Origin of the sequence: Streptomyces sp. NPDC021080 (assembly GCF_044333225.1) — a bacterium.
GTDB lineage: Bacteria > Actinomycetota > Actinomycetes > Streptomycetales > Streptomycetaceae > Streptomyces.
On the sequence record NZ_JBIRQM010000005.1, the window covers coordinates 379683 to 436077 of the forward strand.

The window sequence follows — 56395 nt, forward strand, 5'->3', positions numbered from 1 at the left end:
CGGTCGCCCGCCGTGTCCGCGTCGCCGCGCATGTCGAACTGGACGAGCGCGCTGCGGCCGTCCTTCGAGATCGTCTTCGTGTCGTACGGCGAGGTCACGTCGGTGACCCTTCCGGTGGCGCCGACCGCCTCGACGACCGCGGAGACCGCGCTCCTGAACTCGGTGTCGGTGGCCTTGGTGCCCGCGTCCCTCGCCTGGATCAGAACGGTCTCGCCGGCCGGTTCCTTGATGCCGGCGTCCTCGATGATCTTGGCCGCGGTGTGCGTCTCGCCCTTGAGCTGGTCGCTCTCCTTGACGTCGACACGGCCCGCCGCGGAGCCGAGGCCCATCGCCAGGACGACGAACAGCACCCAGATTCCGACGGCCGCCCATCGGTGGCGGGCGCTCCAGCCGCCTGCTCGCGCGGCGATGCCGCGCACCCGTGTGTCTGCGTTCCCCATGACGGGCCTGCCCCCTTGAGCACGGTGACAGCCCCCTGCCGCCACCTTCCGTATCGAAGGTATGGGCCCGATAAGCCCCTCTCCTCGTACTGTCCGGTGAACCGCCGTGCCTCCCGCTCCTCCCCGCGGACCCCGTGCTCTCCGCACTGGGGAGGACAGAAGCCCCTTACACGTATCGGCACTTCTCGGGGACGCTGCTCAGGGACGGCCCGGCCCGCGGGACCGGCGGACGGCTCCCCGCGATACGGCCGCCGCGCCCACTCCGTGGGGGCGCGGCGCCCGGCCTATGGTGGGCGGATGACGACGACGTACGCGGCGCTGTTGCGCGGCATCAACGTGGGCGGTGCGAAGAAGGTGCCGATGGCCGAGCTGCGCACCCTGATGGAGGGACTCGGGTACGGCGACGTCCGCACCTATCTGCAGAGCGGCAACGCGGTGTTCAGCAGCGACGGCGACGAGGAGTCCCTCGCCGAGGAGCTGTCCGGGGCGATCGAGAAGCACTTCGGCTTCGGTGTCGGCGTGCTCGTCCGCGATCACGCCTATCTGCGGGCCGTACGGGAGGCCTGCCCGTTCCCGGCCGCGGAGCTGGAGGCCAGGCAGCTGCACGTCACCTACTTCTCGCACCCCGTCGACGCCGAGCGCTTCGCCTCCGTCGAGCCCGCGTCCTTCCTCCCCGAGGAGTTCCGCCTCGGCGACCGCGTCCTGTACCTCTACGCGCCCGACGGCCTCGGCCGTTCCAAGCTGGCGGAGGCCCTGGCGAAGCCCAGGCTGCTCAAGGGTGTCCTCGCCACCTCACGGAACTGGAACACCGTCGTCAAACTGGAGGAGCTGACCGGTGCTTGAGCGCAATGCCGCCGTCGAGGCCGCCGTCGAGAGCGAACTGCGCCTGCTCGATCCGACGGTCCGCCGCTCGCCGGACCTCGTCGCCGCGCTGCTGCACCCCGACTTCCGCGAGTTCGGAGCGTCCGGCCACGTCTGGGACCGGGCCTCGACCGTCGCGTCACTGGCCGACGGGATGGAGGACGGCGGCCGGATCACGACCTCTCGCATGAAGGGGGTGCAGCTCGCTCCCGACCTGGTCCATCTGACCTTCGACACCGACAGCAACGGCCGCCGGGCACATCGGAGTTCACTGTGGCGGCGACTGGGGGACGACTGGCTCCTCTACTTCCACCAGGGCACGCTGTACGGCCCCGTCTAGGCTGTCGCGTTTGTTCAAGAGAGGCGGGCCCCGCGTCCGTAGCGTGGAGGCCATGAACGATGCGTACAAGAACGTGTATCCGCACATGGTCGAATGCGCCGCCGAGGCCGCCCGGGTGGCCCGCGGTGTCACGACGGCCCAGCTGTCCGGTCCCTCGTACTGCACGGACTGGGACGTCCGCACCCTGGTCAACCACTGGGTCCTCTACACCTCGCACGGCCTGGAGCACCGGGCCCTGCGCAAGCAGCTCCCCGAGGAGCTGACCGCGCGCGACTTCACGGCCGGACCCGGCTGGGCCGAGGCCTACGCCGAGCAGCTCGACCGCGCGGTCGAGGCCTGGGACGACCCCGCCGTGTGGGACGGCGAGGTCGAGCTCGGAACGGCGAAGATGCCCGCGGCGGACATCGCCTCGATGATCGTCAAGGAGATGGCGGTGCACGGCTGGGACGTCGCCGTGGCCACGGGAGGCACGTTCCGCGTCTCGGACGGTGCCGCCCGGTTCGTCCTGGACGTGGTGGACACCCACGCCGAGCTCTACCGCCGCTACGACGGCTTCGCCGACCCGGTGGACGTCCCCGAGGACGCTCCCGCCTTCGACCGCGCCCTCGCCCACAGCGGCCGGGATCCGCGCCGGGCCACGGTGTAGCCGCTCACGGGCCGCGCGACCGGGGCGGGACCTAGGCCGGGCCCGAGGGCGAGGCACGGGCTGCCGGACCGGGGGCGGGCCGTGCGGCCGGCCGGGCGGTGCGGGGGCCGGGGCCGAGGCGCGGGCTGTGAGGCCGGGGGCCGGGGGCGCAGGTGGTGAGGCCGGGGCCCAGCCGGGGAAGTGGCCCATGATTTCCGCGCCCGATTGGGCCGGGATTCCAGGCCACCCTGTCATTAGCCTCGACGGTATGACGACCACATCGCCCACCCGCGTCGACTTCTGGTTCGACCCCGCCTGCCCCTTCGCCTGGATCACCTCGCGCTGGATCCTGGAGGTCGAACGGAGCCGCCCGCTCGACCTCCGGTTCCACGCGATGAGCCTGTATCTGCACAACACCGGCAACGAACTGCCCGACTGGTACCGGGACCTGGTGGACCGGTCCATCGGCCCGGTACGGGTCGCGGTGGCCGCGGCCGAGGCGCACGGCGAGAAGGTGCTGCGCGATCTCTACACCGCCCTCGGCACCCGCATCCACCAGCGCGGGATGAAGGACTTCGACGCGGTGACCGCCGAGGCGCTCGCCGAGCTCGGACTCCCGGCCGCCCTCGCCGACGCGGCCCACGACCCCTCGTACGACGAGGCGGTGCGCCGCAGCCACGACGCCGGGACCGAGGCGGACTCCGGCGCCTATGTGGGCACGCCCACCCTCCATGTCGACGGGACGGTGTGGTTCGGCCCCGTGCTCCGGGCCGTTCCACGCGGCGAGAAGGCCGCCGAACTCTTCGACAGCTTCCGTGTCCTCGCCGCCCACCCCGACTTCTTCGAGCTCAAGCGGACCCGGACCGGAGGGCTCTCCTTCGACTGACCGGACCGGACCGGGAGCGGGTGCCGTGCGAAGGTCAGGCGCCGATCGCGGACAGGGACGGCATCCGCGCCTCGTCGTAGCGGTCCAGCAGGACCCGCGCGACCTCCGGCGCGGGACCGAGGACGTCGGCGAGCACGTCCGCCCCGGCGGCGCCCCGGGCGATACGGTCCGGCAGGAAACCGGGGGCCAGGACGTACGGGGCGACGGCGACGCGTTCGCAGCCGAGGGCGCGCAGTTCGCGGACGGCGTCCTCGGTGCGGGGAAGGGATGCGGAGGCGAACGCAGGCCGCACGGCGCACCAGCCGGTGTGCCGCCACTCCCGCGCGATTTCTGCGATCACTGCGATCGCCTCCGGGTCGGTGGATCCCGCCGAGGCCAGGACGACCCCGGTCCGGGACTTGTCGGCCGGCGTCAGCCCGGCCTCGTACAGACGGCGTTCGAGCGCGGCCGTCAGCAGCGGGGACGGGCCGAGCACCTCGGCCTGCCGGATCCGCAGTCGCGACGGTGCCTCGCGCAGCACCGCCGGGATGTCCGACTTGGCGTGGAAGGCGCGGGTCAGCAGCAGCGGCAGCGCCACCACGTCGCGCACCCCCTCGGCCGCCAGGGACTCCAGCACCCCCTGCACGGAGGGGACGTTGAAGTCGAGGAACCCGGTCTCCACCCGCAGGCCCGGGCGCTGGGCGCGCACCCGTCGCACCAGGGCGTGCACCGTCGCGGCGTGCCGCGGATCGCGGCTGCCGTGGGCGATGACGACGAGGACGGAGCGCTCGGGCCTGCTCATGGCGGGGTCAGCCCTTCACCAGGAGTCCGCGGCTGCGCAGCACCCACCGCTCCACCGGGCTGAAGACGATCAGGTCGATGGCGATGCCGACGAACAGGATGAGGAAGATGGCGAGGAAGACCAGCGGCATGGAGCTGGCGTTGCGGCCGTTCTCCAGCAGCTGGCCGAGGCCCACGCCGAGGTCGGGGGAGGACGCGATGATCTCCGCGGCCATCAGGGAGCGCCAGGAGAAGGCCCAGCCCTGCTTCAGACCGGCGAGATAGCCGGGCAGCGCGGCCGGCATCACGATGTGCCAGGTCCCGCGCAGGCCCGTCGCGCCCATCGTGCGGCCCGCCCGCAGGAACAGCGGCGGCACCTGGTCCACGCCCGACACCAGCCCGTTGGCGATCGAGGGGACCGCGCCGAGCAGGATCACCGCGTACATCATCGAGTTGTTCAGGCCCAGCCAGATCACCGCCGGCGGCACCCACGCCACCGAGGGCAGGGACTGCAGACCCGACAGGATCGGGCCGATCGCCGCGCGCACGAACTTCACCCGGGCCACCAGCAGGCCCAGCGGGGTGCCGATGACCAGGGCGAACAGGAAGCCGAGCAGACCGCGCGAGACGCTGGTCCAGATGTAGTCGAGCAGCGTGCCCTGGAGCCAGGCGTTCTTGACCTCGGCCCAGACGTCGGACGGCGAGGGCAGCTTGGTCGGGTCGTCGACGATCTTGAAGGTGATCAGTGCCTGCCAGGCCGCCAGGACGATCACGAACGCGACCAGCGGCGGCAGCACCTTCTGCCGGAACGTCGTACCGAAGGAGCTGCGGCCGGCCACGGAGGACTCCAGCGCGTCGAGGCCCGCCTCGAGTCCGCCCAGCTCCTCGTGGTCCCCGACGGCCGCGTCGGACTTCGTCTCAGTGCTGGCCATGACGGCGGATCTCCCCACGCAGTTCTTCGGTGATCTCGATGGACAGTTCCGCCACGGGGGCGTCCTCGATACGGCGCGGCTGCGGGATGTCCACCCGCCACTCGCGGGCGACGCGCCCCGGGCGGGAGGACAGCAGGACCACCCGCTGGGCGAGCCGGACGGCCTCGCGGACGTTGTGCGTGACGAAGAGGACGGACAGTCCCGTCTCGCGCCAGATGCGCGTCAGTTCGTCGTGCAGCACGTCCCGGGTGATCGCGTCCAGCGCCGCGAACGGCTCGTCCATCAGCAGGATCTGGCTGTCCTGGGCGAGCGCCCTGGCCATCGCCACGCGCTGGCGCATACCGCCGGACAGCTCGTGCACCCGCTTGCCGTACGCGCCCTTCAGCCGGACGAGCTCGAGCAGCTCCTCGGCCCGCTCGCGCCGCCCGGCCTTCGGAACTCCCCTGAGCCGCAGGGCGAGTTCGATGTTCTTGCCCGCGGTCAGCCACGGGAACAGGGCGTGCTCCTGGAACATCAGAGCGGGGCGCCCGTTGGTCGATATGGTGCCGGCCGAGGGCTTGTCCAGCCCCGCGACCAGGTTCAGCAGTGTGGACTTGCCGCACCCCGAGGCCCCCAGGAGGGTGACGAACTCGCCCGGCGCGACATCGAGGGTGATGTCGTCGAGGACGAGCTGGGGTCCCGCGGGTCCGGTGAAGGACTTCGAGACGTGCTCGATGCGGGCGGCGTACTCGGTCGTGTCGGCGCCGTCGGCGGCCTTGGCGAGCGTCGTTGCCATGGTCGTCACCTCCTGGGAACTCATCGGGATCCGGGCTTACTTGACGCCGAGACCGGCGTCGTCGACCGGGCTCTCGCCCGCGGCCTTCAGGACCTTGTTCAGGAGCGTCAGGTCATAGATGCCGGTCAGCTCGGGGTTCTCCAGGAGACCGGCCTTCACCGCGTGGTCCGCCTCGGTGTGCAGCGTGGAGGCCAGCGGGTCGTCGGTGATCTGGATGGACTTCCAGGCCGGGTCGAGGACGTTCGCCGGCAGAGCCTTGCCCGAGTCGGCCTCCAGCTGCTTGTTCGCGGCGGCCTTGGCGTCGTCCGGGTTGGCGTTGATCCACTTGTTCGTCTCGACGGAGCCCTTCAGGACCGCCTCGACGACCTTCGGGTGCTCCTTGAGGAACTTCTGCGACACGATGATGTTCGTGATCACGAACTTCTTGTCGGGCCACAGGTCCGACTCGTCGAGCAGCACCTTGCCGCCCTCGGCGACCAGCTTGGACGCGGTCGGCTCCGGCACCCAGGCGCCGTCGATGGAGCCGGACTTGTAGGCGTCCGGAGTGATCTTGTTGTCGACGCGGACGACCGACACGTCACCCTTGCCGCTCTGCGCGTCGACCTTCAGGCCCTGCTCCGCCGCCCAGTTGAGGAACGCGACGTCCTGCGTGTTGCCGAGCTGCGGCGTCGCGATCTTCTTGCCCTTGACGTCCTTCAGGGACTTGATCTTCTTGGGGTTCACCACGAGCTTGACGCCGCCCGAGGCCGAACCGCCGATGATCCGCAGGTTCTTGCCCTCGGACTTGGTGAAGCCGTTGATGGAGGGCGAGGGGCCGATCCAGCCGATGTCGATGGAGCCCGAGTTGAGCGCCTCGATCTCGGAGGGCCCGGCGTTGAAGATCTGGTACTTCGCCTGGGTGGCGCCGAGCTCCTTCTGGAAGAAGCCCTTCTGGTTGCCGACCAGCGCGGTGGCGTGCGTCAGGTTGCCGAAGTAGCCGATCTTCACGGAGTCGAGTCCGTCGATCTTCTTCGACCCGGCGGCGACCTTGGCCGCGGCGTTGTCGTCCTTCGCGTCGGAGCCGTAGCTGCAGGCGGCGAGGGCGAGGAGGGGAAGAGCGGTGACGAGGGCGATACCGCGGCCGAGCAGCTTGGTGCGCGTGGAGCGGATGGCAGGCACGGGAGGTTTTCCTCTCGGTGGCCCGGCGGTCACGCCTTTCTCAGGTCGTGGCCGGGAGGTCGGCAGGTCTTCGTCGTAACCGGGACGTCGGGTGGGGGGACGGGGCGCGCAAGCAGTGCGCGTACGTCATCGCGCACATCGCGCCACTCCGCCCTGCCCGCTGCCGAGGGCGCCGCTGCCGACGCGGCCGCCCTCCTTCGCGAACGTGGACCAGATGTCGACGGGGTTCATGTCAGAAGTCCCAACCGTCGTCGTCGGACTCGTCCTTGACCGGCTGCGGCGCGGCGAAGGACTCGCCGACCATGCCCGCGGTCAGGGTGGTGCCGTCGGCGGGATCGATCAGGATGAACGCGCCGGTACGGCGGGAGTCCGCGTAGGAGTCGAGCGGGAGCGGCTCCGCGGTGCGGATCTTGACGCGGCCGATGTCGTTGGCGACCAGCCGGCCCGGGTGCGGGTGCAGCGAGAGGTCGTCGAGGGTGAGCCGGGACGGGATGTCCTTGACGATCGCCTTGACCGTGCGGGTGCCGTGCTTGAGCAGCACCCGGTGGCCGACGGTGAGCGCGGCGTCGGCGACGTGGCAGACGGTCGCCTCGACGTCCTGCGTGGTCGCGGGCGCGTCCTTGCTCGGCACGAGGAGGTCACCGCGGGAGATGTCGATGTCGTCCTTCAGCAGGACGGTGACCGACTGCGGGGTCCACGCGATGTCGACCGGCTCGCCCAGCAGGTCGATCCCGGAGATCGTCGAGGTGCGCCCGGACGGCAGGACGGTGATCTCCTGGCCGACGCGGAGCGACCCGGCGGCGATCTGGCCGGCGTAGCCGCGGTAGTCGGGGTGCTCGGCGGTCTGGGGGCGGATCACGTACTGCACGGGCAGCCGGGCGTGGCAGTGCGCCAGGTCGTGGCTGACCGGAACCGTCTCCAGGTGCTCCAGGACGGTCGGGCCGCCGTACCAGTCCATGTTCGCGGAGGGCTCCACCACGTTGTCACCGGCGAGCGCCGAGATCGGGATCGCGGTGATCTCGGGGACGCCCAGCTCGGAGGCGTACGCCGTGAACTCCTCGGCGATCGCGGCGAACACGGACTCCTCGTACGCGACGAGGTCCATCTTGTTGACGGCGAGCACCACGTGCGGGACGCGCAGCAGCGCGGCGACGGCGGCGTGCCGGCGGGTCTGCTCGATGACGCCGTTGCGGGCGTCGACGAGCACGACGGCGAGGTCCGCGGTGGAGGCCCCGGTGACCATGTTGCGGGTGTACTGCACGTGGCCGGGGGTGTCGGCGAGGATGAACCGGCGGCGCGCGGTGGCGAAGTAGCGGTAGGCGACGTCGATGGTGATGCCCTGCTCGCGCTCGGCCCGCAGGCCGTCGGTGAGCAGCGCGAGGTCGGGGGTCTCCTGGCCGCGGTTGCGGGAGGCGTGCTCGACGGCCTCCAGCTGGTCGGTCAGGATCGACTTCGAGTCGTGCAGCAGTCGTCCGACGAGCGTGGACTTGCCGTCGTCGACGGAGCCCGCGGTCGCGAACCGCAGCAGGGTGGTCGCCGACAGCTGTTCGACCGACAGGGGCTCGGTGGGTTCGGTGGTGCTGGTCATGTCTAGAAGTACCCCTCGCGCTTGCGGTCTTCCATCGCGGCCTCGGACATCTTGTCGTCAGCGCGGGTCGCGCCCCGTTCGGTGAGCCGGGAGGCGGCGATCTCGGCGATCACGGCGTCCAGCGTGGTCGCCTCCGAGTCGACGGCGCCGGTGCAGGACATGTCACCCACCGTGCGGTAGCGGACGAGCCGCTTCTCGACTCTCTCGCCGTCCTTGGGACCGCCCCACTCACCGGCGGTCAGCCACATGTTCGACCGCTGGAAGACCTCACGCTCGTGCGCGAAGTAGATCTCGGGCAGCTCGATGCCCTCGCGGGCGATGTACTGCCACACGTCCAGCTCGGTCCAGTTGGACAGCGGGAACACCCGGACGTGCTCTCCGGGCGCGTGGCGGCCGTTGTACAGGTTCCACAGCTCCGGGCGCTGGCGGCGCGGGTCCCACTGCGAGAACTCGTCGCGCAGCGAGAACACCCGCTCCTTGGCGCGTGCCTTCTCCTCGTCACGGCGTCCGCCGCCGAACACGGCGTCGAAGCGCTCGGACTGGATCTTCTCCGTCAGCGGCAGGGTCTGCAGCGGGTTGCGGGTGCCGTCCGGGCGCTCGCGCAGCACACCGCGGTCGATGTAGTCCTGCACCGAGGCCACGTGCAGCCGCAGACCGTGGCGCTCCACGGTCCGGTCGCGGTAGTCGAGCACCTCGGGGAAGTTGTGCCCGGTGTCCACGTGCAGCAGCGTGAAGGGGACCGCCGCCGGGGCGAACGCCTTCAGCGCCAGGTGCAGCATGACGATGGAGTCCTTGCCGCCGGAGAAGAGGATCACCGGCCGCTCGAACTCGCCCGCCACCTCCCGGAAGATGTGGACGGCCTCGGACTCCAGCGCGTCCAGGTGCGACAGCGCGTACGGGCTGCTCTCCGTCTCTTCGGAGACGTTGGCGACGGTCGTCATGCGAGACCCTTCTCGGTGAGCAGCGCGTGCAGCGCGGCGGCGGACTCCTGCACGGTCTGGGTGTGCGACTCGATGCGCAGGTCGGGCGATTCGGGCGCCTCGTAGGGGTCGTCGACCCCGGTGAGCCCCGTCAGTTCCCCCGCGGCCTGCTTGGCGTACAGACCCTTCACATCGCGTACGGAGCACACCTCGACCGGGGTCGCCACGTGCACCTCCAGGTACGTCGTCCCGTTCTCCTCGTGGCGCCCGCGCACCGCCTCGCGGCTGTCGGCGTAGGGCGCGATGACCGGGACGAGCGTCTTGACGCCGTTGCGGGCGAGCAGTTCGGCGAGGAAGCCGATGCGCTGCACGTTGGTGTGCCGGTCCGCGCGGCTGAAGCCGAGGCCCGCCGAGATGAACTCGCGGATCTCGTCGCCGTCGAGCACCTCGACGCGGTGGCCCTCCGCACGCAGCCGGCCCGCCAGCTCGTAGGCGATGGTGGTCTTGCCGGCGCTCGGCAGACCGGTGAGCCAGACAGTGGCTCCGCTCGTCACTTCCTGCTCCTGGGAGATCGTGGGGTCCGCGGCCGGCGCGGAGTCCGTCGTGGTCGTGGTCATCCGTGCAGCCCGCACTCGGTCTTCGCGCGGCCCGCCCAGCGGCCGGCGCGCGCGTCCTCGCCCTCCAGCACCCGGCGGGTGCAGGGGGCGCAGCCGACGGAGGCGTAGCCGTCCATCAGCAACGGGTTGGTCAGTACGCCGTGTTCGGCGACGTACGCGTCCACGTCGTCCTGCGTCCAGCGGGCGATCGGCGAGACCTTGACCTTGCGGCGCTTCTCGTCCCAGCCGACGACCGGGGTGTTCGCCCGGGTGGGGGACTCGTCGCGGCGCAGCCCGGTCGCCCAGGCCTGATAGTCCGTCAGGCCCTGTTCCAGCGGCTGGACCTTGCGGAGCTTGCAGCACAGGTCCGGGTCGCGGTCGTGGAGCCGCGGCCCGTGCTCGGCGTCCTGCTCGGCGACGCTCTGCCGCGGGGTCAGGGTGATGACACGCACGTCCATCACGGCCTCGACCGCGTCCCGCGTGCCGATCGTCTCCGGGAAGTGGTAGCCCGTGTCGAGGAACACCACGTCCACACCGGGCCGGGCGCGCGACGCGAGATGAGCGACCACCGCGTCCTCCATCGAGGAGGTCACGCAGAACTTCGCGCCGAAGGTGTCCACCGCCCAGCGGAGGATCTCCAGGGCGGACGCGTCCTCGAGGTCGCGGCCCGCCTGCTCGGCCAGGACCTTCAAGTCGTCGTCCGTGCGCTCCTGCTGAATGACCGTCATATCTCCGCCCCTCCACGCTCTTCCTGCTTCACGCCCCGGGACAGCAGTCCCAGGAACTTCAGCTGGAAGGCTCGGTTGCACGCCGCGCATTCCCACGCTCCGTGGCCTTCTTCGCTGGGCCGCAGGTCCTCGTCTCCGCAGTAGGGGCAGTAGAAAGGTGCCGCGCGCTCGCTCACGACAGCGCCTCCTCGGAGGCACGCGTGGCCCAGGTGGCGAAGCGCTCGCCGTCCTCGCGCTCCGCCTGGAAACGCTTGAGGACACGCTCGATGTAGTCGGGCAGCTCGTCCGAAGTGACCTTCAGACCGCGGACCTTGCGGCCGAATCCGGCCTCCAGGCCGAGCGCTCCGCCCAGGTGCACCTGGTAGCCCTCGACCTGCTCGCCCGCGTCGTTCAGGACCAGCTGGCCCTTGAGACCGATGTCCGCGACCTGGATACGGGCGCAGGCGTTGGGGCAGCCGTTGATGTTGATGGTGATGGGCTCGTCGAACTCGGGGATGCGGCGCTCGAGTTCGTCGATCAGCGAAGCACCGCGCGCCTTGGTCTCGACGATCGCGAGCTTGCAGTACTCGATGCCGGTGCAGGCCATCGTGCCGCGCCGGAACGAGGACGGCCGGGCGGTCAGGTCCAGCGCCTCCAGGCCCTCGACGAGCGAGTCGACCTGCCCCTCCTCGACGTCGAGCACGATCATCTTCTGCTCGACGGTGGTGCGCACCCGGCCCGAGCCGTGCGCCTCCGCCAGCTCGGCGATCTTCGTCAGGGTGGCGCCGTCGATGCGGCCGACGCGCGGGGCGAAGCCGACGTAGTAGCGGCCGTCCTGCTGCCGGTGCACGCCGACGTGGTCGCGCCAGCGGGCGACGGGCTGGGCGGGGGCGGGGCCGTCGACCAGCTTGCGCTCGAGGTACTCGTCCTCCAGGACCTGGCGGAACTTCTCCACGCCCCAGTCGGCGAGCAGGAACTTCAGGCGGGCGCGGTTGCGCAGCCGCCGGTAGCCGTAGTCACGGAAGATCGAGATGACACCCTCGTAGACGTCCGCGACCTCGTCGAGCGGGACCCAGGCGCCGAGGCGCTGGCCGATCTTCGGGTTGGTGGACAGGCCGCCGCCGACCCACAGGTCGAAGCCGGGGCCGTGCTCCGGGTGGTTCACACCGACGAAGGCGACGTCGTTGATCTCGTGGGCGACGTCGAGCAGCGGCGAGCCGGAGATCGCGGACTTGAACTTGCGGGGCAGGTTCGAGAAGTCCTTGTTGCCGATGATCCGGCGCTGGATCTCCTCGACGGCCGGGGTGCCGTCGATGATCTCGTCCTCGGCGATGCCGGCGACGGGCGAGCCGAGGATGACGCGGGGCGTGTCGCCGCAGGCCTCGGTCGTGGACAGGCCGACGGCCTCCAGGCGCTCCCAGATCTCCGGGACGTCCTCGATGCGGATCCAGTGGTACTGCACGTTCTGACGGTCGGTGAGGTCGGCGGTGCCGCGCGCGAACTCCTGCGAGATCTCGCCGATGACACGGAGCTGCTCGGTGGTCAGCCGGCCACCGTCGATGCGCACCCGCAGCATGAAGAACTTGTCGTCCAGCTCCTCCGGCTCCAGGATCGCGGTCTTGCCGCCGTCGATCCCGGGCTTGCGCTGGGTGTAGAGACCCCACCAGCGCATCCGGCCGCGCAGGTCGTTGGGGTCGATCGAGTCGAAGCCCCGCTTGGAGTAGATCGTCTCAATGCGTGTCCGCACATTGAGACCGTCGTCGTCCTTCTTGAACTGCTCGTTGCCGTTGAGCGGGGTGAAGTGACCTACGGCCCACTGGCCCTCACCGCGGTGACGGCTCACCTTGCGGCGGGGCGCGACGGCTGGGTCCTGCGGGGTGGCGGCCATGGTTGATACGTCCTTCGAGACTGCGGGGCAGGTCTGATCTGCGGCTCTGACCTGCGCATACGGGTGCATACGGAAGAATGGGCGCAGCACTGCGCAAGGGTCGCAAAAAGGGGAGGGTCGGCGTTGCTGGGCTGATCAGCTCGCCGGACAGATGGCGCTGGACATGCGGCCGAGGTCGACGTGCCGCCGACTCACCAAGGCAATTCCAGTTCCAGACATGACGGAAGCGTGTCACGTGGATCTCGGGGCAGTCCACCGTCATCCAGTATGTGGACACCCTTGTCTCGAATCTCGGGACAAGGGTGTTGTCGATCACATGACCGGCCCTCGCGCGGCGCCGTCAGGAGGGCCGGCAGTCGTGGGCGTCACGGTACAAAGCGGGTCAGACGGTGTACGCGCCCGGCCACGGACCCGGGGTGACGGCCTCCGCCTCCTCCTCGACCTTGGTGTCGAAGAGCCGGAAGCCGCGGCGCAGGTAGTTGTCCATCGCGTGCTCGCCGTCCTTGCTGCAGGTGTGCAGCCAGACCCGCTTCGTCTCGGCCCGCCCCGGCCAGCGTCCGGCCAGGTCCCAGGCGCGCGCGACGCCGTACGACAGGAGGTGTCCCCCGATCCGGCGCCCGCGGAAGGCGGGGAGGAGCCCGAAGTAGACGATCTCCACGACCCCGTCGTCCTGGGCGCCGAGCTCGACGTAGCCCGCGGGCGTCCCCCGGTCGTAGGCCACCCACGTCTCCGTGCCCGGCTGGGCGAGGGCCTCCTGCCACTGCGCGTACGTCCAGCCGAGCCGGTCGGTCCAGAGGATGTCCCCGCCGACCGAGGCGTACAGGAAGCGGCTGAACTCGGGCGAGGGCACCTCGGCGCGGACGATCCGCAGATCCCCCTCGGGGGCGCTCGCGGGGACCAGGTCGGCCGGGGCCGTCTGCTCCAGGGACCAGGTGGTCACACTGATGTCGCTCATGACCGCCAGGGAATCACGGGTGCGGGCGCCGCTCCAAAGGCGTCCACGGTCCGGCCGCCGGGCGGGCCGTCCGGGGCGCCGATCCGTGGGCCGCGCAGGCCGGGCGGGCCGTCCACAGCCCGGGCGGCCGTCCACGGTTCGCCCCTGCGGTCCGCCCCGCTATCCGAGCGAACCGTCGACCGACGACAGCGGGACGGCGTAGAGCACCCTGCGGTCCGCCCCGTCGGTCAGCGTCCACAGCTCACCGGTCCGCTGCCAGTAGGAGAGCGACCCGGTGCCGAGGCCCCAGCAGGCGTGCGACTGGTCCGCGGTGCAGGTGGCGGCCTCGGCGCCGTGTTCGCTCTGGCGCCACAGGGACCCGTGCCCCGCGCGGCCGTCGGACGGCCGTCCGACGTACCACTGGGCCTCACGGGCGCCCGGGGACCGGTGCGAGAGGGCGCCGGAGATCCCGGATCCCTTGGTCGTCCAGGCCTCGGCCGCGTTCACATGCCCCTGGGCGTCGGCGAGCAGTCCGGTGCGGTAGGCGGCGGTGCTGAACGTGTACCGCCAGATGCGGGTGCGCTCCGGACGGTCCCCCGCGGCCTCCGTGGCGACCAGGCTGTCGGGGGTGGTCGTACGGTCCAGGGAGAGCGAGCCGATACAGGGGACCGCGTGGTCACGGCCCCGGGCGCACGAGCCGCCCTCCGGGTCGTACGAGCCGATGGCGGGCAGGACGTAGCGGTAGCCGGCGGCGGAGTAGCCGTGGCCCACCCGGCCCACGGCGCCGCTGTCCACGTCGGCCCGCAGCAGCCGGTGCAGGTCGAAGACGAGCAGGCCGTCGCCGTGGTCCGCGGTGACGATCAGCTTGTCCTGGTACCAGACCATGCCGCCGAGGCCGGTGCGGACCGCCGTGAAGTCCTTGCCGCCGGCGCGCGGGGCGACCAGCAGGACCCAGCGGTAGCGCAGGGCGTCCGGGTCGGTCGCGTCGACGAACGCGATCCTGGCCAGCCCCTCGTTCCGGTCCGGCGCGGCCGCCTGTCCGCCGCGGTGGGTCCAGCCGGCCAGGATCACCTGGTGCGCGCCCCAGGCGCCGTCGTCGTCGGCGTCACCGGAGGTGGTCACGGAACGCGGGTGCCACTGAGAGGTCCGCGCGTCGGCGTCGTTCCAGCAGTACGCGCGGGTGGCCGTCGGTTCGACGGGAAGCGCGCCCCGCTCGTCCGCCGAGCAGTCGGCGGTGTTGCGCATCGAGCGGTCGGCGTCGCGCAGGACTCCGTCGACGCCCACGTTGCCGCCCATGTTCCCGCTGAGCGTGTCCAGTGCCTCCCGGGAGGTGAGGTTCTCGTGGAGGCGCAGTTGCGAGGAGGCACTGGTGCGCAGCGCGGTGAGGTCGCCCGGGCTGTTGGCGCCGGTGGCCTGCGAGGTGCTGATCAGGGTGGCGGCCGCGGTGAGCGCGAGCGCGGTTCCTGCCAGGGTGGCGCGCAGCGCCTGTCCTCTTTTTCGGCGACGGTGCCTGCCACGCTGCGTCATGCGTCCTCCCGAGTAGGCCAACTGCCTCCCCCGCCGAGGGCGTTGACGGAGAGACGGGTGGGGTGGCCTGTGGAGTGGATGCTACGGCAGAGACGTCCCGGCCTGGGCGAAGACCGCGGAAGACGCCCACGAAATACGCTCGCCTCCCCCGTCCCCGCCTTCACGACGGTGCCGCCGTCGCGCGCGCTCCGAGCACCGCGGGCGCGGTCGAGTGCGGCAGCAGGTCCCGGGGGTCGTCCGGCAGCAGCACCTCGACCTCCAGCTCCTCGCGGAAGCGGTACGGCCGGTGGTCGAGGAGCCCGACGAGCCGGCGGCGTACACGGGAGAGTTCGGCGCGGACCGTGACGGTGCGGGTGGGATCGCCGAAGAGGTCGACCGCGAGCTGGGCGGCGCTGCGTCCCTGCCGGTGCACGGCGAGGACGTAGAGCAGCTCCGCGTGGCGCGGGCTCAGGGCCTGGTCCCAACTGCCCGCCGTGCCCCGGACGGTGATGTGCGGGCGCCGGGGTTCGCCGAGGTCGAGGACGACCCGGCCGGGGCTCCCCGGGTCGCCGTCGCCGATGACGCGCAGCAGCCAGCCGCCGGGCATCGGCTCGGCGACACACGTTCCGAGGGAGGGCAGCCAGCTGTGTCCGGCGCCGAAGGAGCCGGGCAGCGGGACCCGGTCCACGGGCGGCATCCCGGTGACGGCGGCGAGCCAGCCGTGGGAGTCCACCACGAGCGCCGGACCGTCCAGCCGGCACAACAGGGGGGCGGCCACCGCGCGCAGCCGCTCGATGGCCCTCAGGTGCGCGGCGCGCAGTTCGCTTTCGGCCAGTCGGGACACCGTGTCGACCAGGGCGAGGGTGGCGGGGTGGAAGGTGCTGTCCGGGCCGCTCACGTCGATGATCCCGAGCAGCCGTCCGTCGCGCGGGTCGTGGACCGGCGCGGCGGCGCACGTCCACTCGTGCAGGGTGCGCACGAAGTGCTCGGCGGAGTGGACCTGGACCGGCATGTCCGCCGACAGGGCGGTTCCGATGGCGTTGGTGCCGGTGGTCTCCTCGCTCCAGGCGGCGCCTTCCTCCAGGCAGATGGCGTCGGCCCGGCGCAGCACGCCCGGATTCCCCGCGCGCCACAGCACCCGGCCCTCGGGGTCGGTGACCACCATGATCTGCAGGGAGGCGTCGGCGACCGTCCCGAGGGCGCCGTGCAGGGTCGGCATCACATCGGCGAGCGCGGTGGACGTCCGCCGGTGTTCGACTTCGTCCGACTGGAGGAGGATGCTGTCCGTTCCCTGTTCGGGATTGATGCCGAAACGTTTCACTCTTTGCCAGGACCGGCCGATCACCGGACGCGGGGCGAACACGCCACGCTCGCCCTTCATCGACGCGGCCCAGGTCTTCCGGAGGTGCCCCGCCGTTTCGGACGCGTCGGACGGTGCGAAACGGGCTGGGTTGAACGATGTGGTCTTCACAGAGCACTCCCGAAACCAGGACCTCGTACGGGCCGCGACACCGCCGTCATCCCACATCGTGCCTGCTCTCGGCCGCCTCCGCCGGGACTTCGCACAAGGTGCACAAAGGAATGCAACGGTCTGCAACTCTCGCCAACGGTCACAAGGTTCCTCGAAACTGACAGCGATACCGCCCGTGCGGTGTCCGAGCTCCTGAACGGGGCGAGCGGCGGGGGTGGTGCCGTGTCGGCGCAGCACCACCCCCGCTTCAGCGCTCCCCTCAGGCCACCGGCCGGGCCCGCTCCACCACCGTGGCCAGATCCAGACTGTGCGGCAGCGTGCCGAAGCCCGTACCCCAGTCACCGCCCAGCCGTGAGGCGCAGAACAGGTCGGCGACCTCCGGGGGCGCGTACCGGACGAGCAGCGATCCCTGCAGCACCAGCGCGATCCGCTCGACCAGCCGGCGGGCACGGGCCTCGATACCGTCCAGGTCGGCGAGTTCGGTCAGCAGGTTCTTGATGGCCCCGTCCAGCCGGTGGTCCGCGCCGCGCGCCCGGCCCACCTCCCGCAGATACGCGTCCAGGGCCCCCGGCTCCCGCTGCAGAGCGCGCAGGACGTCCAGCGCCTGCACATTGCCGGCGCCCTCCCAGATGGAGTTGAGCGGCGACTCCCGCAACAGACGCGGCATGCCCGACTCCTCGACGTAGCCGTTGCCGCCCAGGCACTCCAGCGCCTCCACCGCAACCGGCGTACACCGCTTGGTCACCCAGTACTTGGCCGCGGGCACCGCGAGCCGCAGGAACGCCCGCTCCTGCTCGCTGTCGTCGTCGTACGCCGCCGCGAGCCGCATCGCCAGCGTCGTCGCCGCCTCCGACTCCAGCGCCAGATCGGCCAGGACGTTGCGCATCAAAGGCTTGTCGATCAGACGGCCGCCGAACGCCTCGCGGTAGGTGCAGTGGTGGATCGCCTGCGCGACCGCCTGCCGCATCAGCGCGGCCGAGCCGAGCACACAGTCCAGCCGGGTCGCCGCGACCATCTCGATGATGGTGCGCACCCCGCGCCCCTCGTCGCCCACCCGGCGCGCCCAGGTCCCGTCGAACTCGACCTCGCTCGACGCGTTGGACCTGTTGCCGAGCTTGTCCTTGAGCCGCTGGATCCGGAACACGTTCCGGGTGCCGTCCTGAAGGACCCGCGGCACCAGGAAGCAGGTCAGCCCGCCCGGGGCCTGCGCCAGCACGAGAAAACCGTCCGACATCGGCGCCGAGCAGAACCATTTGTGCCCGGTCAGCGCGTACGTCCCGTCCTCGGCGAGCGGTCTCGCCTCCGTCGTGTTGGCGCGGACGTCGCTGCCGCCCTGCTTCTCCGTCATGCCCATACCGAAGAGCACGCCGGCCTTCAGGGACGCGGGACGCAGTTCCTGGTCGTAGACGGCGGACGTCAGACGCGGCACCCACTCGGCGGCGAGCGCCGGGTCGGTGCGCAGCGCGGGCACCGCCGCGTGGGTCATCGACAGCGGGCAGCCGTTGCCCGCCTCGGCCTGCGTCCAGACCACGAAGCCCGCCGCGCGCCTGAGGTGTCCGCCGGGGCGGGTCCAGGCCGAGGTGAGCCCCGCCGACACGCCCTTGCCGAGCAGGCGGTGCCAGGCCGGGTGGAAGTCGACCTCGTCGATCCGGTTGCCGTAGCGGTCGTGGGTGCGCAGCTTCGGCGGATTCTCGTTGGCCAGCGCACCCCACTCCTGCACCTGGGCGGAACCCGTCGTGCGGCCGAGCGACGACAGCTCCTCGCGCGCCTCCTGGAGGAGCTCCGGATCGAGGTGCCGGTCGACGGCCTCGCCGAGCGCGCGGTCGGCGGCGAATACGTCATATCCGACCAGGGGCGGAGCCTGGTTGGTCACGGTGTGGGTGCTGGCTGGCATACCGCTACCGTAAGGACGTGCACCAGGCAAAAGAAACAAGTGAACGGCCGCGCCCGGGCCGCTTTCACCGCGCTCGCGCGCTCTACCGGAACGTCTCCAAGCGCAGGACCGCCTGGCTGCTGATCAAGGACACCGTCAACTCGTGCATGGAGTACCGGATCCTGGGGCTGGCGGCCGAGGCCGCCTTCTTCACGCTCTTGTCCGTGCCGCCGCTGCTGCTGAGCATGATCGGGCTGCTCGGCTACGTGGACGCCTGGACCGGCGCCGACACCATCGCCAGCCTGGAATCGAACATCCTGAACGCGTCCCGCACGGTGCTCACCGAGAAGGGCGTCCACCAGATCGCCGAGCCGATCCTGCACGACGTGATGAAGGGCGGGCGGCCCGACATCATCTCCCTCGGCTTCCTGTTCGCCCTGTGGTCGGGCTCGCGCGCGGTGAACGTCTTCGTCGACACCATCACCGTGATGTACGGCCTCGACGGCACCCGGGGCATCGTGAAGACCCGGATGATGTCCTTCCTGCTGTTCATCGTCGCCCTGCTGATCGGCTCCGTCGCGCTCCCGCTGATGGTGGCGGGCCCGGACGCCGTGGTGAGCGTCGTGCCGTGGTCGACGACCCTCGTACAGATCCTGTACTGGCCGGTCGTCATCGTCCTGTCGGTCGTCTTCCTGACGACCCTCTACCACGTGTCCGTCCCCGTCCGTTCCCCCTGGGTCGAGGACGTGCCGGGCGCCCTGGTCGCCCTCGCCATGTGGGTGCTCGGCAGCTTCCTGCTCCGCATCTACCTGACGAACACCATCGAGGGGCCCACCATCTACGGCTCGCTCGCCGCGCCCGTGGCCGTCCTGCTGTGGATCGGTGTCGCCGCCTTCGCCGTCCTGGTCGGCGCGGCCGTCAACGCCGCCATCGACCGGGTCTGGCCGGCCGCCGCCACCGCCGCGGCCCGTGCCGCCAACGAACGGCTGCGCGAGGTCCAGGCCGCCGAGTACGTGGCCCGCGTCGCCGCGCACCGCTCGTACGACGCCGATCCCGACGACCCCGACATGCCCTCCGAGTTCCCCGAACGCTGGTCGCGCTTCCTGCCCCCGGAGGACGTCACGTCCCGCCTGCGCACCCACGCCAAGAACACCCACCACACCCACCGCGCCCCGAAGAACGGCGAGGAGCACCCGCCGGGGAAGTGATCCGGGGCGGGTCCGGCCCGTCCGGAGCGGGTCCGGACGGGCCGGCCGGTCCCTCGTCAGGCCTTCCACACCCCGGCCGCCGCGGCCTCCCGCGCGAAGTCCGCGAAGTCCCGCGGCGCACGGCCGAGGATGTTCCGGACGCCGTCCGAGAGGTGGGCGTTACGGCCGTCGAGGAGGCTCTCGAAGAGGTCGACGAGGAATCCGGCCTCCTCGGCCGGCATCCCGAATCCGGCCAGCGCGTCGCCGTACTCCCGCGCCGTCACCGGTGTGTACGCCAGCTCCTCGCCGGTGGCCCGCGAGATCTCCGCGACCGCCTCCCGGAAGGTCAGCAGCCGGGGCCCCGTGATCGCGAGCTCCCGGCCGGTGTACTTCTCGCCCCCGGTCAACGCGGCCACGACGACGTCCGCGATGTCACGGACGTCGATGAACGGCTCCCGCACCTCACCCGCAGGGAAGACCAGCTCCCCGTGGCGCAGCCCCTCGACCAGCGGGCCCTCGCTGAAGTTCTGCGAGAACCACGACGCTCGTACGATCGTCCAGTCCGCGCTGGACGTCCTGAGCGCCTCCTCGGTCGGTCCGGCCTGGTCCTCGCCCCTCGACGACAGGAGCACCAGCCGCCGCGCGCCGAGCTCCACCGCCTCCCGGGCCAGGGCCCCGACCGCCTTCGTGGCGGCCGGTGAGCCGACGTCCGTGGGATGGACCAGATAGGCCGCGTCGGCGCCGCGCAGCGCCCCGGCCCATGTCGTGGGGTCCTCCCAGTCGAAGCCCGTGGCGCGCGAGGCGGCCCGGACCGTCAGGCCCGCCGCCCGCGCGGCCCGCGCGACCCGGCTCCCGGTCCGCCCCGTGGCTCCTGTCACCAGCACTGTCATGTCCCGCGTGTTCTCTGCCATGCGCCCCAGTCAACTGCCGCCCCCGGCGCGGAACCATCGGCGAACGGCTCATTCCCATAAGCGGTCGTCCACGGTCGTCCACGGTCGTCCACGGTTGCCGTCTACGCTGGCCGCATGGACGCTCCGTCACGTTCGGACACGCTCATGCGGGGGGACCCGCTCGCGAGCCTGCTGGAGGGTCCGCGCGCGCGGGGCGCCTTCATGATCCGCGCGTGCTTCGATCCGCCGTGGTGCGTACGCGTCGAGGACCGCGCCCCCCTGTCGATCATGCTGGTGGTCCGCGGCGACGCCTGGGTCGTACCGGACGAGGGCGAGGGACTGCGGCTGCGGGCCGGTGACCTCGCCATCGCGCGCGGCCCCGACCCGTACCGCTGCGCCGACGAACCCGGTACCCCGCCCCAGGCCGTGATCCTGCCGGGCGGCGAGTGTTCCTACCCGGACGGACGCTCGCTGAAGGGACATTGGGACCTCGGCGTCCGGAGCTGGGGCGACCGGCTCGACGGCTCCACGGTGCTGCTGATCGGGACGTACATGATGCGGGGCGAGGTCAATCGCCGGCTGCTCGACGCCCTGCCGCCGCTGCTCGTGCTCCCCTCCGACGTGTGGGAGTGCCCGCTGACCCCGATCCTCGCCGCGGAGATGGTGCGCGACGAGCCCGGCCAGGAGGTCGTCCTCGACCGGCTCCTCGACCTGCTGACGATCACCGCCCTGCGGGCCTGGTTCTCCCGTCCCGAGGCCGCCGCGCCCGCCTGGTACCAGGCCCTCGCGGACCCGGTCGTGGGCCGCGCGCTCCGGCTCCTCCAGGACGACCCGGCCCGGCCCTGGACGGTTGCCGCGCTCGCCGCCGAGACCGGCGTCTCGCGCGCCGCGCTGGCCAGACGCTTCGGTGAACTCGTCGGGGAACCCCCGATGACGTACCTGACCGGCTGGCGTCTCGCCTCCGCCGCCGACCGGCTCCGCGAGAGCGACGACACCCTGGAGACGATCGCCCGCCACGTCGGCTACGGCAGCGCCTTCGCGCTCTCCAGCGCCTTCAAGCGGGTCTACGGCGTCAGCCCGCAGGAGCACCGGGCCCGCCCGGCGTAGCGTGGCCGGCATGTACGGGGAACGGGTGTCCCGGCTGCCGGGCGCGGTGCTCTGGAGCCGTGTCCTGACCGGCCCCGCGACCGGCCCCGTGGCGGGGGCCGCGCATCCGGGGGAGCGGGCGTCCGCGTGGGGCGCGGAGGCGTCGAGGGACGGGTTCGTCCGTGGGCGGAGGCCCGGGCCGGGAGGCCTCCGGCACCGCTCGACACGCTTCCGGGGCTGCCCGGGCCCGTCCCACGACCGCCCGGGACGCTTCCGGGGCTGCCCGGGACGCCGTGCTTCCCGACGGCTGCATGGATCTGCTTTGACATCCTCCCCCTCTTGAAAGAGGGGGATTCCAGCCCATACGGGCTGGGGTTCACGGGTGTTCGAGCGGCTGGTGGCCGTTGTCACCCCTCCGGCACCGGCTGTTCGCCGGGGGTGGGGGATCCCGCCCTGTCCTGCCGCGACGTTGACTGCTGCGTTGGTGTCGGCGTTGCAGGTGAAGCCGCAGGAGGAGCAGACGAACTCGGCTTGGCTCTTGCGCGAGTTCTTGTCGATCCAGCCACAGTTGCTGCAGCGCAGACTGGTGTAGGGGGCGGGGACGTCCTCGGTGCGGCCGGGGGCCTTGTGTCCGGTGCGTTGCCGGAGCAGGCCCCAGCCCTGGGCGAGGATCGCCCGGTTCAGCCCGGCCTTCTGGGCGACCTTCCTGCCGGGTTCCGTCGCGGTGCCCCTGGCCGAGCGGGTCATGTTCTTGATGTCCAGCTTCTCGAACCGCACCAGGTCGTAGCCGCGGGCGAGCATCGTGCTGGTCTTCTCGCACCAGTCCCTGCGCCGGTCCGCCTCACGGGCCTTGATACGAGCCACCTTCGCGTACTCGGCGCCCTTGCGCTCACTGCCCTTGGGCGCGCGAGCGGCACGGCGCTGATGCTTGCGGATCCGGGCGCGTTCCCTGACGGTGAGCTGCGGGCAGTTCAGCTTCCGCCCGTCGGAGAGCGCGGCGGTGATGGCCACGCCCCGGTCGATGCCGATGACCTCACCCGTGCCGGGCCCCTCGACGGGGGCGGGAACGACGGCGAACGCGATGTGCCACCGGCCGTTACGCAGGGTGACACGGAACGTCTTGGCCCTGGGCAGTTCGGGCCGGGTGAGCCGGAACCGGACCCAGCCGCAGCCGGGCACCTTCACCCGCGCCCACCTGCGGTTGAGCCTCTGCACCACGACCGAGCGGCCCATGACCTGCTTTCCGGTCTTCGCGTTCAGCTTCGGCGAGCCGTTCTCGTTCACCTCCGGGACGCGCTCCGTGCCGATGACGCGAAAGCCCTCGTGCACGTGCTTCCTGCGCCAGGTCGGCTCACCGAAACCAGAGGTGAAACGGGCGTTCTTGGCTTTGGCGAAGTCCTTCAGCGCCTGCTGCTGCACATCGGCGTTGCCCGCGGCCAGCCATGCGTTGTCGCGCCGGGCCTCGGTGAGCTGACGGCATTGCTCGGCAAAACCGGGCGCCGCCCTACGCCACCTGCGCCAGTGCGCGTGCTGCTCGACGGCCAGGTTCCAGACGTACCGGGCGTGCGCGCAGTGACCGAGCATGACGCCCGCCTGCTCACCCGTCGGATACATCCGAAACCGCGCCATGACCATGAACCTGGACCGCACGTTCCCCGACCACCCACACCATCGACCGACACCACCCGTGCGAGTGGCCACCCCGGCCACCGACCCGACCGATCACCGGCCACCAGCCACCGTCAAGCGACCACCGTCGACTCCGAGCTGCCGTACCCGCTCGAGGCCGGCCTCACCACCGTCTCGCCCGAGACGCCTGCCCGGCGGCTGGGCGAGCGTCCGCTTCTACCCCGGCACCACACCCGTCTACTTGGGCGTACCCGCCAGCGAACTCCGGCACTGGCGCGTGGAGTTGGCCAATCTATGGCTCGCCGCCTCACCGCGCGGATCGACGGGGCCGCCGACCCCGTGGAGGCGCTCGAAGAGGTCGCGCTGCTCCGGGCGGCTGGGGCCGTGCCCCCCGATCCGCTCCTCGGGGAAGTGGTGGCCACCCTGGACGCGGGACGCCCGGTCGCCGAGACGGCCGACCGGCTCGGCCTGGGAGCGAGACAGCTCCATCGCCGCTCGCTCGCCGCCTTCGGGTACGGACCCAAGACCCTGGCCCGGATCCTGCAGCGAGCGCTCGCCCTCGCCCGTGACGGCGTGCCCTTCACGGAGACGGCGCTGCGCGCCGGGTTCGCCGACCAGGCTCATCTGGCGCGCGACGTGAGGGAGTTGGCGGGAGCGACACTCGGTGAGCTGGTCGGTCACCGGTGACGGGCCCGGCTACCTCGCGGGGGCGGGTTCTTCCTCCGGTTCTTCCTCCAGCGGGGCGAACAGGTCGACGCCGTTGCCGTCCGGGTCGTGCACGACGGCGTACCGCATGCCCCAGAACGCGTCCCACGGCTTGAGCTCGCCGTGGTGGCCCGCGCCGACGAGGTCCTCGTACACGGAGTCGACCTCGGCGGGGTCCTCGCAGCGGAAGGCGAGCGCCACCCGGCCGCCGCCGCTCGGCGGCCGCCACCCGGTGTGGAACGACCGGATGGTCTCCTCCGTGTCCAGCGCGAGACGCAGCCCGCCGGGCAGCCCGGCCTCGACGTGCGGCTCGTTCTCGGCGCCCTCCGGGAAGACGAGCCCGAGGCGGCGGTAGAAGGCGAGGGAGGCGGCCATGTCGGAGACGGCCAGCCCGATCACATCGAATTGTGGAGTCATACGGCCACCGTAGGCAGGTTCCCGGAGGCCGGTCTTGAAGGAAACGGACAGCGCCCCGGGGAGCGCCCTCAGGGCCGGGCGGACGGGAACGGTCAGGCAGGCCTAGGCTCCGGGCATGGTCTTCCGCGTTCTCGTGTACACCCGTACGACCGGGTACCGGCACGACTCCATTCCGGCCGCCGTCGGTGCCGTGCGCGCCCTCGGCCGCGCCCACGGCTTCGAGGTGGACGCCACCGAGGACCCCGCGGTCCTCGAGGCCCCCCTCGACCCGTACGCGGCCGTCGTCTTCCTGTCGACGAGCGGCGAGGTGCTGACGCCGCCGGGCCGCGAGCGGCTCGCGGCCTACGTCGAGGGCGGCGGCGGCTTCGCCGGGGTGCACGCCGCCGCCTGCACCGAGTACGACTGGCCCCACTACGGCGACCTGCTCGGCGCCCGCTTCGAGCGGCACCCGGACCTCCAGCCGGGCCGGGTCCTCGTCGAGGACCACGGACATCCCGCGACCCGGCTCCTGCCGCCGGTCTGGGAGTTCACGGACGAGTGGTACGACTTCCGCTCCAACCCGCGCGACGCGGACCGCGTGCGCGTGCTCGCCCGCGCCGACGAGACCTCCTACGAGGGCGGGGGCATGGGCGTTGACCACCCCTTGGTGTGGTGCCGGGAACAGGGTGCGGGCCGGGTCTTCTACACCGCGCTCGGCCATGCCGCGCAGGCCTACGAGGACCCGGACTTCCGCCGGCATCTGCTCGGCGGCATCCTCTGGGCGGCGCGGGAGCCCGCCGCGGCCGTTCCGGACCCGGGGGCCTGACCGGCGCCGGACCCCGGCAGGGGACCGCTCGGGCCCCGCGAGCCGCCCGCGGGGTCCGGGGCACCGGCCGGAAAGGAGATTTCGGCAGGAATACCGCGACGCGATGTGGTGCTCTGATCTCTACAGCGCGCGACGGTGAGGAGCTGGTCCCGGATGGCGGTGGACACGGTGGATCCGGTGGCGGAGACGAGGGACCCGGTGGTCCCCACCCCCTACGGAGCGGTGCGCGGCCGGTACGAGAACGGGATCGCGGTCTTCCGGGGCGTCCCGTACGCCGCCCCGCCCTTCGGCGCCCGCCGGTTCCGTCCGCCCGTGCCCCCCGAGCCCTGGGACGGGGTCCGGGACGCCGGCGCGTTCGGGCCGACGCCGCCGAAGCCCCCGTACTCCGAGGCCTTCGCCCGGCTCCTCGCCGACCCCGTCGTGCCGGGCGACGACTGCCTCAATCTCAACGTGTGGACCCCGGCGCCGGACCCCGCCGCCCGCCTCCCCGTCATGGTGTGGATCCACGGCGGAGCCCTGACCCGCGGTTCCTCGGCCGTTCCCGTGTACGACGGGCGCGCCTTCGCCCGTGACGGCGTGGTCTTCGTGTCCTTCAACTACCGCCTGGGCGTGGAGGGCTACGGCCTGTTCCCGGACGCGCCCGCCAACCCCGGGCTGCGCGACCAGCTCGCCGCGCTGGAGTGGGTGCGGGAGTCCGTCGCCCGGTTCGGCGGAGACCCCGGACGGGTGACCGTCTTCGGCGAGTCCGCCGGAGCCATCAGCATCGGCGCGCTGCTCGCGAGCCCGCGCGCCCGGGGCCTGTTCCGGCGGGCGGTCCTGCAGAGCGGGCCGCCCGAGGCGAGCGACCGCGACAAGGTGCGCCGGATGGTGCGCCGGATGGCCACCCGGCTGAAGATCCCCGCGACGGCGGAGGCGTTCGCCGCCGTGGACCGCGACCTGCTGCTGCGCACCCAGGCCGAGGTGGGCAGGCTCAGCAGCCCGGTCCTCGGCGGTCCCGCCTTCGGCATCGTCGTCGACGGCGACCTCGTGCCGCGCGAGCCGCTGGAGGCCCTGGTCGAGGGCGCCGCGGCGGACGTCGGCCTGCTGCTCGGCTGGACCCGTGACGAGTACCGGCTGTGGCTCGTGCCGGGCGGGCTCCTGGAGCGCGTCGACCGGCTCGGCCCGGTCGCCCTGGCCGGCGCGATGGCCCGCTGCCACTGCGGCCACGAGGTGCCCCGCGGCTACCGCGGCCTCCGCCCGGAAGCGGGCACCGCCGATCTCGTCGGCCAGATGATCACGGACCATCTCCTGCGGGTACCGCTGCACCGTCTCGCCGACGCGCGCAGCGGCAGGCCCACCGCCTCCCTCGACGCGGACGTCCCCGGCGAGGACCGGGCCCCGGCGCACGTCTACGAGTTCGCCTGGCCGTCGGGCGTGCCCGGTCTCGGCGCGTGTCACGCCCTGGAACTGGGCTTCGTCTTCGACACGGCGGGCGCCCCGGAGGCGGCGAAACTCGCGGGCGAGGGTGCCCCGCAGGAGCTGGCGGACGCCATGCACGGGGCCTGGGTGCGGTTCGCGGTCGACGGCGACCCGGGGTGGGCCGCCTGGGACGACTCGCACCCGGTCCGGGTCTTCGGCGCCGGCGACCCGCACACCGCGTACGGGCCGCGCGACCCCGAACTCGCCCTGTGGGAAGCCGAATCGGCCAGAGCCGCGGCCAGGCCCGCGACCGGTCCCACTCGCAGGCACATCGGCAGGTCCGCGGTCGGCGCCGTCGCGACGCCGACGCCCGCAGCGGCCGGACAGCCCCCCGCCGGGGCGGACGCCGATCCCGCCGCCCGCCCTGCCGACCGGCCCGCCGCCAAGACGGCCGACCGGCCCGCCGCCAAGACGGCCGACCAGCCCGCCGCCAAGACGGCCGACCGGCCCGCGGCGAAGACGGCCGACCAGCTCGTGGACGGCCCGTCCCGGACGGTGAAGGGGACGTCGGGGCTGCCGGGACCCCCTTCGCCGGAGGGTGCGGCGGAAGGCGTGCCCGCGTCCACCCCTCCCGTCGTCGACGTCCCCGTGCGGATCTCGACGCCGCTGTCGGCCGTACGACGCTTCCGCCGCCCGGGCGGCACGGGCCGACGCTGAGCCCGGTTCCGGTCGCGGCACGCAGAGGTGTCCGCCTCCGGCCGGGGGGACGCCGGGTGCCTACGGGCCGGGGTGCGGGCGGGGTCAGGCCGCTCGCAGGGCCGACGCGACCCCCGTGATCGCCTCCGGACCCACCCGGCAGCAGCCGCCGATCAGGCGGGCCCCGGCCCGCTCCCACCCGACGACCTGTTCGGCGGAGAAGGTCGAGCCGCCGGTCCAGGCGCGGGCCGCCGCGTCCCACGCCTCGCCGCTGTTCGGGTAGACCACGACCGGCTTTCCGGTCACGCGCGAGGCCGTGGCGACCGCCGCGTCGACGTCCTCGGGAGCGCAGCAGTTGACCCCGACCGCGATCACCTCGTCCGCCTCGGCGGCCAGGGCGAAGGCCTCCTCCAGCGGCTGTCCGGCCCGCGTACGGTCACCGGCCACGCTGTACGACAGCCACGCCGGTACGCCGAGCCCGCGGACTCCCCGGAGCAGCGCCCGCGCCTCGTCCGTGTCCGGGACCGTCTCCAGGGCCAGCACGTCGGGTGCGGCGGCGGCCAGCACCTCCAGGCGCGGCACATGGAACCGCTCCAGTTCCGCGACGCTCAGCCCGTACCGCCCCCGGTACTCGGAGCCGTCCGCGAGCATCGCCCCGTACGGGCCCACCGACGCGGCGACCCACAGCGGCCGCGCGGCGCCCTTCGCGTGCGCGCGCCGAGCCGCCTCGCGCGCCGACCCGACGCTCAGGACGAGCAGTTCGGCGACCCGTTCGCGCGGGATGCCGCGTCGGGCGAAACCGTCGAACGTCGCCTGGTAGCTGGAGGTGATCGCGACGTCCGCGCCCGCCTCGTAGTAGGCGAGATGGGCCTCGACGATCGCCTCGGGCCGGTCCGCGAGCAGCCGCGCGGACCACAGCGCGTCGCTCAGGTCGTGTCCGGCCGCTTCGAGCTGGTTGGACATTCCTCCGTCGAGCACGACCGTGCCGGAGGACAGTGCGGCGGCGAGGGTGAGGGCGTTGTCGCTGGCCATGCCCCTGACGCTAGCCGAAACGGGGCGCCGAGCCCCGCCCCGTCCAAGCACTGGGCGATCGTCCCGCCGAGTGAGACACACGGCCGGGCGACGGGATCCGCGGCCGGTTCGTCGATCATCCGCCTGCCGCCTGCCGCCTGCCGCCTGCCGCCTGCCGCCTGCCGCCTGCCGCCTGCCGCCTGCCGCCTGCCGCCTGCCGCCTGCCGCCTGCCGCTCCGGGGCGTCGGCTACCGCCCGCAGGGCGCCGAGCCCCGCCCGCCGACCGCCCCTGCACCACGACCGCCCCTGCATCCCGCCCGCCGACCGCCCCCCGGCACCCCGCCCGCGGTCCACCGCTGCGCGAGGCTTGATCCGGACGGCTTCCGGTCGCCGCCGGCCCGGGCCCTGGCAGGATCGGGCGTCATGGAATTCTCCGAGGTGGTCCGTCGCCGTCGCATGATCCGGCACTACTCCGACAAACCGCTGGCCCCCGACGCCGTGGAGAGAATCCTCGCCTCCGCGCTGCGGGCCCCGTCGGCCGGCTTCTCCCAGGGGTGGGCGTTCCTGGCGCTCACCGACCCCGCCGACCGCGCCCGCTTCTGGCCGTTCGTCCCCACCCGTACCGAGCAGACGCCGACGATGCAGGACGCCCCGCTGGTCGTCGTGCCGCTCGCTCACAAGGCGGCCTATCTGGAGCGGTACGCCGAACCGGACAAGGGCTGGGAGGACCGTGCAGAGACCCGCTGGCCCGCCCCGTACTGGTTCATCGACACGGGGATGGCCGCCCTCATGATGCTGCTCAGCGCGGTCGACGAGGGGCTCGACGCCTGCTTCTTCGGGATCATGCCGGAGCATCTGGAGCCCTTTCGCGCCGAGTTCGGGGTGCCCGGGGAGTACGCGCCGATCGGGGGCATCACGGTCGGCTACCGGTCGGACGACGTTCCCCCGCAGGGCGCCCGTGTCGCGGAACGCCGGCGCGGGGTGGACGAGGTCGTCCACCGGGGACACTGGGGCCTGCGCGGCTGACCCGAGCACTGTCCGCGCGAGCCGAGTGCGGCCGGCGCGTCTCTCTTTCCCCCGTGCGGGACTCGCGGCCCGTCCGTCCCGTTGACCTCTTCGTAGTACGCGCTTACTTTTTCGGGCGGCAACGTTCGCAAGCGCAGAGTGTGTTCGGCATACCGGACGGACGGTCACCGCATGAGCCGCATGAGCCGCACCATCCTCCTTCCGCGCGTCACCCCCGCTGAGCGGCAGCCGTCGAGACGGGTGTACGCCCTTCTCGTCGCGTTCTGCCTGGCCGTCGCCGGGGGACTCCTGGCCGCCGTGCCCGCCCGGGCGGTGGCCCAGACCATCACCAACGGCACCCGGTTCACCGCCACTTCGGGCGCCCCCGTGCACGCGCACGGCGGCGGGGTCGTCAAAGTGGGCAGCTACTACTACTGGTTCGGTGAGAACCGCAACGCCGACAACACCTTCCTGTACGTCGACGCCTACCGTTCCACCGACCTGAAGACCTGGGAGTTCCGCAACCACGTCCTGACCCGGTCCAGCGCCGCCGAGCTGGGCACGGCCTACATCGAGCGGCCCAAGGTCATGTACAACGCGTCCACCGGCAAGTTCGTCATGTGGATGCACAAGGAGAACGGCGTCGACTACAGCGAGGCGCGGGCCGCCGTCGCCGTCTCGGACACCGTGGACGGCGTCTACACCTACCAGGGCAGTTTCCAGCCGCTCGGCCAGTACATGTCCCGTGACATCACGACGTTCGTCGACACCGACGGAACCGGCTACATGGTCTCCGCCGCCCGCGAGAACTACGACCTCCAGATCTACCGGCTCACCGCCGACTACACCGGCATCGCGGCGCTGGTCGCCGACCCCTGGCACGGCGGACACCGCGAGGCGCCCGCCCTGTTCAAGCGCGGCGGCGTCTACTTCATGCTGACCTCGGCGGCCACCGGCTGGAGTCCCAACCAGCAGCAGTACGCCACCGCCACCTCGCTCGCCGGCCCCTGGACCGCGATGACGAACGTCGGTGACTCCACGGCGTACGGCTCGCAGACCGCGTACGTCCTTCCCGTGCAAGGGACTTCGGGCACCTCCTACCTCTACATGGGCGACCGCTGGGGCAATTCGTTCGGTGGCACGGTCGACGACTCCCGGTACGTCTGGCTGCCGCTCGCCTTCCCGACGAGCACCACCATGTCCCTGTCCTGGTCCCCGGAGATCGGCGTCGACACGGCCGCCGGGACGATCGGCGGGACGAGCGCCGCCTACGAAACCCTGACGGCCCGTCACTCGGGCAAGTGCGCGGACGTCCCCGACCAGTCGCTGTGGCAGGGAACCGCGCTCTCCCAGTACACCTGCAACGGCGGAACGAACCAGAAGTTCTGGTTCAAGCCCCTCGGCGGCTACTACGAACTGATGGGCCGGGGCAGCTCCCTGTGCCTGACCGAGAGCGCCACCGGCGTCACCCAGGAGGACTGCTCCGGCGCCGTCACCCAGCAGTGGTCGGTGACGGCCTCGGGCGGCTATGCGCTCCTCACGGCCCGCGCGTCCGGCGAGTGCCTGGACGTGTCCGGCGCCTCCACCGCCAACTCCACCCCGCTCATCACCTACACCTGCAACGGAGGCACCAACCAGCAGTGGACACGCCAGACCTGACATCGAATCAGTACACAGGTGAGGAATCGGCCTCCGGCCGTCCACGGACGCCCGGCGTGCCGAGACGCCCGTCCGCAGCACGGACAGGAAGCCGCCGGATGCCTGTCGAACCCGCCGAGGACCGCTCTCTCAGCCCGTACACCGGCCGCACCCGCGCCCATTGGGAGGCGGCCGCCGATTCCCTGCTCGCCGCCGTCGCCCCCTACGCCACCGACGACCAGGCCCTCTACCATTTTCCCGGGGACCGCACGAGCAGCGCCGGCCGGCTCTCCGACGGCCTGGAGGGCTACGCCCGGACGCTGCTGCTGGCCGGCTTCCGCCGGGACGAGAAGGTCCTGGAGCGGTACGCGCGGGGGCTGGCCGCCGGAACGGCCGGTGCCTGGCCCCGGGTCGAGGACCGCAGTCAGCCCCTCGTCGAGGCCGCGTCGATCGCGCTCGCGCTGCGGCTCACCCGGCCGCTGCTGTGGGACCGGCTGGACGACGGGGTGCGGCAGCGGGCCGCCGAGTGGCTCGGCGACGCGCTGACGGCCGAACCCTGGCCCTGCAATTGGGAGTTGTTCCCGGTGACGGTCGGCGGGTTCCTCCAGGAGGTCGGCTGGGAGCCCGAGGCGTCGCGTGCCGCGATCGACCGCGGCCTGGAGCGCATCGAGCAGTGGTACCTCGGCGACGGCTGGTACACCGACGGCCACGGGCGCAAGTTCGACTACTACAACGGCTGGGCGATGCACCTCTATCCGGTGCTGCACGCGTGGCTGGCGGACGACGCCCGGCTCCTCGACCTGTACGCCGGCCGGCTGGAGGCTCATCTCGGCGACTACGCCCGCCTGTTCGGCGGGGACGGCGCGCCGATGCTCCAGGGCCGATCGCTCACCTACCGCTTCGCGGCCACCGCCCCGCTGTGGCTCGGCGCGCTCACCGGCCGGACCCCCTTGTCCCCGGGGGAGACCCGCCGTCTCGCCTCGGGCGCCCTGCGTTACTTCCTCGACCGGGGCGCGGTGGACGGCAACGGGCTGCTCGGCCTCGGCTGGCACGGCCCCGACGAGGCGTTCCTGCAGCACTATTCCGGCCCCGCCTCGCCGTACTGGGCGAGCAAGGCCTTCGTCGCGCTCCTGCTGCCCGCGGAGCACGAGGTCTGGACGGCCGCGGAGGAACCCGGCCCGGCGGAACGCGCCGACGCCGTCACCCCGGTCGGTCCGCCCAACTGGCTCATCCAGTCGACCTGTTCGGACGGTCTGGTCCGCCTCCACAACCACGGCAGCGAGGACGTCCGCTACGACCCGTACTACACGCGGCTCGCCTACTCGACGGTGACGGCGCCCTCACCGTCGTACGACAACAGCGTGGTCGTCGGCGGTGACGCGAGCCGTACGGGGATCGTCCCGCTGGGTGTCGGGGAGGGCTGGGCGGCGTCCCGGCACACGGTCTCGGAGGGCGTCGAGGTGACCTCCCTGGTGGTGGCGCGGGGCGCCGTGGAGGTGCGGGCCCATCTGGTGTCGGGTGCGGATCCCGGGACACCGGTACGGGTCACGGGCTGGGCCGCGAGCGACGGGACGCGCTCCGAACTCCTGCCCGTGCACGGTCTGTCGGCAACGGGGGAGGGCGTCACGGGGGACGGCGCCTCCCTGTTCGCCGTCCTCGCCCGGCTCACCGCCGACCGGGACCCGCTCCCGCTGACGGACCTGGTGTCCGTACGGGTGGCGACGCCCGAGGGCGCGGCGGCGGGAGTCTACGACGTGACGGTGACCTGGACCGCGGGAGGGACGACGGGCTTCCGCTTCGACGGTCACGGCGGGATCGCCCCCTGGCCGGGGACGGCTTCACCGGCATTCCCTACAGTTCGGGGTGGGGCGGAAACGGATCCGCCGGGGCAGGGGGGTGTGTCATGAGTGGTTCGGGCGACGGCCGGGGCGGAGCGGGCGGCAGAGCGGGCAGCGGACCCGTCGACGCGGAGCGGATGATCGCGGAGGCGCGGAAGGCGTTCTTCGTGATGTTCGGATTCCTGGCGATCGTCTGGCTGGTGCAACTGGCCAACTTCGCCGACGGCTACGCCTTCTCGCGGGACTACGGAGTGGTGTCCGGTGATGTCACCACGCTGCCCGACGTCCTCAGCGCGCCCTTCCTGCACTGGAGCTGGGCCCACATCGAGAGCAACTCCGGGCCGCTGTTCGTCTTCGGCTTCCTCGCCGCCTACCGGGGCGTGACCCGGTTCCTCGCGCTGAGCCTGCTGGTGGCCATGACCAGCGGGCTCGTGGTGTGGTTCTTCGAACGGGGCGATGTGGAGACGGTGGGCGCGAGCGGCCTGATCTTCGGCTACTTCGGCTATGTCGTGGTCCGGGGCATCTTCGACCGGCACCTGATCGACACCCTGATCGGTGTCGTCATGGCGGCGTCCTTCGCCTACATGCTCACCGTCGCCGTGCCCGGGACGCCGGGGGTGAGCTGGCTCGGCCACCTCGGCGGCCTGATCGGCGGCCTGGCCGGCGCCTGGCTCTTCCGCGACCGTCACCCCCGCCCGCTCCCGCCCGCCCGTCCCACCGCCGGCCCGGGAGCCCCCGCCCTCCCCGCCCCGGCCACGGACACCACCAACCCCCGCGCGGACCTGCACAAGGAACTGGGCGACCTGGGGCTGCTCTGAGCGACACTGCCGAGCACCGGATCCCTCCCGCTACCCGCACTCCGCGGATCCGCCGCACTCCGCAGATCCGCCGGTTCCCTCGGACCCGCCGGCCCCGCGGGTACACCGTGACGGGCGCGGGTCAGCCCTGGTGACCGTCCCCGGCGCGCGGCCAGTTCTCCAGGGCCACGTGCAGCGCGTCCAGCGCGTGCCGCCAGGACGTCTCCACGGCGCGCGGGGCGCCGAACCCGCCGATGGCCTCCAGGGCGCAGTAGCCGTGGAAGGTGCTGCGCAGCAGGCGGACGGCGTCGGTCAGGTCGGGCTCGGACAGCCCGTAGGCGCGGAGCATGCCGTAGGTGACCTCGGCGGTGACCTCGGCCGTACGGCGGTACTCCGCCCGCTCCGCGACCAGGGCCGGGTCGGGCTGCGTGTGGGTGGCCCGGTAGCGGCCGGGCCGCTCCAGCGCGTACGCCCGGTAGGCGTCGGCGAAGGCGACGAGCGCGTCCTTTCCGGCCCGTCCGGCCACGGCGGTGGCGATCCTGTCGATCATCTCGCCGGACGCGAGCAGCGCGATGCGCTCGCGCAGCTCCCGGACGTTGCGCACGTGCGCGTACATGCTCGCGTCCTTCACCCCGAACCGCCGGGCCAGCGCGGCCACGGTGACGTTCTCGAAGCCGATCTCGTCCGCGAGATCGGCCGCCGCCAGCACGACCCGCTCGGTCGTGAGCCCGGCACGAGCCATGAGGACCACCTTTTCGCCAGGGTCCCCTTCCTGGGGAACCCAGGCGGAAGCCTAGTCCCCCTGGCCGCCGACTCCGCCGAATCCATGACGCAACGGACACCCCGAACGGCAACAGGCTTATGAACAAGGCCAGTTGACCGATTCAGGTCGCCCCGCGAACACGAGGGGGCCGCCCGCCGTTCACGCTCCGCCCCGAATCTCCTCATGACGCGCCCGCAGGGGCGGGGCTGGACTCAGGAGGCGGTCATGGGGCACACGCACGGACACGAGCACGGGCATCACCATCACCACCGGCACGGCCACGAGGGCACGGACACCACGCTGCCCGCCGCCTTCGACACCTCGGTGCCCGACGAGGCCCTCACCCCCGAGCAGCAGTCGCGCCGCTCGCTGCTGCGCCGTGCGGGACTGCTCGGCGCGGGCCTCGCCGCCGCCGGCGTGCTCGCGGAGGGGGCCGCCGCCCCCGCGTACGCCTCCACGGGCGGCCGGAGAAAGAACGGCTTCCTGTGGCTCGCCGGAGACCACCACATCCACACCCAGTACAGCAGCGACGGCAAGTACCGCGTCCGCGACCAGGTCCGCCAGGGTGCCGCGCACGGCCTGGACTGGATGGTCATCACCGACCACGGCAGCGAGACCCACGCCAAGATCGGTGTGGACAAGGTCAACCCGGACATCCAGGAGGCCCGGGACATCCACGAGGACACCCTCGTCTTCCAGGGCCTCGAATGGAACATCCCGGCCGCCGAGCACGGCACCGTCTTCGTCCACCCGGGCCGCAACGAGGTCGCCGTCCTCAAGCAGTTCGAGACGGACTACGACGGCAGCGTCAAGGGTGCCGGCGACTCGACGCCCGCCAACGAGGCGCTCGCCGTCGCGGGCCTCAACTTCCTCGCCGAGCAGGTCCAGCGGCGCCGCGTCAAGGACATCCTGATGCTGGCCAACCACCCCGCCCGCAAGGGCCTCGACTCCCCGCACGAGATCCGCGCCTGGCGCGACGCGACCCCCGCGTCCCACCAGATCGCCGTCGGCTTCGAGGGCGCCCCCGGCCACCAGGCGGGCGGCATCGAGAAGACGTACGGCATGGGCGTCGCGCGCGGTCTGTACGACAACAGCCCGAGCGCCAACTCCTTCGCCGGCTACCCGCTGGAGAGCTACCGCACCTGGGGCGGCTTCGACTGGATGACCGCCACCGTCGGCGGCCTGTGGGACAGCCTCCTCGCCGAGGGCAAGCCCTGGTGGATCACCGCCAACTCCGACTCCCACCAGGTCTACACGGACACCGCGGTGCGCGGCGGACCGGACAGCGACTTCACCCTCAACGGCCGGCACACCGACCCGGTCTACGGCGGAAAGATCGACACCACCCAGGGCGACTACTGGCCCGGCCAGTACAGCCGTACGCACGTCGGCTCCGACGGATTCTCCTACGCGGCCGTGATGGACGGCATCCGCGCCGGCCGCGTGTGGGTCGACCACGGGCAGCTCGTCAGCGGTCTCGACGCGCGGGTCTCGGGCGGCGGACGCTGGGCCACCCTCGGCGGCGCGCTGCACGTACGCAAGGGCACCAGGGTCACGCTGACCGTGGACCTCGGACTGGCCGGCGGCCCCAACTGGGCGGGCTTCGTACCGAAGTTGGCGCGCGTCGACGTCATCCAGGGCGATGTGACGGGCGCGGCCTCCGACCGGGACACGTTCACCGCCCCCACCGCACGGGTCGCCAGGTCCTACGAGGTGAACAAGTCGTCCGGCACGGTCCGCCTCACCTACGACCTCGGTGCCGTCGACCGCCCGGTGTACGTCCGGCTGCGCGGCACCGACGGCAACCGCTCCGCCGTCGGCCTCAGGGGCGCGTCGGTCGACCCGGCGGGTCCGGCCGTGGACGTCCTCGGCGACGCCGACCCGTGGAAGGACCTGTGGTTCTACTCCAACCCGGTGTGGGTCCTCCCGTCGTGAGCGAGCTCTACGTCGTCGGCGTCGACACCGGTCACACGGGTGCCCTGCGGGAGGCCGACCATCTGCTGCGCTCGCTCGCCGCGGAACTCGGCCTGCCCGCGGACGCGCTGGGCTGCACGCACCACGTCCGGGACGGGCGGCGGCCGCACACGGCGCTGTCCTTCGCCCTGCCGTCGGAGCGGGCGGCCCGTGCGGCCTGGCAGCGGCTCACGGAGCACGCCTCCGGCACGTCCGGCACCGGCACCGGCATCGACCCCGGTGCCGGTGCCGGTGCCGGTGCCGGTGAGGACGGGGCGGAGGGCGAGGGCGACGGAGCGGGCGCCGGGCCCGGTGTCCTCCTGGGCGTCGCCCTCGGCGACGACCGGCACGGGCCCGGCGAACTCGCGGCCGGAGCCGCCCGCGCCGCCGCCGAACACGGGGCGCGCGCGGGTGGCCGTGCCGTCCTGTACCCGGGGGCCGCCGCCGTCACCGGTGTCCTCACCGTCGCCCGGCTGCTGCAGGTCTCGGCGGTGGACCGGGTCGCCGTTCTCGGCTCGCCCGAGGCGGCGCCCCCGGAGGCGGAACTGGTCACCCGCGGCCATGTGCGCCCGGAGTGGCGCGAGGGCCGTCTCGTCCTCACGGCGATGCCGGCCGCCGGCGGCACCCTGGTGCCCTTCGAGGTGCCGGACCCGACGCCCTGCTGCGCCGATCACTGACGGTGCGGCCGGACGGCTGGGGAGAGCCGTCCGGCCGCACCCGGGACGCGGGCCTCAGTCCGGGATCTCGGAGAACACGAACGAGAACTCGGCCGTAGCGGCCCGCAGTTGATACCGGGGCAGGGCACCGGGACCGCACGACTGCGAACCGATGCCCTGCTGGCCGTGATCGAGGTTGACCCAGACCGTGTCACCGGGGCGCAGATCCGCCCGGTGCTCCGCCGCGTCCAGCTGCTCGGTCGTCCAGCGGCGCGCGGTGAACCAGAAGGCGGGGTCGCCCTCGATCCGCAGTCCGCCGATCTCGGCCCGGCGGACGCCGGGCCGGGCGCCGTTCTCCTGCGGGCGCACGTACGGCGTCTGCATCGCGTCGACCGTCGACTCCCAACGCCCGTTCACACAGGCCGACCTGGTGTCCGGATATCCCTCTCCGGGGCCACCGCCGAGCCAGCTCACCCGGTCCGCGGAGCCCGCGAGGCCGAGCCGGACGCCGAGCCGGGGCAACGGCAGCGTCCACCGGCCCTCCGGCACCACGGACACGGTCAGCCGCAGCCGGGTGCCGTCGGAGGACCAGCGGTACACCGTGCCGAGGCCCAGGTCCCGGGCCGCGGGCGCCACCCGGGTGCGTACGGTCAGGAAGCCGTCGCCCGTCTCCACCGCGTCCAGGCGGTGCTGCATCCGGTGCAGGCCCAGCGCCCGCCAGAGCGGACCGTGCCGGGCGTCCGGCTGCCAGTGCGCGCCGTTGTCGTTGTCGGTCGGGGCGCGCCACACGTCCAGGCGCGGACCGGTGACCTCGACCCCGCCGACGGCCAGCAGCGCACCGGTACGGGCGTCGAAGGTGCCCGGACCGAGGGTGACGACCCGCTCGCCGAGGACCGGAGCCGCGGACGGTGCGAAGGGGGGCGGCACGGGCTCCCCCACGAGGAGCTGGGTCCAGGCGACGACGTGGCCGCGCGGTCCCCAGGCCGTCTCCTCGGCCAGCACCGCCCGGACCGTCCACTGTGCCCCGGCATCCTGCGGATCCACGGGCGGTGCGGGCAGTTCGACCTCGGCCGACGCGCCCGGCGCCAGCGCGGGCACCGCGAGCGGTCCCGACTCGACGCTCTCGCCGTCCACTTGGTACGACCACGCGAAGGCCAGGTGGGAAAGGTCCGCGAAGTCGTACCCGTTGGTGACGCGCACGGTGCCGTCCGGGCCCGAGCCGTCGATGCGGACGGGCTCGATCACCTTCTTGTACTCGACGAGCCCGGGGGACGGGGTCCGGTCCGGGAAGAGAAGCCCGTCGCAGACGAAGTTCCCGTCGTGCAGCTCCTCCCCGAAGTCCCCTCCGTACGCGAACCCGTGGCGCTCGTCCTCGATGCCGTGGTCGATCCACTCCCAGACGAAGCCGCCCTGGAGACGGTCGTAGGAGGTGAACAGCCGCTGGTAGTCGGCGATGCCGCCGGGGCCGTTGCCCATGGCGTGCCCGTACTCGCACAGGATGAAGGGCAGTCGACGCCGTTTCGGTCCTCCGCCGTCCTGGCGCCGGCCGATCCGTTCGACCTCGGCGTGATCGGCGTACATGCGGGAATAGACGTCCGTGTCACGGCAGTCGTGGTCGCCCTCGTAGTGGAGCAGCCGTGAGCCGTCGCGGGCACGGATCCACTCGGCCATCGCGGTGAGGCCGCGCCCGGTGCCGGCCTCGTTGCCGAGGGACCACAGGACGACCGAGGGATGGTTCTTGTCGCGTTCGACCATGCGCGCGGCCCGGTCGAGCAGGGCGGGCGTCCAGCGGTCGTCGTCGACGGGGTTGTCGCGCCAGGCCTGTTCGGTGAAGCCGTGGGTCTCCAGATCGCACTCGTCGACGACCCACAGGCCGTAGGTGTCGCACAGGTCGAGGAAGGCCGGGTGCGGCGGGTAGTGCGAGGTGCGCACGGCGTTGATGTTGTGCCGCTTCATCAGCAGCACGTCCGCGAGCATGGTCTCAGGGTCGAGGGCGCGGCCCTTCTGCGGATGCCATTCGTGCCGGTTGACGCCCTTGAAGAGGACGGGCCTGCCGTTCACCTCGATCAGACCGTCGTGGAGTTCGACCGTGCGGAAGCCGATGCGCAGGGGGACGCGCTCGCCCTCGGTGACCAGTTCGCCGTCGTAGAGCCGGGGTGTCTCGGCCGTCCAGGGCAGCACCGGGACGGTGACCGGCGTCCCGGTCCCGACCTCGATGTCCAGCGCGGGCACGAGGACCCGCCCGTCGACGTCGGAGTCGACGCGCAGGGTCCCCAGGCCCTGCCGGTGGTCGTACGCGGCGTGCACGAAGAAGTCGAGCGCGCCGCCCGGCGGCCGGTGCAGCAGGGTGACGTCGCGGAAGATGCCCGGCAGCCACCACTGGTCCTGGTCCTCCAGGTAGGAGCCCGCCGACCACTGGTGCACCCGGACCGCGAGCACGTTGCCGCCGGGCCTGAGCAGATGGCCCACGGCGAACTCGTGCGGCAGCCGGGAGCCCTTGAAATCACCGAGGTCCGTGCCGTTGAGCCAGACCCGGGCACAGGACTCGACCCCGTCGAAGCGCAGGACCGTACCGCCGTCCGCGGGCCAGTCGGGCGGCAGGTCGAAGCGGCGCAGATGGTCGCCGGTCGGGTTCTCGGTCGGCACGCGCGGGGGGTCGACCGGGAACGGGTAGAGGTGGTTCGTGTAGGCCGGCGATCCATGACCCTGCAGCACCCAGTGGCCGGGGACCTGGACCTCGGCCCAGCCGCCGGGCTCGTATCCCTCGGCCGCGAAGGAGTCGTCCTCGGCGTCGGCGGTGGGCGAGAGCCGGAAGTCCCAGCGGCCGTTCAGGGACAGGGACCGGGCGTCCGAGGACGCGTACCAGGCACGGGGCGGGAGGGCGCCGCTGCCGGGGGAGACGTCCTCGACATGGCCGGTGGCGGACGGGGGAGAGGCCGGTGGTCCGGGAGAGGTGCGGAAAGACATGCGTCTCCTCGTTCAGCCCTTGATGCCGGTCTGCGCGATTCCCTGGACCAGCCAGCGCTGGAGGAAGAGGAACACGAACACCAGGGGCAGGATGGAAATGGCCGTGGCCATGAAGATCAGATGGAAGTTGACGGTCTGGTTCGTCATGTACGAGGACAGCGCCACCTGGACGGTCCAGGCGTCGGGGTCCTGGCCGATGACCAGCGGCCACAGGAAGGCGTTCCAGCCGCTGATGAAGGTGATGGTCGCGATCGCGGCGAAGAAGTTGAGCGAGTTGGGCACGACGATGCGCCAGTACGCGCCCCAGTGGCCGAGCCCGTCCATGCGCGCCGCCTCCTCCAGTTCCTTCGGGAACCCCAAGAAGTACTGCCGGAAGAGGAAGCACGTGAAACCGCTGAAAAGCCCCGGAATGATGAGACCGCGAAGACTGTCCACCCAGCCGAGCGAGGACACGAGCACGAAGCTCGGCACGAAGGTCACGGCGGCGGGAACCATCAGGGTGACCAGCACCGCGTAGAAGACCTTGTCGGCGTGCCGGTACGGGATGCGCGCGAGGCCGTAGCCGGCGAGCGAGCAGACCAGCAGGGTGCCGAGGGTGTGCAGCACTCCGACGACGGCGGAGTTCCACAGGGAGCGGGCGAAGGGGACGGTGGGGTCGTCGAACAGCTCCGCGATGTTGCCCCACTTGAGATCGGTGGGGAAGAACCGCCAGTTCTCGCCGGTGATCTCGGCGTCGGTCGACAGGGCGTTGCGCACGAGCAGATAGAAGGGGACGAGGAACAGCAGACCGGCGACCCCGGTGGCGACGTACAGGCCGGTACTGCCGAGGACACCACCGCGCTTGTTCCGCCGGCGCCTCCCCGGCGCGGCGGCGTGAGCCCCCCGGCCCCGTGTGACGGCGGTCATCCGGCCTCCTCCCCGCGTCCGAATCCCATGAACCTGCCCTGGAGCAGGGTCACCAGGCAGATGAGCAGCGTGAGGATGACCGCGCCCGCGCTGCCCGCGCCGTAGTCCTGCGCCTGGCCGAGTGCCGTGTAGTACAGCTCGACGAGCGGCGGGCGGCCCCAGGTGGTCTTCGAGAGCAGGTTGAAGAACTCGTCGAAGGCCTGGTACGCCGCCACGAGGAGCAGCAGGACCACGGCCGTCGAGGTGGCGCGCAGCTGCGGCAGGGTGATGTGGCGGAACGACTGCCAGCCGGGCCCGGCACCGTCGATCGCCGCGGCCTCGTAGAGCTCGGGCGGGATGTTCTGCAGGGCGGCCAGGAAGAGGATCATGTAGAAGCCGGCCTGGAGCCAGAGCCGCGCGGTCACGATGACCAGCCAGTACCAGGGCGGATCCGGGTCGGCCAGCCAGGCGATGTTCTCGACGCCGAACCAGCCGAGGACGGTGTTCATCAGACCGAAGCGGACCCCGCTGAAGAGGGACATCTTCCAGATCAGCGAGGCGGCGACGTAACTGCACGCGGTCGGCAGGAAGAACACCGACCGGAAGAACGCCCGCATGAGGCGCAGCCGGTTCACCAGCAGTGCGAGGCCCAGGGAGAGCGCCCAGGTCAGCGGGACGATGAAGGCGGCGAAGACGGTGAACGTGACCAGCGAACCGGTGAAGTCGCCGTTCTCCAGCATCTGCCGGTAGTTGTCGAAGCCGACGAACTTGTCCGGGGTGACGGTGAAGCGTGCCTCGAAGAAGCTCAGCCACAGGCTCCAGCCGATCGGCACGTACACGAAGACGAGCAGGCCGATGAGGAAGGGGCCGGTGAACAGCCAGAAGGCGAGGGTGGTTCCGCCCCGCCGGAACCGCCGCGGCCGGGGTGCGGCGGCCTCGGCCGGGGCGGAACGCGGGACATCGTGCGTGGTGGTCGACATGCCGGGGCCCGTCCGCCGGCCTATCCGAACAGCTTCTTGAGTTCGCGGTTCACGGTCACGTCCGCCTTGTCGAGCGCGGCCTCCGGGTCCCCGTTCTTGCGGACGCAGTTGGCGAAGACGTCCTCAAGGGCGGTGATCATGGACTGGGTCCAGCCGATGTTGTCGAAGTGCCCGTACTCGCCGAAGAGTTTGACGCCCTCGGCGGGAAGCCCCGACTTGAGCTTGGTGGCGGACGCGGCGAGCGAGGAGCGCGGCGGGATGTGGAAGCCGTACGACAGCGACCAGTCCTCCTGGTACTTCTTCTGGTCGATCCACAGCCACTTCACGTACTCCTTGGCCAGGTCGACGTGTCTGCCCTTGGCGTTGACGAACATCGACCAGCCGCCGTTGTAGACGGACGGCTTGCCCGAGTCGGTGACCTTCGGGAACGGGAAGACCCCGATGTCGTCGCCGAGCACCTTCTGCATCTGCGGCATCGCCCACATCCCGCAGAACTGGATCGCGCACAGGCCCTGGTTGATCGCCGACGGGTCCCAGTAGTCGGCCGGGGCGTCGAGGAGCAGATGGCCGCTGGTGAACAGGCCCCGCATCGTCTTCAGCCCCTCCTTGACCCCCTCCGTGTGGTAGGCGATCCGGTTCTTCTCGTCGAGCGTGTCGGCGCCCGCGGACCAGATCATCGGGTTGATGACCGCGTGCAGGTCGTTGCCGATGAACAGGCCCTTGACCTTGCCGGTCGTCAACTTCGCCGCCGCCTCGACGAGTTCGTCGAGCGTGGTCGGCACCTTGACGCCGGCCTTCTCCAGCAGGGAGGGCCGGTAGAAGAAGAACTGCGGGTCGTCGATCATGCGGACGCCGTAGACCTTCCCGTCGACCGTGTGCGAGGCGATGTCGGCCGGGTTGAAGTCGTCCTTGACCGGATCGACGATGTCGCTCAGGTCCGCCACCTGGCCGCTCTTGACGAGCTGGATCTGCGGGTGGAACTCGAAGACGTCGGGCGCGTTCTCGGTGAGCAGGGAGGCGAACAGCTTGCTCTCGAAGTCGCTGCCGGTGATCCACTGCGTGGTCACCCCCGCCTTGTCGTAGGCCTTCGCGTACCGCTTGATGGCCTGCTCGGTGCCCGCCTCCCCGTAGGCATGGAAGTACTGGACCAGCTCCTTGCCCGAACTTCCGCCCCCGGAGCGCCCGTTGTTGCTGCCGCAGGCGGCCAGTGGCCCGAGGGCGGCGAGGCCGGCGGCGGCCCGCAGTACGGATCGACGGTCCCAGTTGCTGCTCAATGCCGACATGGTGACGTCCTTGTCTTGTAGGCGGTTTGAGTGCGCTCTGCGTGCTGGTTGCGTGCGGCCTCGGCTCGAACGCGCCGTGCGGTGCCGGACGTTAACCTTCCGCCAATCCTTCGGCAAGGGGTTGGACGAAGTCCGTGCGAAGCGTTGCCGGGGGTTCGGGATACCGGACGCCATGGGCCGGGATCCGCCGGAGCGGCCGGGCGTGGCTCGTCAACTCACGTGAAAACGACGGCACTTGAGCTGAGCGGTGCCGTGGGGTCCGGCTGCTCCGTCACGCCGGAGGCGCTGTGCGGCTCCGGGCGGGGGCGGTTCGCCCGGCCGGCCGGCGGCCGACCGACTTGAGTGCCCCTTCGAGGGCGAACGTGGCGGCACCCAGGCAGACCGGGTCGGTCGGAATGGGGGAGAGGACGATCTCGGTGGCCGCGAGCGGACGCCGCAGCGCGTGCCGGGCGACGGCCTCGCGCACCTCGCGCAGCAGCGGTTCCCCGAGCGTGGCCGCGACCCAGCTGCTCAGCACGACCACTTCGGGGTTGAGCAGGTTGACCAGGTCGGAGATCCCGGCGCCGAGGTAACGGGCGGTGTCGCGTACGACCTTGACGGCCACCGGGTCCTGTGCGGCGACGCCCGCGGCGAGGGCGTCGATGGTGGCGGTCTGGTCCTCCGGGTGCAACAGGGTGCTGCCGGGGCTCAGTTCGCGCAGGTTCAGCATGATTCCGGGAGCCCCGACATACGTCTCCACGCAGCCGTGGTTGCCGCAGTGGCACAGCCGGCCGTCCAGCACGAGGGTGGTGTGGCCCCACTCGCCCGCGCTGTTGCTGACGCCTCGGTGCAGCCCGCCGCCGAGCGCGAGACCCGCGCCGACACCCGTGCCCAGATTGACCACGACGGCGTCACCGCGTCCGCGGGCCGCGCCGAACCACAACTCGGCGACGGCGCAGGCGCGCAGCGGGTTGTCCAGGTGGAGCGGATAGGGGATGTGCTCCGCGAGCAGATCGAGCAACGGCACGTCGTGCCAGTCCCAGTTGGGCGCGTACTCCGCGATCCCGGTGTCGCGGTCGACCTGCCCGGGGACGCTGACGCCCACGCCCAGGACCCGCGCGCCCTCCACCCCGGCCTGCGCGACCACCGAGCCGACGGCGGCCGCGACATGGCCGACCACCTGCTCCGGGCGGCTCTCGCCGGGGCGCATGTCCTCGTCGGCGCGGGCGAGCACGTTCAGGGCCAGGTCGAACAGCTCGACACGGACGTACGTCTCCGCGATGTCGACACCGATCAGGGCGCCCCCGGCCGCGTTGACCGCCACCAGCCCCCGTGGACGGCCGCCCGCGGAGTCCTCGAAGCCGACCTCGGTCAGCATCCTCAGGTCGAGCAGTTCACCGACGAGCGTGGCGACCGTGGCCAGGCTGAGCCCGGTCGCCGCCGCCAGCTCCTGCCGCGAGGTGGGGGACGCGGCGATGATCTGCCGCAGCACCTCGTACCGGTTCGCGGTGCGGATGTCGCGTGACGTACCGCGCTTCATGGGACTCCCCCTCGCTCCCGCGCACCGGCTGCCGGGCGCGTCGGCCGCCCGGTTCCCCGGGGCCGTGACGAGGCCCGCCGGTTCCCGCGCTGCGCAAGGCTATGGCCCGCCGGGGACATTCGACAAGGGGTTAGGAAATGGGGTGGAGGAAGGGGGAGGACGGTCAGTCGAGCGGGTGGAGGAAGTCCCGCACGAACGCGTTGGCGAAGGTGCCGGCCGGGTCGAGCTCGCCGGCCAGGGCCCTGAACTCCGCCAGCCGCGGCGACCGTTCGCGCAGCACCTGCGGCGGCACGGTGAACACCTTGCCCCAGTGCGGCCGCGGCCCGAACGGATCCAGCGCCCGCTCGACCCGGCGTACCACCGGCAGGACGGCCTCCGTGTCCTCGATCCAGGTGAAGTGCACGGCCACGGTGTCCCGGCCGTACGCCGGACTCAGCCACTGGTCGTCGGCGGCCACGGTCCGCACCTCGCAGATCTGCAGCACCGGCGCGATCGTCGCGCGGATCGCGTCCAGGGCGTGCAGCGCCGCCATCGCGTCCGAGCGCGCCAGCAGGTACTCCGACTGCAGCTCGGCCCCGCTGCTCGGGGTGAACTCGGCCCGGAAATGCGGCAGGCGTTCGTGCCAGGGACCGGGGACCCCCAACTGCTCCGTGCAGTTGCGGGCAGGCATGCCCGGCACCGGGTGCATGGCCTCGGTCGCGGGCGTGGCCCACGGGAAGTCGGGCGACGGCCGGTCCGTACGCCGCTTGAGCCACACCTGCCGGAAGCCCGGACGCCTCCAGTCGGTGAACAGGCTCACGCTGTACGCAGACGCCGCGACCGTCTCGAAGTCGATTCCCTCCAGGGGGAGTTCGGTGAACACATGCTGGCTCACCTCGAAGTCCGGCTCCAGGTCGAGGGTGAGCGCGGTGACCACACCGAGCGCGCCCAGCGAGGTCACGGCGCCGCCGAACCGCTCCTCGCCCCGGCCGATGACCAGGCCGGAGCCGTCCGCGGTGATCAGCTCGACCTCGCGCACGGCGGCGGCCAACGACCCGTTCGTGATCCCGGAGCCGTGGGTGCCGGTGGCGACCGATCCCGCGACCGAGATGTGCGGGAGGGAGGCCATGTTGTGCAGCGCGAGTCCGTGCTCGTGCACCCGGCGGGCGAGTTCGGCGTACCGGACACCGCCCGAGACCCGTACCGTACGGGCCGTCGTGTCGACGTCCACCGAGCCGGGCAGCGCGGTCAGGGACAGCAGGACGCCGTCGGCACCCGGTTCGGCGATCTCGTTGAACGAGTGCCCGCTGCCCAGCACCCGGACACGGGAGCTGTCCGCGACCAGGGCGCGCAGCGCGTCGAGCGAGGAGGGCCGCTCCAGTTCCTTCGCCGTGTACGTGATGTTGCCGGCCCAGTTGGTCAGGGTTCCAGTCATCCCCGTCGTCCCTTTCCGGGAGTCGCTGTACGTGGTCCCGTGCGACGGCCACCCGGCGAACGTACCCCGCCGGTCCGCCCAGGTGGCAGACCTGTCCGTTGACCTTCTCACGTGGCGCGACCTAGCGTGGAGAGCGGTTGCTGTCCTCGGCGTCACCGAACCGGAAGGCCGTCTCCTTGCCCGAACGTCCTGTGGTGGAACCGTCCGAGATCCCTGTGGCGAAACCGTCCGAACGGCCGGTGGCGAAACCGTCCGGACGCCCTGTGGCGATGTTCGCCATGACCGCCGGGAACGTGCCCCGGATCTTCCCCCCGGACACACTCGCCCGGCTGCGCGAACTGGTGGACATCGATCTCTCCACGGTGGCGGGCGACTTCACGGAGCCGCGGGCACGGGCCCGGCTCGCCGACACCGAGATCCTGATCACCGGCTGGGGCTGCCCCGTGCTCGACGCCGGCACGCTCGACGCGGCCCCGAGACTGCGGGCCGTCCTGCACGCCGCCGGTTCGGTGAAGAGCTTCGTGACACCGGCGGTGTGGGAGCGCGGCATCGTCGTCTCCTCGGCCGCCGCCGCGAACGCGCTGCCCGTCGCCGAGTACACGCTCGCCATGATCCTGCTCGCGGGCAAGGACGTCTTCGCCCACCGGGAACGCCTGCGCGCCGAACGGGCCTTCCCCTACGGCGAGATCCTCCCCGGTATCGGCAACTTCGGCCGCCGGGTCGGCATCGTGGGCGCCTCCCGCATCGGCCGGCGCCTCATCGAACTGCTCCGGCCCTTCGACCTGGCCGTGAGCCTCGCCGACCCCTACGTCGACGAGGCCGGGGCGGCCGCCCTCGGTGTCCCGCTGCTGCCGCTCGACGAACTGCTCGCCGGCAGCGACGTCGTCACCGTCCACGCGCCGCAGACCCCGGAGACATGGCATCTGATCGGCCGCCGCGAACTCGCCCTGATGCCCGCCGGATCGGTGCTGGTCAACACCGCGCGCGGCTCCCTGGTCGATCACGACGCCCTCGTCGAGGCGCTGCGCGCCGGGCACGTCAGCGCGATCCTCGACGTCACCGACCCCGAACCGCTGCCCGCCGACTCCCCGCTGTACGACCTCCCGAACGCCTTTCTCACGCCTCACCTGGCCGGCTCGCAGGGCAACGAGGTCGCCCGCCTCGGTCTGACCGTGCTGGACGAGGCCGGACGCCTGCTGTCCGGGAAGGCGCCGGAATTCCGGATCGGCCCGGAGGACCTGGAACGGACCGCCTGACAGCCGTCGCCACGGCCCGCCCGCGACGGCAGTCGCCACGGCGCTCCCGCGACGGCCGTTGCCCATGTTCCGCCCGCGACGGCTGTCATCCACGTTCCGCCCGCGACGGCCGTCGCCCGCGGCCTGCCCCGGGCCGCCGGTCCCGTGCGGCCCGCCTCCGGGCCACCCACCCGCCTCACCCGGCGAGGTGAACCCCGTCGGCCCGGCCGTCAGTGGGCGGGCCTCGCCGTCAGTGGGCGGGCCCCGCCAGGAACGCCTCCGTCGCCGCCGTGAACCGTGCCGGATCGTCGAGCCACGGAAAGTGCCCCGCCCCGGGCTGCACGACCAGCTCGGCGCGCGGGAACAGGGCCGCGACCTCGGCCATCGCCGCGGGCGGGGAGTTCAGGTCGACCTCCCCGGCGAGTACCAGCACCGGGCACGCCAGCCGCGCGAGTGCCGCCCGGGTGGCGTCCGGGGTGAACGCGTCCTCGGCGAAGCGGGCCGCGGCCTCGTGGTTCTTGTGCTCGTCCTCCGCGTCCCGGTGGGCCCGCGCGGCCTCGTCCCAACGGCCGTACCAGAAGGGGGCGACGGCCCGGAACGCGGCGGCGTCCCCGTTCCCGGCGACGATCGCCTCCAGCGCCGCGAACGCCTCGGGGAACCAGGGCTCGTCCCGGCGCAGCAGTGCCGTCGCCCGTCTGACCTCGCCGCTGATGTCGACCCCGACGGCGTGGACGCTCGGGGTGATCAGCGCGAGGCGCGCGACGCGCTCCGGGTGGCGCTGCGCGTAGAGCAGAGCCAGATTCGTTCCGCCGGAGTGCGCGAGCAGGTCCATCCGGTCGAGACCGAGGTGCTCGCGCAGCGCCTCGACGTCGTCGACGAGCCGGTCGCAGCGGTACGAGCCGGGGTCGGCCGGGATCGCGGACCCGCCGGTCCCGCGTGGATCCGCCATGATCAGCAGCCGGTGCGCGGAGAGTCCGCCCAGGTCACCGAGGTAGGCGCAGTCCTGCATGGGTCCGCCGGGCAGACACACCACGGGCGGGCCGTCCCCTGAGGTGCCGAAGGCCAGCTCGGTCCCGTCGTACGCGCTGAAGGCAGGCATGGCGACGACTCTCGCAGCGGCGCCCGGACGGAGCAAACGAGATCCCGTGCGGCGGCGGGCCCCACGACGCGGGGGCCCCGGCACGACCGATGTACGGGCGGGGGCATACCGTGAGGAGTCGAACACGACAGACGAAGCAGGTCGGGAGCGAGGAGAACGGGATGGGCAGCCGCACCGCGCTGGTCGAGGATCTGATGGAGCGGTTCCCGCACGTGCCGCGGGAAGCCGTCATCAAGGAGGACCTGCTCCGCGGGGGCGTGGCCTTCGACGCGTCCGCCCTCAGCGACAACGAGAGCGGCGAGGTCAAGCCGAAGTCGTACTTCATCTTCTCCTTCGACCACGGCACCCTGCCCGAACTGGGCGAGGCCGCGCTCCGGCGTCCGCCCGAGGAGATCATCCTCACCGGCGGCCCGTACGGCCTGCGGCGCACCGTCGTGTCCGTGCGGGTCAATCCCGCCTCGCCGTACCGCGTCGCCGCCGACGACGAGGGCGTCCTCGGGCTCTACCTCGACGGGAAGCGGATCTCCGACGTCGGGGTGCCGCCGATGCCCGAGTACTACCGGCACACCCTCTCCAACGGGAAGTCCGTGATGGAGGTGGCCCCGACGATCCAGTGGGGCTATCTCATCTACCTCACCGTCTTCCGGGTCTGCCAGTACTTCGGCGCCAAGGAGGAGTGCCAGTACTGCGACATCAACCACAACTGGCGCCAGCACAAGGCGGCGGGCCGCCCCTACACCGGGGTCAAGGACGTCGAGGAGGTCCTCGAGGCCCTGGAGATCATCGACCGGTACGACACCGCGAAGGCGTCGACGGCGTACACCCTCACGGGTGGCGCGATCACCAAGACGGTCGCCGGACGGGACGAGGCCGACTTCTACGGCCACTACGCCAAGGCCATCGAGGAGAGGTTCCCCGGGCGCTGGATCGGCAAGGTGGTGGCCCAGGCGCTGCCGCGCGACGACGTGCAGCGGTTCAAGGACTACGGCGTGCAGATCTACCACCCGAACTACGAGGTGTGGGACCGTCGGCTGTTCGAGCTGTACTGCCCCGGCAAGGAGCGTTACGTCGGCCGCGACGAGTGGCACAGGCGCATCCTCGACTCCGCCGAGATCTTCGGCGCCCGCAATGTGATCCCGAACTTCGTCGCGGGCGTGGAGATGGCCGAGCCCTTCGGGTTCACCAGCGTCGACGAGGCGATCGCGTCGACGACCGAGGGCCTGCGGTTCTTCATGTCGCACGGCATCACGCCCCGCTTCACCACCTGGTGCCCCGAGCCGACCACCCCGCTGGGCAAGGCCAACCCGCACGGCGCGCCGCTGGAGTACCACATCCGGCTGCTGGAGGCCTACCGCGCCACGATGGACGACTTCGGGCTCCAGTCGCCCCCCGGATACGGTGAGCCCGGTCCCGGCCGGGCGGTCTTCTCCGTCAGCTCCTTCATGGACAGCCTGCCCGCGCAGGAGGCGGTCTCCCAGGTCTGACCCGGCGCCCCGAAGCGCCCCCGTGCGGACCTGATGCCCGGGGTCCGTACACAGAGGGTCCGTACGTCACACGGCCCGGACGCCGCTTCGGCGTCCGGGCCGTGTGTGTCGTGCCGCTTCGTGCCACGTCGTGCCGTGTCGTACTGCTTCGTGTCGCGCCGAGGAGTGGCAGTCCTGTGAAGGTTGGAGTGATCGGTTTCCCTCGCGGCCTCCTCCCGTACGACACTCTGGCCACCGGAGTCCCGGCTCGGGCCGCCGGAGCGTGAACTCGGGCTGCCGACGTACGGATTCGGGTCGCCGGAGCGTGGACCCGGGCCGCCGGAGTACGAACCCGGGCCTCCGGCGTTCGACGGCCCGTCCTGTGATCACGCGACCGCATCATGTGACTACGTCGCTTGTCAGTTGTGTCGGAAGCGTGAAAGGCTCTGGCCCGTTGTCGAGAAGGCCGCCAACTCATGCTGAAAACAGGCGAGTTGGGCGTTGTCTGACGTTGCACACGGAAGCAGTGGATGCAGGAGCCCCCCATGCCAGACCTGCCGACCCCCCAGGACGCCGCCGAGGCCGCACTGTTCTCGGAATGCTGGGACGCCGTCCTGTCGTACGCCGACCTGTGCACGTCCGGCTCCGCCGCGGCCACGCAGCTGGCCACCGAGGCGTTCACCCACGGCATCCACGAGGCGCGCTCGGTCACGGCCCGCACGAAGACCACCGGGCGCAGGAACCCCCAGCTGCCCCGGATACCCCTGCTGCTGAACTCCGTTCGGACCACCGCCGCCGCCTGGGAGGCACACGGCCAGGGGCACCGGCTGGACCCGGACCTCAGGCTGTGGCTCAACTCCGAGAAGGCCGCCCGCTACACCGGGCCCCCGCTCCACCGCCCGGTCGCATTGCGCGGTCTGAAGGACCTTCAGGAACCCGACGCCGCCCTGCTGTGGCTGGTCGAGGTGGAGGCGCTGCCGCTGCCCGCGGTGGCCCGGCGGCTCGGCCTCGACCCGGTGGCGGCTGCCGAGGAACTCGGCCAGGTGCGGGCGCTGTTCAGGGACCGGTGCCACCGCAACCACCTCGACACGCCGATGGACGCCAAGTGCCGCAGCTACGCCCGGCTGCTCGACGCGGTCACCCGCTCGCCGGGCGCCGAGACGCCCGATGACCTCTCGCAGCACCTCGCCCGGTGCGTGGAGTGCGCGGAGGCCGCGGCCTGTCTGCGGCTGCACGGCGGCGGGCTGCCCGCCGCGCTCGCGGGCGGAGTGATCGGCTGGGGCGGCCTCGCCTACCTGGAACGCAGGCGCCGCGCCGCGGAGGCGGGGCTCGCCGGCGGGCGTACGGACGCGGCCGCGGACACCGGGCTCGCCGAGATCAAGGAGGCCGCGCCCCGGATCGGCCGCACCGGACTGCTGGTCGCCGCCGTCATCGTCTCCGGCCTCGCCCTCACCGTCTCCCTGATGCCCTTCGGCTCCGGGAACGACCGTGACGTCTCCGCGCGCGGAGACGCGGCCGACCGGCAGCCGGTGGCCGATCCCGCCGTGTCGTCCCCGCCGGCGACCAAGCGCGCCGAGGGCGCGCTCGTCTCGCCCGAGCCCGTGGACACCGGCGTCGACACGGGTTCGAAGTCCGACCCCGAGCCCCAGGGCACGCCCTCGTCCCCGGCCCGCGCCACCGAGGGGACCCCGGGCTCCAAGAGTTCCGCGGCACCCGTCGAGGTGACGAAGAGCCCCGCCTCCTGCGAGGTGAAGTACACCGTCGTCGACCAGTGGACGGACGGCTTCCAGGCCAGTGTCACCGTCACGTCCGAGAAAGCCCTCGACTCCTGGCAGATCGGCTGGACCTTCGACGACGGCCAGCGGGTCACACAGATGTGGGACGGCACGGTCGCCCAGGACGGATCCCGGGTGACCGCCTCCGCCAAGGACTACAACAAGTCCGTCACCGCGGGCGGTTCCTTCGCGGTCGGCTTCAACGGCTCCTGGCACGACGGGAACACGGCCCCGGACGCCTTCACCCTCAACGGCGGACGCTGCACGACGGCTCACTGAGCCCGCCGGCCCGGCCTGCCCGCCTGTCCGCCGAAGCCTCGGCGGGCAGGCGTTTTAATTCGATTGACGGGCCCGAGGGGGCCCCGGATACAGTTCACGCGTCGGCATCGAGGCATGGGCTTCGAGGCGTCGGCTTCGAGCGAGTAACAGGAGGTGTGACCGATGGCTGTCGTTGCGATGGGCGCTGCCCGCATCCAGAAGTTCATCAAGTCCACCTCCGTGGCCGCCGGCTGACCTTCCTCTTCCTTCGCGCCGTAGTGCGCGTCGCCGGGGCCGCCCTTGTGAAGGGTCTCCCTTGACTTCCAGCTTCGCTTTCCCGACCCCGTCCGCCTCCCTCGGGCTGTCCCCGCTCGTCCCGTACGGCTGGGACGACGCCTGGGCGGACGAGTTCGCTCCCTACGACACCGAAGGACTCGTCGCCGGACGCGTGATCCGCGTCGACCGCGGCCAGTGCGACGTCGCCACCGCCGACGGCGTCATCCGCGCCGACACGGCCTTCGTGACCCCGCACGACCCGATGCGCGTCGTGTGCACCGGTGACTGGGTCGCCGTCGAACCGGCCGGCAACCCGCGTTACGTGAAGGCGTATCTGCCGCGCCGCACGGCCTTCGTGCGCTCCACCTCCTCCAAGCGGTCCGAGGGGCAGATCCTCGCGGCCAACGTCGACCACGCCGTCGTGGCCGTCTCCCTCGCCGTCGAACTCGACCTCGGCCGCGTCGAGCGCTTCCTCGCGCTGGCCTGGGAGTCCGGCGCGCAGCCCGTGGTCGTCCTCACCAAGGCCGACCTGGTCCCCGAGGCGGCGACCCTCGCCCACCTCGTCCAGGACGTGGAGACCACCGCGCCCGGGGTTCCCGTGCTCGCCGTCAGCTCCGCGACGGGAGAGGGGCTCGACGTCCTGGAAGCCGTGCTCGCCGGCGGTACGGCCGTGCTGCTCGGGCAGTCCGGCGCGGGCAAGTCGACCCTGGCCAACGCGTTGCTGGGCGAGGACGTGATGGACGTACGGGCGACCCGCGACATGGACGGCAAGGGCCGGCACACCACGACGACCCGCAATCTGCTCGTGCTGCCGGGCGGCGGTGTCCTGATCGACACGCCGGGGCTGCGCGGCGTCGGACTCTGGGACGCCGAGAGCGGCGTCGGGCAGGTGTTCTCCGAGATCGAGGAGTTCGCCGCCGACTGCCGCTTCCAGGACTGCGCCCATGTCGCCGAGCCCGGGTGCGCGGTGCTGGCGGCCGTCGACTCCGGCGAACTGCCGGAACGGCGACTGGAGAGCTACCGCAAGCTGCTCCGCGAGAACCAGCGGATCGTCGCGAAGACGGACGCGCGGGTGCGCGCCGAGATCCGCCGTGACTGGAAGCGCAAGGGAGCGGAGGGCCGCGCCGCCATGGAGGCCAAGCGCGGACGCTGGTAGCCGGGGACGGGGTGGAGGGACCGGGTCCGGGGCGGGGCGGAGGGCCCGGCTCCCGGGAGACCTCCGACCCGGTCCGCCGGGAGTCCGGCTCGCCCGCGCCACCGCCGTGCGTGGTGGCGCGGGCACGGACCGTCCGCCGCCCGGCCCGGGACGCCGCGTCCGATTTCCGCCAGCCCTGTCGTCCGGGCCGGGACACACTGGAAGCGTGAACGACGAGGACACCAAGCACGAGGACACCGGGGACGCGGACACCAAGTACGAGGCCGTGCGGAGCCGGGACGCCCGGTTCGACGGGGAGTTCTTCTTCGCCGTGCGGACGACCGGGATCTACTGCAGGCCCAGCTGCCCCGCGGTGACGCCGAAGCGGCGCAACGTGCGGTTCTACGCGACGGCCGCCGCCGCGCAGGGTTCGGGATTCCGGGCCTGCCGCCGATGCCGCCCGGACGCCGTACCGGGGTCCGCGGCCTGGAACGTACGGGCCGATGTCGTCGGCCGCGCCATGCGCCTGATCGGCGACGGCGTGGTGGACCGCGAGGGCGTCGGAGGTCTCGCCGCGCGGCTCGGCTACAGCGCCCGCCAGGTCCAGCGACAGCTCACGGAGGAGGTCGGCGCGGGGCCGGTCGCCCTGGCCAGGGCCCAGCGGGCGCACACCGCGCGGACACTCCTGCAGACCACCGAACTGCCCGTCACCCAGGTCGCGTTCGCGGCCGGGTTCGCCAGCGTGCGCCAGTTCAACGACACGATCCGCACGGTCTACGCGTCGACACCGAGCCAGGTGCGTGCCGCCGCGCCGCGCACCGGCCCCGCCCCCCGCAGCGCCGCGACCCCGGCGGCGGGCGTCCCGCTCCGGCTCGCCCACCGGGGGCCCTACCAGTCCACCGCCGTCTTCGATCTGCTGGCCGCCGAGGCCGTCCCGGGTGTCGAGGCCCTCGACGGCAACCGCGGCCGGCGTACGTACCGCCGGACGCTCCGGCTGCCGTACGGCACCGGAATCGTGGCCGTCGAGGAGCGGCCGGGCACCGGCGCGGGCGGGACGAGCGGGATCGCGGGAGCACCGGGCCCCGGCCACGCCGCCCACCCCGGCGGCTGGCTCGACGCCCGGCTGCACCTCACCGATCTGCGAGACCTCACCACCGCCGTACAGCGGCTGCGGCGGCTGTTCGACCTCGACGCCGACCCCTACGCCGTGGACGAGCGGCTGGGAGCCGACGCGCGGCTGGCTCCGCTGGTCGCGGCACGGCCGGGCCTGCGGTCGCCGGGCGCCGCCGATCCGGACGAACTGGCGGTACGCGCGCTGATCGGGGAGGCGGAGGCCGGGCGTCTGGTGCTGCGGTACGGCAAGACGCTGGACGCCGAGTGCGGCACGCTCACCCATGTCTTCCCCGAGGCCGCCGTGCTCGCGGAGGCGGAACCCGGCGGCCCGCTCGGCGCGCTGACCGCCGCCCTCGCCGACGGCACCCTGCGTCTCGACCCGGGCGCGGACCGCGAAGAGGCCCGGGCGGCGCTGCTCGCGCTGCCCGGAATGGACGAGGACACCGCCGCCGTCATCCGCACCCGGGCCCTCGGCGACCCGGACGTGGCACCACCCGGCGTGGACGCCCCGGACACCTGGCGGCCCTGGCGTTCGTACGCCGTCCGGCATCTGAGCACGGCGGGAGAGCCGTAGCCCGGCGGTGCCACGGTCGAACTCGCTCCTCCACGCTCCGGATCGGGCGGACGGCTCACCGACCTGTCCCGGTCGTGGGGGCGTTCAGTCGTCGAGGCCCCAGCTGTGAACGCGCCTCGGGTGAACACGGATCAGTTCCTCGCTGAAGTGCGGACCCAAGTCATGTGCTCCGGTGAGGAGTTCCGCCTCTCCGCGGATGTCGATGCCCCGGACCTTCCACGGCTGGAGGCTGACGATGTCGTCGACGACGAGAGCGACCTTGGGGTTCTTCTGAAGATTGCGCCACTTCTTCGTGGTGCCCATCGAGTAGCCGCCGATCAGGATCGTCCCGTCCTCCTGCGGGAAGAAGCCCACGGGGTTGGCCTGGGGCTGCCCGAGGGGATCGACGGTGGCCAGCCGTCCCAGCCGCTGCGACCTCAGATACGCGCGCTCGGCCTCACTGAATTCGGTCATGACAGCAGCCAAACACGCCCCTGCCTCCCGGCGCATCGGGTTGCGGTCCTAGGACCAGGGGCGGAGAGGGGGTCCGGCCGCCGCCGCTCCGGTCCGGCCACTGTCGCTCCCGTCCGGCCGCCGCCGCTCCGGTCCGCCCACGTCCGCTCCGGTCCGCCCACGTCAGCCTGCGTCCGCTCACGTTCGGGCGCGTCCGAAAGTGTGATGATGCGACGTCGGGGTGCAGGTGCGGGGAATCGATCGCCCCATGTCCCGCGCGATCATGTTCCGGCGTCTGTGGCGTCTCCCGCGTCTCCTCGTCCCCCTGGCGACCGCCCTGCTCCTCACCGCGACGGGTGCGACCGCCGAAGCGCGGTCCGCGCCCGGTCCCGGCGCCCCGGCCCGGACCCGGGCCGGGGCCTGGACGGGGACCTGGGAGGCGGCGGCCTCCGGTACCGCACCCGCGCTGCCCGGCGCCTCGGTCCGCAATGTCGTCCACACCAGCGTCGGCGGCCGGGCCGCGCGCGTCCGTCTCTCCAACCGGCTCGGCACGGCACCGCTCCGGCTCGGTTCCGTGACCCTGGCGTTGCAGCGGCCGGGCGAACCGGGAAGCCCCCGGGCCCGCGCGGGCTCCGTGCGCGCGGTCACCTTCGCCGGCGCCAGGTCGGTCACCGTCCCCGCCGGCCGGGACCTGGTCAGCGACCCGGTCGCCCTGCGCGTCCCCGCCGGTGCCAACCTGTTGGTCTCGGTCCACACCCCCGCCGATTCCGGCCCGGCGACCTACCACCGCTCCGCGCTCCAGACCAACTTCATCGCTCCCCTGGGCGACCGGACCGCCGAGGAGAGCGGCGCCGCCTACACCGTCGCCGTCGACAGCTGGTACTACGTGACCGGCGTCGACGTGCTCGGTGCCCCGGCCGCCGGCAGTGTCGTCGCGCTCGGCGACTCGATCACCGACGGCACCGGCTCCTCGCCCGACGCCAACCACCGCTGGCCCGATCTGCTCGCCGCCCGGCTGCGCGGGCTTCCCGCGCACCGCAGGCCCGGCGTCCTCAACGCGGGGATCTCCGGGAACCGGCTCCTGCTCGACGGCCGGGGCCCGAGCGCGCTCACCCGCCTGGACGCCGACGTCTTCTCCCGCGCGGGCGTCCGCGCGATGATCGTGCTGGAGGGCGTCAACGACATCAAGGGAACACCGGAGCAGACGGACCCCTGTGCGCTGGAGGACGCCTACCGGCTCGTCGTGCGCCGCGC

The 56395-nt window shown here is 72.2% G+C and carries 48 protein-coding genes and 3 pseudogenes (2 of these 51 only partly in view); 21 read left to right on the plus strand and 30 right to left on the minus strand.

Annotated elements, in window-relative coordinates:
• Positions 1-440, minus strand: partial view of an MMPL family transporter gene (locus ACH4S8_RS14855; RefSeq protein WP_398393750.1) — the beginning only. Its footprint begins 1834 nt before the window's first position; only the first 440 of its 2274 coding nucleotides appear in the window; its start codon is at positions 438-440; its stop codon lies beyond the left edge, outside the window.
• 297 nt (positions 441-737) lie between these two features.
• On the opposite strand from ACH4S8_RS14855, the gene ACH4S8_RS14860 reads away from it, so the two are divergent.
• The 4 genes from ACH4S8_RS14860 to ACH4S8_RS14875 all read left to right on the plus strand — a co-directional run bounded on the left by ACH4S8_RS14860 (position 738) and on the right by ACH4S8_RS14875 (position 3152).
• Positions 738-1283 carry a DUF1697 domain-containing protein gene (locus ACH4S8_RS14860; protein ID WP_398393752.1) on the plus strand — a complete coding sequence of 182 codons (546 nt, stop codon included), beginning with the start codon at positions 738-740 and terminating at the stop codon, positions 1281-1283.
• Entirely contained in the window at positions 1276-1641 is a 366-nt protein-coding gene (locus ACH4S8_RS14865; protein WP_398393754.1) for a DUF4440 domain-containing protein, read from the plus strand. The genes ACH4S8_RS14860 and ACH4S8_RS14865 overlap by 8 nt, the downstream gene beginning before the upstream one ends.
• 52 nt (positions 1642-1693) lie before the next feature.
• Complete coding sequence (locus ACH4S8_RS14870; protein WP_398393756.1) at positions 1694-2287, plus strand: TIGR03086 family metal-binding protein; 594 nt, start codon at positions 1694-1696, stop codon at positions 2285-2287.
• A 247-nt stretch (positions 2288-2534) separates the two neighbouring features.
• Complete coding sequence (locus ACH4S8_RS14875) at positions 2535-3152, plus strand: DsbA family protein (RefSeq protein ID WP_398393758.1); 618 nt, start codon at positions 2535-2537, stop codon at positions 3150-3152.
• 34 nt (positions 3153-3186) lie between these two features.
• On the opposite strand, the gene ACH4S8_RS14880 is transcribed toward ACH4S8_RS14875, so the two are convergent.
• The 15 genes from ACH4S8_RS14880 to ACH4S8_RS14950 form a co-directional block, all read right to left on the minus strand.
• Entirely contained in the window at positions 3187-3933 is a 747-nt protein-coding gene (locus tag ACH4S8_RS14880; protein ID WP_398393760.1) for a sirohydrochlorin chelatase, read from the minus strand.
• 7 nt (positions 3934-3940) lie between these two features.
• Positions 3941-4843 (minus strand): ABC transporter permease, encoded by a 903-nt coding sequence (locus tag ACH4S8_RS14885; RefSeq protein ID WP_398393762.1) that lies wholly within the window; start codon positions 4841-4843, stop codon positions 3941-3943.
• A complete protein-coding gene (locus ACH4S8_RS14890; protein WP_398393764.1) occupies positions 4830-5618 on the minus strand; it encodes an ABC transporter ATP-binding protein in 789 nt (262 codons plus the stop codon). Before ACH4S8_RS14890 ends, ACH4S8_RS14885 begins: the two co-directional genes overlap by 14 nt.
• A 36-nt stretch (positions 5619-5654) precedes the next feature.
• Positions 5655-6776 (minus strand): aliphatic sulfonate ABC transporter substrate-binding protein, encoded by a 1122-nt coding sequence (locus tag ACH4S8_RS14895; RefSeq protein ID WP_398393766.1) that lies wholly within the window; start codon positions 6774-6776, stop codon positions 5655-5657.
• A 232-nt stretch (positions 6777-7008) separates the two neighbouring features.
• A complete protein-coding gene (locus ACH4S8_RS14900; protein WP_398393768.1) occupies positions 7009-8364 on the minus strand; it encodes a sulfate adenylyltransferase subunit 1 in 1356 nt (451 codons plus the stop codon).
• Positions 8365-8366: 2 nt separating this feature from the next.
• Positions 8367-9305: a sulfate adenylyltransferase subunit CysD gene (cysD, locus tag ACH4S8_RS14905; protein ID WP_398393770.1), complete on the minus strand. Its 939-nt coding sequence runs from the start codon at positions 9303-9305 to the stop codon at positions 8367-8369.
• Positions 9302-9838, minus strand: a complete 537-nt coding sequence (gene cysC / locus ACH4S8_RS14910) for an adenylyl-sulfate kinase (RefSeq protein ID WP_398394110.1) — start codon at positions 9836-9838, stop codon at positions 9302-9304. Before cysC ends, cysD begins: the two co-directional genes overlap by 4 nt.
• Before the next feature lie 59 nt (positions 9839-9897).
• Positions 9898-10608: a phosphoadenylyl-sulfate reductase gene (locus tag ACH4S8_RS14915; RefSeq protein WP_398393772.1), complete on the minus strand. Its 711-nt coding sequence runs from the start codon at positions 10606-10608 to the stop codon at positions 9898-9900.
• A complete protein-coding gene (locus ACH4S8_RS14920) occupies positions 10605-10784 on the minus strand; it encodes a hypothetical protein (protein WP_398393774.1) in 180 nt (59 codons plus the stop codon). Before ACH4S8_RS14920 ends, ACH4S8_RS14915 begins: the two co-directional genes overlap by 4 nt.
• Complete coding sequence (locus ACH4S8_RS14925; protein WP_398393776.1) at positions 10781-12475, minus strand: nitrite/sulfite reductase; 1695 nt, start codon at positions 12473-12475, stop codon at positions 10781-10783. The genes ACH4S8_RS14920 and ACH4S8_RS14925 overlap by 4 nt, the downstream gene beginning before the upstream one ends.
• A 135-nt stretch (positions 12476-12610) precedes the next feature.
• Positions 12611-12694 carry a putative leader peptide gene (locus ACH4S8_RS14930; RefSeq protein ID WP_309486338.1) on the minus strand — a complete coding sequence of 28 codons (84 nt, stop codon included), beginning with the start codon at positions 12692-12694 and terminating at the stop codon, positions 12611-12613.
• Positions 12695-12857: 163 nt separating this feature from the next.
• Positions 12858-13430, minus strand: a complete 573-nt coding sequence (locus ACH4S8_RS14935) for a GNAT family N-acetyltransferase (RefSeq protein WP_398393778.1) — start codon at positions 13428-13430, stop codon at positions 12858-12860.
• Between the two features lie 159 nt (positions 13431-13589).
• Entirely contained in the window at positions 13590-14936 is a 1347-nt protein-coding gene (locus tag ACH4S8_RS14940) for a hypothetical protein (RefSeq protein WP_398393780.1), read from the minus strand.
• Positions 14937-15096: 160 nt separating this feature from the next.
• Positions 15097-16386: a GAF domain-containing protein gene (locus ACH4S8_RS14945; protein ID WP_398393782.1), complete on the minus strand. Its 1290-nt coding sequence runs from the start codon at positions 16384-16386 to the stop codon at positions 15097-15099.
• Between the two features lie 259 nt (positions 16387-16645).
• Positions 16646-18280: an acyl-CoA dehydrogenase family protein gene (locus ACH4S8_RS14950; RefSeq protein ID WP_398393784.1), complete on the minus strand. Its 1635-nt coding sequence runs from the start codon at positions 18278-18280 to the stop codon at positions 16646-16648.
• A 17-nt stretch (positions 18281-18297) separates the two neighbouring features.
• Between ACH4S8_RS14950 and ACH4S8_RS14955 the strand changes: the two genes are divergently transcribed.
• Complete coding sequence (locus tag ACH4S8_RS14955) at positions 18298-19467, plus strand: YihY/virulence factor BrkB family protein (RefSeq protein ID WP_398393786.1); 1170 nt, start codon at positions 18298-18300, stop codon at positions 19465-19467.
• Positions 19468-19523: 56 nt separating this feature from the next.
• Here the strand turns inward: ACH4S8_RS14955 and ACH4S8_RS14960 are convergent, their stop codons facing one another.
• Positions 19524-20357 carry an NmrA family NAD(P)-binding protein gene (locus ACH4S8_RS14960; RefSeq protein WP_398393788.1) on the minus strand — a complete coding sequence of 278 codons (834 nt, stop codon included), beginning with the start codon at positions 20355-20357 and terminating at the stop codon, positions 19524-19526.
• Between the two features lie 114 nt (positions 20358-20471).
• On the opposite strand from ACH4S8_RS14960, the gene ACH4S8_RS14965 reads away from it, so the two are divergent.
• Positions 20472-21443: an AraC family transcriptional regulator gene (locus ACH4S8_RS14965; RefSeq protein WP_398393790.1), complete on the plus strand. Its 972-nt coding sequence runs from the start codon at positions 20472-20474 to the stop codon at positions 21441-21443.
• Positions 21444-21896: 453 nt separating this feature from the next.
• On the opposite strand, the pseudogene ACH4S8_RS14970 reads toward ACH4S8_RS14965, so the two are convergent.
• Positions 21897-23057: pseudogene (locus ACH4S8_RS14970) on the minus strand (RNA-guided endonuclease InsQ/TnpB family protein); the annotation flags it as partial.
• Positions 23058-23244: 187 nt separating this feature from the next.
• Here ACH4S8_RS14970 and ACH4S8_RS14975 point away from each other — a divergent pair.
• Positions 23245-23738: pseudogene (locus ACH4S8_RS14975) on the plus strand (helix-turn-helix domain-containing protein); the annotation flags it as partial.
• 9 nt (positions 23739-23747) lie between these two features.
• Here ACH4S8_RS14975 and ACH4S8_RS14980 read toward each other — a convergent pair.
• Positions 23748-24173, minus strand: coding sequence for a VOC family protein (locus tag ACH4S8_RS14980; protein ID WP_398393792.1), 426 nt, complete (start codon positions 24171-24173; stop codon positions 23748-23750).
• A gap of 115 nt (positions 24174-24288) precedes the next feature.
• On the opposite strand from ACH4S8_RS14980, the gene ACH4S8_RS14985 reads away from it, so the two are divergent.
• Both ACH4S8_RS14985 and ACH4S8_RS14990 read left to right on the plus strand, forming a co-directional pair.
• Positions 24289-24978 (plus strand): ThuA domain-containing protein, encoded by a 690-nt coding sequence (locus tag ACH4S8_RS14985; RefSeq protein ID WP_398393794.1) that lies wholly within the window; start codon positions 24289-24291, stop codon positions 24976-24978.
• Positions 24979-25131: 153 nt separating this feature from the next.
• A pseudogene (locus ACH4S8_RS14990) lies at positions 25132-26703 on the plus strand (carboxylesterase/lipase family protein); the annotation flags it as partial.
• 474 nt (positions 26704-27177) lie between these two features.
• On the opposite strand, the gene mmuM reads toward ACH4S8_RS14990, so the two are convergent.
• Positions 27178-28104, minus strand: coding sequence for a homocysteine S-methyltransferase (mmuM, locus tag ACH4S8_RS14995; protein WP_398393796.1), 927 nt, complete (start codon positions 28102-28104; stop codon positions 27178-27180).
• Between the two features lie 402 nt (positions 28105-28506).
• On the opposite strand from mmuM, the gene ACH4S8_RS15000 reads away from it, so the two are divergent.
• The 4 genes from ACH4S8_RS15000 to ACH4S8_RS15015 all read left to right on the plus strand — a co-directional run bounded on the left by ACH4S8_RS15000 (position 28507) and on the right by ACH4S8_RS15015 (position 33382).
• Positions 28507-29109, plus strand: coding sequence for a nitroreductase family protein (locus tag ACH4S8_RS15000; RefSeq protein ID WP_398393798.1), 603 nt, complete (start codon positions 28507-28509; stop codon positions 29107-29109).
• A gap of 180 nt (positions 29110-29289) precedes the next feature.
• Positions 29290-30747 carry an RICIN domain-containing protein gene (locus ACH4S8_RS15005; RefSeq protein ID WP_398394113.1) on the plus strand — a complete coding sequence of 486 codons (1458 nt, stop codon included), beginning with the start codon at positions 29290-29292 and terminating at the stop codon, positions 30745-30747.
• 98 nt (positions 30748-30845) lie between these two features.
• Positions 30846-32633 (plus strand): DUF2264 domain-containing protein, encoded by a 1788-nt coding sequence (locus ACH4S8_RS15010; protein WP_398393800.1) that lies wholly within the window; start codon positions 30846-30848, stop codon positions 32631-32633.
• A complete protein-coding gene (locus tag ACH4S8_RS15015; protein WP_398393802.1) occupies positions 32630-33382 on the plus strand; it encodes a rhomboid family intramembrane serine protease in 753 nt (250 codons plus the stop codon). Before ACH4S8_RS15010 ends, ACH4S8_RS15015 begins: the two co-directional genes overlap by 4 nt.
• 121 nt (positions 33383-33503) lie before the next feature.
• Here ACH4S8_RS15015 and ACH4S8_RS15020 read toward each other — a convergent pair whose 3' ends face one another.
• Positions 33504-34103: a TetR/AcrR family transcriptional regulator gene (locus tag ACH4S8_RS15020; RefSeq protein WP_398393804.1), complete on the minus strand. Its 600-nt coding sequence runs from the start codon at positions 34101-34103 to the stop codon at positions 33504-33506.
• 246 nt (positions 34104-34349) lie between these two features.
• Here ACH4S8_RS15020 and ACH4S8_RS15025 point away from each other — a divergent pair, with 246 nt between their 5' ends.
• Together ACH4S8_RS15025 and ACH4S8_RS15030 are read left to right on the plus strand one after the other, a co-directional pair.
• The gene (locus tag ACH4S8_RS15025; protein WP_398393807.1) at positions 34350-36059 is read left to right on the plus strand and encodes a PHP domain-containing protein; all 1710 of its coding nucleotides are present in this window, start codon (positions 34350-34352) and stop codon (positions 36057-36059) included.
• Complete coding sequence (locus tag ACH4S8_RS15030; RefSeq protein ID WP_398393809.1) at positions 36056-36754, plus strand: hypothetical protein; 699 nt, start codon at positions 36056-36058, stop codon at positions 36752-36754. The genes ACH4S8_RS15025 and ACH4S8_RS15030 overlap by 4 nt, the downstream gene beginning before the upstream one ends.
• Positions 36755-36808: 54 nt before the next feature.
• Here the strand turns inward: ACH4S8_RS15030 and ACH4S8_RS15035 are convergent, their stop codons facing one another.
• The 7 genes from ACH4S8_RS15035 to ACH4S8_RS15065 form a co-directional block, all read right to left on the minus strand.
• Positions 36809-39700 carry a glycoside hydrolase family 2 TIM barrel-domain containing protein gene (locus tag ACH4S8_RS15035; RefSeq protein WP_398393811.1) on the minus strand — a complete coding sequence of 964 codons (2892 nt, stop codon included), beginning with the start codon at positions 39698-39700 and terminating at the stop codon, positions 36809-36811.
• A 12-nt stretch (positions 39701-39712) separates the two neighbouring features.
• Positions 39713-40606 carry a carbohydrate ABC transporter permease gene (locus ACH4S8_RS15040; protein ID WP_398393813.1) on the minus strand — a complete coding sequence of 298 codons (894 nt, stop codon included), beginning with the start codon at positions 40604-40606 and terminating at the stop codon, positions 39713-39715.
• Positions 40603-41565: a carbohydrate ABC transporter permease gene (locus tag ACH4S8_RS15045; RefSeq protein ID WP_398393815.1), complete on the minus strand. Its 963-nt coding sequence runs from the start codon at positions 41563-41565 to the stop codon at positions 40603-40605. The genes ACH4S8_RS15040 and ACH4S8_RS15045 overlap by 4 nt, the downstream gene beginning before the upstream one ends.
• 20 nt (positions 41566-41585) lie before the next feature.
• Positions 41586-42848 (minus strand): ABC transporter substrate-binding protein, encoded by a 1263-nt coding sequence (locus tag ACH4S8_RS15050; protein WP_398393817.1) that lies wholly within the window; start codon positions 42846-42848, stop codon positions 41586-41588.
• 271 nt (positions 42849-43119) lie between these two features.
• Complete coding sequence (locus ACH4S8_RS15055; protein WP_398393819.1) at positions 43120-44367, minus strand: ROK family protein; 1248 nt, start codon at positions 44365-44367, stop codon at positions 43120-43122.
• A gap of 163 nt (positions 44368-44530) precedes the next feature.
• Complete coding sequence (locus ACH4S8_RS15060; protein WP_398393821.1) at positions 44531-45781, minus strand: FAD-binding protein; 1251 nt, start codon at positions 45779-45781, stop codon at positions 44531-44533.
• A 121-nt stretch (positions 45782-45902) separates the two neighbouring features.
• A complete protein-coding gene (locus ACH4S8_RS15065) occupies positions 45903-46061 on the minus strand; it encodes a hypothetical protein (protein ID WP_398393823.1) in 159 nt (52 codons plus the stop codon).
• Here ACH4S8_RS15065 and ACH4S8_RS15070 point away from each other — a divergent pair.
• The gene (locus ACH4S8_RS15070) at positions 46060-47037 is read left to right on the plus strand and encodes a hydroxyacid dehydrogenase (protein ID WP_398393825.1); all 978 of its coding nucleotides are present in this window, start codon (positions 46060-46062) and stop codon (positions 47035-47037) included. The two genes, ACH4S8_RS15065 and ACH4S8_RS15070, sit on opposite strands and share 2 nt — an antisense overlap.
• A gap of 229 nt (positions 47038-47266) precedes the next feature.
• Here the strand turns inward: ACH4S8_RS15070 and ACH4S8_RS15075 are convergent, their stop codons facing one another.
• Positions 47267-48115 carry an alpha/beta fold hydrolase gene (locus tag ACH4S8_RS15075; protein WP_398393827.1) on the minus strand — a complete coding sequence of 283 codons (849 nt, stop codon included), beginning with the start codon at positions 48113-48115 and terminating at the stop codon, positions 47267-47269.
• 161 nt (positions 48116-48276) lie between these two features.
• On the opposite strand from ACH4S8_RS15075, the gene ACH4S8_RS15080 reads away from it, so the two are divergent.
• The 4 genes from ACH4S8_RS15080 to ACH4S8_RS15095 all read left to right on the plus strand — a co-directional run bounded on the left by ACH4S8_RS15080 (position 48277) and on the right by ACH4S8_RS15095 (position 54709).
• Positions 48277-49599, plus strand: a complete 1323-nt coding sequence (locus tag ACH4S8_RS15080; RefSeq protein ID WP_398393829.1) for a radical SAM protein — start codon at positions 48277-48279, stop codon at positions 49597-49599.
• A gap of 524 nt (positions 49600-50123) precedes the next feature.
• The gene (locus ACH4S8_RS15085; RefSeq protein ID WP_398393831.1) at positions 50124-51632 is read left to right on the plus strand and encodes a cellulose binding domain-containing protein; all 1509 of its coding nucleotides are present in this window, start codon (positions 50124-50126) and stop codon (positions 51630-51632) included.
• Positions 51633-51927: 295 nt separating this feature from the next.
• Entirely contained in the window at positions 51928-53043 is a 1116-nt protein-coding gene (rsgA, locus tag ACH4S8_RS15090) for a ribosome small subunit-dependent GTPase A (protein WP_398393833.1), read from the plus strand.
• A gap of 205 nt (positions 53044-53248) precedes the next feature.
• Complete coding sequence (locus ACH4S8_RS15095) at positions 53249-54709, plus strand: DNA-3-methyladenine glycosylase 2 family protein (RefSeq protein ID WP_398393835.1); 1461 nt, start codon at positions 53249-53251, stop codon at positions 54707-54709.
• Positions 54710-54793: 84 nt separating this feature from the next.
• Here ACH4S8_RS15095 and ACH4S8_RS15100 read toward each other — a convergent pair whose 3' ends face one another.
• The gene (locus tag ACH4S8_RS15100) at positions 54794-55162 is read right to left on the minus strand and encodes a PPOX class F420-dependent oxidoreductase (protein ID WP_398393837.1); all 369 of its coding nucleotides are present in this window, start codon (positions 55160-55162) and stop codon (positions 54794-54796) included.
• 247 nt (positions 55163-55409) lie between these two features.
• Here ACH4S8_RS15100 and ACH4S8_RS15105 point away from each other — a divergent pair, with 247 nt between their 5' ends.
• Positions 55410-56395, plus strand: the 5' portion of a protein-coding gene (locus ACH4S8_RS15105; protein ID WP_398393839.1) for an SGNH/GDSL hydrolase family protein. The gene runs 328 nt beyond the window's last position; only the first 986 of its 1314 coding nucleotides appear in the window; it begins with the start codon at positions 55410-55412; its stop codon lies beyond the right edge, outside the window.

Coding starts and splice junctions, on each gene's coding strand:
- ACH4S8_RS14900 (WP_398393768.1), bottom strand. CDS start 8,364: ATGACCAGCACCACCGAACCCACCGAGCCCCTGTCGGTCGAACAGCTG.
- ACH4S8_RS15045 (WP_398393815.1), bottom strand. CDS start 41,565: ATGTCGACCACCACGCACGATGTCCCGCGTTCCGCCCCGGCCGAGGCC.
- ACH4S8_RS15060 (WP_398393821.1), bottom strand. CDS start 45,781: ATGACTGGAACCCTGACCAACTGGGCCGGCAACATCACGTACACGGCG.
- ACH4S8_RS14890 (WP_398393764.1), bottom strand. CDS start 5,618: ATGGCAACGACGCTCGCCAAGGCCGCCGACGGCGCCGACACGACCGAG.
- ACH4S8_RS14935 (WP_398393778.1), bottom strand. CDS start 13,430: ATGAGCGACATCAGTGTGACCACCTGGTCCCTGGAGCAGACGGCCCCG.
- ACH4S8_RS15025 (WP_398393807.1), top strand. CDS start 34,350: ATGGGGCACACGCACGGACACGAGCACGGGCATCACCATCACCACCGG.
- ACH4S8_RS15075 (WP_398393827.1), bottom strand. CDS start 48,115: ATGCCTGCCTTCAGCGCGTACGACGGGACCGAGCTGGCCTTCGGCACC.
- ACH4S8_RS14980 (WP_398393792.1), bottom strand. CDS start 24,173: ATGACTCCACAATTCGATGTGATCGGGCTGGCCGTCTCCGACATGGCC.
- ACH4S8_RS14870 (WP_398393756.1), top strand. CDS start 1,694: ATGAACGATGCGTACAAGAACGTGTATCCGCACATGGTCGAATGCGCC.
- ACH4S8_RS14860 (WP_398393752.1), top strand. CDS start 738: ATGACGACGACGTACGCGGCGCTGTTGCGCGGCATCAACGTGGGCGGT.
- cysD (WP_398393770.1), bottom strand. CDS start 9,305: ATGACGACCGTCGCCAACGTCTCCGAAGAGACGGAGAGCAGCCCGTAC.
- ACH4S8_RS15040 (WP_398393813.1), bottom strand. CDS start 40,606: ATGACCGCCGTCACACGGGGCCGGGGGGCTCACGCCGCCGCGCCGGGG.
- ACH4S8_RS14960 (WP_398393788.1), bottom strand. CDS start 20,357: ATGGCAGAGAACACGCGGGACATGACAGTGCTGGTGACAGGAGCCACG.
- ACH4S8_RS14965 (WP_398393790.1), top strand. CDS start 20,472: ATGGACGCTCCGTCACGTTCGGACACGCTCATGCGGGGGGACCCGCTC.
- ACH4S8_RS15005 (WP_398394113.1), top strand. CDS start 29,290: ATGAGCCGCACCATCCTCCTTCCGCGCGTCACCCCCGCTGAGCGGCAG.
- ACH4S8_RS14930 (WP_309486338.1), bottom strand. CDS start 12,694: ATGTCTGGAACTGGAATTGCCTTGGTGAGTCGGCGGCACGTCGACCTC.
- ACH4S8_RS15100 (WP_398393837.1), bottom strand. CDS start 55,162: ATGACCGAATTCAGTGAGGCCGAGCGCGCGTATCTGAGGTCGCAGCGG.
- ACH4S8_RS15010 (WP_398393800.1), top strand. CDS start 30,846: ATGCCTGTCGAACCCGCCGAGGACCGCTCTCTCAGCCCGTACACCGGC.
- ACH4S8_RS15000 (WP_398393798.1), top strand. CDS start 28,507: ATGGAATTCTCCGAGGTGGTCCGTCGCCGTCGCATGATCCGGCACTAC.
- ACH4S8_RS15015 (WP_398393802.1), top strand. CDS start 32,630: ATGAGTGGTTCGGGCGACGGCCGGGGCGGAGCGGGCGGCAGAGCGGGC.
- ACH4S8_RS14985 (WP_398393794.1), top strand. CDS start 24,289: ATGGTCTTCCGCGTTCTCGTGTACACCCGTACGACCGGGTACCGGCAC.
- ACH4S8_RS15065 (WP_398393823.1), bottom strand. CDS start 46,061: ATGGCGAACATCGCCACAGGGCGTCCGGACGGTTTCGCCACCGGCCGT.
- ACH4S8_RS15020 (WP_398393804.1), bottom strand. CDS start 34,103: ATGGCTCGTGCCGGGCTCACGACCGAGCGGGTCGTGCTGGCGGCGGCC.
- mmuM (WP_398393796.1), bottom strand. CDS start 28,104: ATGGCCAGCGACAACGCCCTCACCCTCGCCGCCGCACTGTCCTCCGGC.
- ACH4S8_RS14875 (WP_398393758.1), top strand. CDS start 2,535: ATGACGACCACATCGCCCACCCGCGTCGACTTCTGGTTCGACCCCGCC.
- ACH4S8_RS14880 (WP_398393760.1), bottom strand. CDS start 3,933: ATGAGCAGGCCCGAGCGCTCCGTCCTCGTCGTCATCGCCCACGGCAGC.
- ACH4S8_RS15055 (WP_398393819.1), bottom strand. CDS start 44,367: ATGAAGCGCGGTACGTCACGCGACATCCGCACCGCGAACCGGTACGAG.
- ACH4S8_RS15035 (WP_398393811.1), bottom strand. CDS start 39,700: ATGTCTTTCCGCACCTCTCCCGGACCACCGGCCTCTCCCCCGTCCGCC.
- ACH4S8_RS14940 (WP_398393780.1), bottom strand. CDS start 14,936: ATGACGCAGCGTGGCAGGCACCGTCGCCGAAAAAGAGGACAGGCGCTG.
- ACH4S8_RS14915 (WP_398393772.1), bottom strand. CDS start 10,608: ATGACGGTCATTCAGCAGGAGCGCACGGACGACGACTTGAAGGTCCTG.
- ACH4S8_RS14885 (WP_398393762.1), bottom strand. CDS start 4,843: ATGGCCAGCACTGAGACGAAGTCCGACGCGGCCGTCGGGGACCACGAG.
- ACH4S8_RS15080 (WP_398393829.1), top strand. CDS start 48,277: ATGGGCAGCCGCACCGCGCTGGTCGAGGATCTGATGGAGCGGTTCCCG.
- ACH4S8_RS15070 (WP_398393825.1), top strand. CDS start 46,060: ATGACCGCCGGGAACGTGCCCCGGATCTTCCCCCCGGACACACTCGCC.
- ACH4S8_RS14925 (WP_398393776.1), bottom strand. CDS start 12,475: ATGGCCGCCACCCCGCAGGACCCAGCCGTCGCGCCCCGCCGCAAGGTG.
- ACH4S8_RS15050 (WP_398393817.1), bottom strand. CDS start 42,848: ATGTCGGCATTGAGCAGCAACTGGGACCGTCGATCCGTACTGCGGGCC.
- ACH4S8_RS15085 (WP_398393831.1), top strand. CDS start 50,124: ATGCCAGACCTGCCGACCCCCCAGGACGCCGCCGAGGCCGCACTGTTC.
- ACH4S8_RS14950 (WP_398393784.1), bottom strand. CDS start 18,280: ATGCCAGCCAGCACCCACACCGTGACCAACCAGGCTCCGCCCCTGGTC.